The sequence below is a fragment of the Prolixibacter sp. DSM 2831 genome, from assembly GCF_056493735.1.
Window position 1 is genome coordinate 3,575,629 of record NZ_CM151379.1, and the last position, 57,671, is coordinate 3,633,299.

The 57,671-nt window shown below is 40.9% G+C and carries 47 protein-coding genes (2 of these 47 only partly in view); 11 read left to right on the plus strand and 36 right to left on the minus strand.

Annotated features, from left to right (window positions below; translation table 11 throughout):
• The 6 genes from AC060N_RS14595 to AC060N_RS14620 all read right to left on the minus strand — a co-directional run.
• Positions 1–280 carry the 5' portion of a DUF4134 domain-containing protein gene (locus AC060N_RS14595; protein ID WP_479524459.1) on the minus strand. Its footprint begins 17 nt before the window's first position, so 280 of the gene's 297 nt are visible here — the first part of the coding sequence; it begins with the start codon at positions 278–280; its stop codon lies off the left edge, out of view.
• A 196-nt stretch (positions 281–476) separates the two neighbouring features.
• Positions 477–1,523: a nucleotidyl transferase AbiEii/AbiGii toxin family protein gene (locus AC060N_RS14600; RefSeq protein ID WP_479524460.1), complete on the minus strand. Its 1,047-nt coding sequence runs from the start codon at positions 1,521–1,523 to the stop codon at positions 477–479.
• A 22-nt stretch (positions 1,524–1,545) separates the two neighbouring features.
• A complete protein-coding gene (locus AC060N_RS14605; protein WP_479524461.1) occupies positions 1,546–2,277 on the minus strand; it encodes a DUF6577 family protein in 732 nt (243 codons plus the stop codon).
• A gap of 96 nt (positions 2,278–2,373) precedes the next feature.
• Positions 2,374–3,009 carry a hypothetical protein gene (locus AC060N_RS14610; RefSeq protein ID WP_479524462.1) on the minus strand — a complete coding sequence of 212 codons (636 nt, stop codon included), beginning with the start codon at positions 3,007–3,009 and terminating at the stop codon, positions 2,374–2,376.
• Positions 3,010–3,334: 325 nt separating this feature from the next.
• Positions 3,335–4,105 carry a patatin-like phospholipase family protein gene (locus tag AC060N_RS14615; RefSeq protein WP_479524463.1) on the minus strand — a complete coding sequence of 257 codons (771 nt, stop codon included), beginning with the start codon at positions 4,103–4,105 and terminating at the stop codon, positions 3,335–3,337.
• Positions 4,102–5,169, minus strand: coding sequence for a hypothetical protein (locus tag AC060N_RS14620; protein WP_479524464.1), 1,068 nt, complete (start codon positions 5,167–5,169; stop codon positions 4,102–4,104). Before AC060N_RS14620 ends, AC060N_RS14615 begins: the two co-directional genes overlap by 4 nt.
• A gap of 314 nt (positions 5,170–5,483) precedes the next feature.
• On the opposite strand from AC060N_RS14620, the gene AC060N_RS14625 reads away from it, so the two are divergent.
• Both AC060N_RS14625 and AC060N_RS14630 read left to right on the plus strand, forming a co-directional pair.
• A complete protein-coding gene (locus AC060N_RS14625) occupies positions 5,484–5,951 on the plus strand; it encodes an Hsp20/alpha crystallin family protein (RefSeq protein ID WP_479524465.1) in 468 nt (155 codons plus the stop codon).
• A 144-nt stretch (positions 5,952–6,095) separates the two neighbouring features.
• On the plus strand, positions 6,096–7,562 hold the full coding sequence (locus tag AC060N_RS14630) for a glycoside hydrolase family 130 protein (protein ID WP_479524466.1): 1,467 nt from the start codon (positions 6,096–6,098) through the stop codon (positions 7,560–7,562).
• 77 nt (positions 7,563–7,639) lie between these two features.
• Here AC060N_RS14630 and AC060N_RS14635 read toward each other — a convergent pair whose 3' ends face one another.
• The 8 genes from AC060N_RS14635 to AC060N_RS14670 all read right to left on the minus strand — a co-directional run bounded on the left by AC060N_RS14635 (position 7,640) and on the right by AC060N_RS14670 (position 16,584).
• On the minus strand, positions 7,640–8,650 hold the full coding sequence (locus tag AC060N_RS14635; protein ID WP_479524467.1) for a glycosyltransferase family 4 protein: 1,011 nt from the start codon (positions 8,648–8,650) through the stop codon (positions 7,640–7,642).
• 2 nt (positions 8,651–8,652) lie between these two features.
• Positions 8,653–9,582 carry a glycoside hydrolase family 130 protein gene (locus AC060N_RS14640; RefSeq protein WP_479524468.1) on the minus strand — a complete coding sequence of 310 codons (930 nt, stop codon included), beginning with the start codon at positions 9,580–9,582 and terminating at the stop codon, positions 8,653–8,655.
• 118 nt (positions 9,583–9,700) lie between these two features.
• Entirely contained in the window at positions 9,701–10,798 is a 1,098-nt protein-coding gene (locus AC060N_RS14645) for a mannose-1-phosphate guanylyltransferase (protein WP_479524469.1), read from the minus strand.
• Between the two features lie 133 nt (positions 10,799–10,931).
• Positions 10,932–13,208 carry a glycosyltransferase gene (locus tag AC060N_RS14650; RefSeq protein ID WP_479524470.1) on the minus strand — a complete coding sequence of 759 codons (2,277 nt, stop codon included), beginning with the start codon at positions 13,206–13,208 and terminating at the stop codon, positions 10,932–10,934.
• A 143-nt stretch (positions 13,209–13,351) separates the two neighbouring features.
• Entirely contained in the window at positions 13,352–14,326 is a 975-nt protein-coding gene (locus tag AC060N_RS14655; protein ID WP_479524471.1) for a DnaJ C-terminal domain-containing protein, read from the minus strand.
• A gap of 483 nt (positions 14,327–14,809) precedes the next feature.
• Positions 14,810–15,445, minus strand: a complete 636-nt coding sequence (locus AC060N_RS14660) for a hypothetical protein (protein WP_479524472.1) — start codon at positions 15,443–15,445, stop codon at positions 14,810–14,812.
• Positions 15,446–15,453: 8 nt separating this feature from the next.
• A complete protein-coding gene (locus tag AC060N_RS14665; RefSeq protein ID WP_479524473.1) occupies positions 15,454–15,819 on the minus strand; it encodes a DUF3408 domain-containing protein in 366 nt (121 codons plus the stop codon).
• A gap of 3 nt (positions 15,820–15,822) precedes the next feature.
• On the minus strand, positions 15,823–16,584 hold the full coding sequence (locus tag AC060N_RS14670; protein WP_479524474.1) for a ParA family protein: 762 nt from the start codon (positions 16,582–16,584) through the stop codon (positions 15,823–15,825).
• Between the two features lie 685 nt (positions 16,585–17,269).
• Between AC060N_RS14670 and mobA the strand changes: the two genes are divergently transcribed.
• From mobA to AC060N_RS14695, 5 genes are all read left to right on the plus strand, one after another.
• A complete protein-coding gene (gene mobA, locus AC060N_RS14675) occupies positions 17,270–17,695 on the plus strand; it encodes a conjugal transfer protein MobA (protein WP_479524475.1) in 426 nt (141 codons plus the stop codon).
• Entirely contained in the window at positions 17,680–18,885 is a 1,206-nt protein-coding gene (gene mobB, locus AC060N_RS14680) for a conjugal transfer protein MobB (protein ID WP_479524476.1), read from the plus strand. Before mobA ends, mobB begins: the two co-directional genes overlap by 16 nt.
• A gap of 1 nt (position 18,886) precedes the next feature.
• A complete protein-coding gene (locus AC060N_RS14685) occupies positions 18,887–19,759 on the plus strand; it encodes a DNA adenine methylase (RefSeq protein ID WP_479524477.1) in 873 nt (290 codons plus the stop codon).
• Positions 19,760–19,761: 2 nt separating this feature from the next.
• Entirely contained in the window at positions 19,762–21,768 is a 2,007-nt protein-coding gene (mobC, locus tag AC060N_RS14690; protein WP_479524478.1) for a conjugal transfer protein MobC, read from the plus strand.
• 217 nt (positions 21,769–21,985) lie between these two features.
• The gene (locus AC060N_RS14695) at positions 21,986–22,324 is read left to right on the plus strand and encodes a hypothetical protein (RefSeq protein ID WP_479524479.1); all 339 of its coding nucleotides are present in this window, start codon (positions 21,986–21,988) and stop codon (positions 22,322–22,324) included.
• On the opposite strand, the gene AC060N_RS14700 is transcribed toward AC060N_RS14695, so the two are convergent.
• The 22 genes from AC060N_RS14700 to AC060N_RS14805 all read right to left on the minus strand — a co-directional run bounded on the left by AC060N_RS14700 (position 22,321) and on the right by AC060N_RS14805 (position 51,003).
• Positions 22,321–22,497, minus strand: a complete 177-nt coding sequence (locus AC060N_RS14700) for a hypothetical protein (RefSeq protein WP_479527001.1) — start codon at positions 22,495–22,497, stop codon at positions 22,321–22,323. The genes AC060N_RS14695 and AC060N_RS14700 overlap by 4 nt on opposite strands.
• Before the next feature lie 580 nt (positions 22,498–23,077).
• Positions 23,078–25,393 carry a chondroitinase-B domain-containing protein gene (locus AC060N_RS14705; protein ID WP_479524480.1) on the minus strand — a complete coding sequence of 772 codons (2,316 nt, stop codon included), beginning with the start codon at positions 25,391–25,393 and terminating at the stop codon, positions 23,078–23,080.
• A 267-nt stretch (positions 25,394–25,660) separates the two neighbouring features.
• Entirely contained in the window at positions 25,661–26,734 is a 1,074-nt protein-coding gene (locus AC060N_RS14710) for a T9SS type A sorting domain-containing protein (protein WP_479524481.1), read from the minus strand.
• A 119-nt stretch (positions 26,735–26,853) separates the two neighbouring features.
• Positions 26,854–27,729, minus strand: coding sequence for a cupin domain-containing protein (locus AC060N_RS14715; protein WP_479524482.1), 876 nt, complete (start codon positions 27,727–27,729; stop codon positions 26,854–26,856).
• Positions 27,730–27,792: 63 nt separating this feature from the next.
• The gene (locus AC060N_RS14720; RefSeq protein ID WP_479524483.1) at positions 27,793–28,830 is read right to left on the minus strand and encodes an aldo/keto reductase; all 1,038 of its coding nucleotides are present in this window, start codon (positions 28,828–28,830) and stop codon (positions 27,793–27,795) included.
• Between the two features lie 219 nt (positions 28,831–29,049).
• Positions 29,050–29,721 carry a bifunctional 4-hydroxy-2-oxoglutarate aldolase/2-dehydro-3-deoxy-phosphogluconate aldolase gene (locus AC060N_RS14725; RefSeq protein WP_479524484.1) on the minus strand — a complete coding sequence of 224 codons (672 nt, stop codon included), beginning with the start codon at positions 29,719–29,721 and terminating at the stop codon, positions 29,050–29,052.
• Positions 29,722–29,753: 32 nt separating this feature from the next.
• Positions 29,754–30,791 (minus strand): PfkB family carbohydrate kinase, encoded by a 1,038-nt coding sequence (locus AC060N_RS14730; protein WP_479524485.1) that lies wholly within the window; start codon positions 30,789–30,791, stop codon positions 29,754–29,756.
• 12 nt (positions 30,792–30,803) lie between these two features.
• Positions 30,804–31,559, minus strand: coding sequence for a sulfite exporter TauE/SafE family protein (locus AC060N_RS14735; RefSeq protein ID WP_479524486.1), 756 nt, complete (start codon positions 31,557–31,559; stop codon positions 30,804–30,806).
• A gap of 100 nt (positions 31,560–31,659) precedes the next feature.
• Positions 31,660–32,412, minus strand: coding sequence for an SDR family NAD(P)-dependent oxidoreductase (locus tag AC060N_RS14740; protein WP_479524487.1), 753 nt, complete (start codon positions 32,410–32,412; stop codon positions 31,660–31,662).
• 46 nt (positions 32,413–32,458) lie between these two features.
• Positions 32,459–33,220 (minus strand): SDR family NAD(P)-dependent oxidoreductase, encoded by a 762-nt coding sequence (locus tag AC060N_RS14745; RefSeq protein WP_479524488.1) that lies wholly within the window; start codon positions 33,218–33,220, stop codon positions 32,459–32,461.
• A gap of 26 nt (positions 33,221–33,246) precedes the next feature.
• Positions 33,247–34,542: an MFS transporter gene (locus tag AC060N_RS14750; protein ID WP_479524489.1), complete on the minus strand. Its 1,296-nt coding sequence runs from the start codon at positions 34,540–34,542 to the stop codon at positions 33,247–33,249.
• Between the two features lie 4 nt (positions 34,543–34,546).
• Positions 34,547–34,915: a cupin domain-containing protein gene (locus AC060N_RS14755; RefSeq protein WP_479524490.1), complete on the minus strand. Its 369-nt coding sequence runs from the start codon at positions 34,913–34,915 to the stop codon at positions 34,547–34,549.
• 10 nt (positions 34,916–34,925) lie between these two features.
• The gene (locus AC060N_RS14760; protein WP_479524491.1) at positions 34,926–37,124 is read right to left on the minus strand and encodes a heparinase II/III domain-containing protein; all 2,199 of its coding nucleotides are present in this window, start codon (positions 37,122–37,124) and stop codon (positions 34,926–34,928) included.
• Between the two features lie 150 nt (positions 37,125–37,274).
• Complete coding sequence (locus AC060N_RS14765) at positions 37,275–38,960, minus strand: polysaccharide lyase 6 family protein (protein ID WP_479524492.1); 1,686 nt, start codon at positions 38,958–38,960, stop codon at positions 37,275–37,277.
• Positions 38,961–38,969: 9 nt separating this feature from the next.
• Positions 38,970–40,250, minus strand: coding sequence for an Nramp family divalent metal transporter (locus AC060N_RS14770; RefSeq protein WP_479524493.1), 1,281 nt, complete (start codon positions 40,248–40,250; stop codon positions 38,970–38,972).
• Positions 40,251–42,521 carry a heparinase II/III family protein gene (locus tag AC060N_RS14775; protein ID WP_479524494.1) on the minus strand — a complete coding sequence of 757 codons (2,271 nt, stop codon included), beginning with the start codon at positions 42,519–42,521 and terminating at the stop codon, positions 40,251–40,253.
• A gap of 10 nt (positions 42,522–42,531) precedes the next feature.
• Complete coding sequence (locus AC060N_RS14780; RefSeq protein ID WP_479524495.1) at positions 42,532–43,485, minus strand: sugar phosphate isomerase/epimerase family protein; 954 nt, start codon at positions 43,483–43,485, stop codon at positions 42,532–42,534.
• A gap of 116 nt (positions 43,486–43,601) precedes the next feature.
• Positions 43,602–45,053, minus strand: coding sequence for an IPT/TIG domain-containing protein (locus AC060N_RS14785; protein WP_479524496.1), 1,452 nt, complete (start codon positions 45,051–45,053; stop codon positions 43,602–43,604).
• Positions 45,054–45,071: 18 nt separating this feature from the next.
• Positions 45,072–46,619, minus strand: coding sequence for a RagB/SusD family nutrient uptake outer membrane protein (locus tag AC060N_RS14790; RefSeq protein ID WP_479524497.1), 1,548 nt, complete (start codon positions 46,617–46,619; stop codon positions 45,072–45,074).
• A 22-nt stretch (positions 46,620–46,641) separates the two neighbouring features.
• Positions 46,642–49,758 (minus strand): SusC/RagA family TonB-linked outer membrane protein, encoded by a 3,117-nt coding sequence (locus tag AC060N_RS14795; RefSeq protein WP_479524498.1) that lies wholly within the window; start codon positions 49,756–49,758, stop codon positions 46,642–46,644.
• 223 nt (positions 49,759–49,981) lie between these two features.
• Positions 49,982–50,692 (minus strand): FadR/GntR family transcriptional regulator, encoded by a 711-nt coding sequence (locus tag AC060N_RS14800; RefSeq protein ID WP_479524499.1) that lies wholly within the window; start codon positions 50,690–50,692, stop codon positions 49,982–49,984.
• A 32-nt stretch (positions 50,693–50,724) separates the two neighbouring features.
• Positions 50,725–51,003, minus strand: coding sequence for a hypothetical protein (locus AC060N_RS14805; RefSeq protein ID WP_479524500.1), 279 nt, complete (start codon positions 51,001–51,003; stop codon positions 50,725–50,727).
• A 421-nt stretch (positions 51,004–51,424) separates the two neighbouring features.
• On the opposite strand from AC060N_RS14805, the gene hsdR reads away from it, so the two are divergent.
• The 4 genes in view from hsdR to AC060N_RS14825 are tightly spaced (at most 1 nt apart) and all read left to right on the plus strand, a layout consistent with a single transcriptional unit that may run on beyond the window.
• Positions 51,425–54,670, plus strand: a complete 3,246-nt coding sequence (hsdR, locus tag AC060N_RS14810; protein WP_479524501.1) for a type I restriction-modification system endonuclease — start codon at positions 51,425–51,427, stop codon at positions 54,668–54,670.
• Entirely contained in the window at positions 54,667–55,593 is a 927-nt protein-coding gene (locus AC060N_RS14815) for a PGN_0703 family putative restriction endonuclease (RefSeq protein ID WP_479524502.1), read from the plus strand. The genes hsdR and AC060N_RS14815 overlap by 4 nt, the downstream gene beginning before the upstream one ends.
• Positions 55,590–57,050, plus strand: a complete 1,461-nt coding sequence (locus AC060N_RS14820; RefSeq protein ID WP_479524503.1) for a class I SAM-dependent DNA methyltransferase — start codon at positions 55,590–55,592, stop codon at positions 57,048–57,050. The genes AC060N_RS14815 and AC060N_RS14820 overlap by 4 nt, the downstream gene beginning before the upstream one ends.
• Before the next feature lies 1 nt (position 57,051).
• On the plus strand, positions 57,052–57,671 hold the 5' portion of the coding sequence (locus AC060N_RS14825; protein WP_479524504.1) for a restriction endonuclease subunit S. Its footprint extends 805 nt past the window's final position; 620 of the gene's 1,425 nt are visible here — the first part of the coding sequence; its start codon is at positions 57,052–57,054; its stop codon lies beyond the right edge, outside the window.

A 57,671-nucleotide genomic window follows, 5' to 3' on the forward strand; every position in this document is an offset into this window, starting at 1 on the left:
TTAAAATGGTGGCTGCCACAATCAGAAAAATACAGGCACCGAACCACGAGGCTGCTGTTTTTGAGGTGTCCGGGTCACCACTTGAAAATTTTTGGTACACTTTGATGCCGCCAATGAGGCCGACTACGGCCCCAATGGCGTAAATCAGCTTGGTCGCCGGGTCGAAATACGAGGTAACCATCTGGGTGGCTTCCGTAATACCGGCACTGCCGTCTCCCTGGGCCAGAAGACTAACCCAGGAAAGAACAAATACGAAAAATGAAATTACTTTTTTTACCATACGCTTACAGTTTTATGCCGGGTAAAATCCCCCGGCGGTTAATACTTGCGCAAACGTATAGTCAATTTGGAGGAAGTTGTGTGGGTGTGGTTAAGGTGTCCCTAATTGTCGTTTTTTGTCCGGGGCGGCGGAAACAGATAAGTAGATGATAAAAGAAAAAATGACTTGGTAAGAAGTTCTTTCTAATCCATTTATATCAGCCTTTGTTCAAGCTCTTATGCCAATAAAAAAAAGCTTCGGCATTGGTCTTTTTCAATTTGTTGAGTTTGTTAAATTCCTGGCCTTCAATGAGCCATTCCCTGATTTCCAACGGATTTTTAAACCTTTCTATTTCCTGGTTTTTGCCATTATTTAAAAGGAAAGTCAGGTAGGCCACTTTCGCGGCGGCTGTTATAGCTTCATCAATTGCAAAACGCTCAACCGTAAAATTCGTGAAGTTTTTAATTCCTAATTGCAGGTGATTGAATTCTTCTGATTTTAAGTTCCTTTCGGCAAGCGTGTAACAGGCTTCCCTGGTATCTTTTAATACTTCATCCCAATTTATTTCCAGGTTCCGGTAGCCAATTTCTTCCTGTACCACTTTTAAATAACTGTTCCTGACTACATTAAAGTCAGTTATCCTATCAAACAGGAATGCGATGTCGTATAACTGTTTAATGATTTCCACCGGCCGGTTTTTGGAGTACAGGATACCGGTTGTTTTAGGGGCAAATGCGGTTAATTTATCTCCCAGGATAGCTTCAAACGTAGGCAAAACAACCAATGTGTCTTCGCCTGAAGTTGCCAGCCAATTGTGTTTTACCGGGTATTCCCTGGTTTGGGGATATGGGTTCGGGGCATACAATAAATCCAGCAAAACCGGTTCTTCATGCCCATCCACAACACTTTTATAAAACATTTTGAAATGCCCGACCGGTGCGCCGGGAGAATGTTTCCTGTCGTTGTCGTCTTCCCAACGGATAAACGTATCCAACCGGCTTATTTTATCGAGAATGTCCCTGATTTTGTCTTCGTGCTCCAGAGTAATAACATCAATATCTATCGAAAACCGTTTTGGGGTTTCAGTTGCCAACAGCAATGCGGTCCCTCCTTTAAAAACAAATTCCAAATTATTCAACCGCAATTGTTCCAGAAAGGTCAAAGCATAAATTACTTTTTCAATCAGCTTTGGGTCAATGCGTTTCCCTAACCTACCTCTCAATCCGGTAATCCATTCTATTGTAAGTGATTTTTTATCTATCATAGGGTGTATAATATCGGCACAATCATTGTTTTTTTGCCAAACTTATATTAATCAGTTTTTCTACTTCATTTTCCCTGTTCCTGCGGAGGGCATAACGTTTCATTTTCAATTCATTTATTGCATACTTCTCCATTGCTGTCTTCATTATGAATTCTGTTTCGTTTTGCTGGGCCGAAAAAAGGTTGGTGTCGGCCAACATGTCAACCAAAAGTTTTTCCAAAGCCGGAACAACTATCTTTTGTACTTCCGCTAAAGGTGCTTCTGAAACCAGGTTTTTTACAATCATAACTTCATCCGGATTCTGGATATACCGGTCAAATATTTCTTCATCCGGGTTCAGAAACACATTTTTGAATGTTCCATTGAGAAACCCAAAAACAGGTTCAGAAGCTTCTTTTTCCACTTCAACCACCATATAACGTTTAAATGGCTGGTGCCGCATCAAATCGTTAAGCCAGGCGCTGTCCCATACACAAAAAGTTATAAAGGGAAACGCCTGTTTTATTTTGTTGTATATTTTTTTTAAAGCGTTTGAAATTTCAGGTTTGAACAGGGTTATGCTGCCTAATTCATAAAACCCTTTGGCAGGGGTGCTGATTTTTCCTTCTTTTTTCAATTTTGACAAATACATGTTAATCGTATTATCAGACCAATGAGGAAAATCTTCCTTTATTGAAAAGACAAGTTTTTGTTTGGAAAGCCTTTCACTTTCCCGGAAGTAACGTTCGATATGTTGTTCCAGTGTTTCAGTCAAAATTATTTTTGCTGTAAATGTAACACCAATTTTTATAAGACAGGCAGAAAATATAAAATTTTGCCAAACTTATATTATTCTGTTTCGTAGAAAATATCACAAATACCTCTCCAAATCAAACCCTTCCACGTCATCTGTTTCGGATTCCTGTCTGGCTGATTTTTTCAACTCTTCCTCGCACCTGTCCAGGATACTGGCAACCTTTTGTTCCCCGCCTTCCACCTGGCCTATTAGCTGTTTAAGCAGGTCGGTTTCATTTACCGTTCTGATTATTTTAGCAGCTTTTACAATGTGTGCCTCTGACAATTCATGCAGGTGCGATTGTATGGCTTCTGACATTTCTGCAAGGTCGTCAAAACTTGCCCCTGTTGCCAATATAGGAACAAGTTCAGTGTCTTCAAACTGGAGTTCACCTTCTTCATCTTCCTGTTCATTTAACGTTTGCAGTGGCTCTATATCCACATCAATATTTAGCCGGGCTTCTTCATGTGTGTAGAAAACCTGCTCCATCTCTTCCGGGGGAACGACACGGCGGTTCCCGGCATATTTCTGCACAGGCGTATTGGTATATTGCCCTAAGCGGGTTTTGCTTATACCAACAATGCTTTCGTTATTTTCTGGTGTTTCAGCTTCGGTTTCCTGCACCTTTACGCCTTTCGCGCCATTCAACAAGAAATATCCTGCCGAAAGGATGCAACATGCCACAATTACAATCCCTGCAATATCAACCATACTTATCATCATTGAAAAGGTTGTTTGATATTCTCGTTAAATAATAGGCACAGACTTCTTAATGGACAAGAAATATTTGTTATTAATACCCTCAGCAGTCATCCAGGATGAACTTAATTATTATATAATGAACCCTCTGCATCCCTTGAGTGTAGAAGCCAAAACCATTGAAACGAAGCCATTCATTTTCGATGAGCGTTTAAAGACTAAAATAAAATTGAGAGATGAGTATTTTTCTGTTAATTGGATGAACTTTTTTTCAATTCCAAGCACTAAAATATTGTATATGTGGCTCTGTTAATTTACAATTTCTAAATTTAAGCTATTAGGTTCCATATTCTTCATCAAAAACTTTTTTTGCTTCATTGTAACCAATTTGAAATATTTCCTTACCGTGATTCACATCAAATAATCCATATTTTCTTAATAATTTGGGCTCAATAAAAATGGTTATATTTTTCTTTTTATCATGTATTTTTGACGAGATACTTAACTGAAACGACCGTAATGCTGTTGGAACAATACCCAAAGGTTTATTTACCACATTTATTGGGTTAACAGCAGCTCCTATTAATTTTGAACAGCTATCGGCTATCGGCTCGGTTGGGAAATTATTGGTTATTCCTCCATCAATATAGTAATTGCCATTGATTTTATAAGGTTTAAATAGCACCGGAATACTGCTCGATGCAATTACCGCATCAACAATGCTCCCGTTGTTTATGTATTCCGTCTTTCCTGTACAGTAGTTCGTCACGGTTATCCAAAATGGCTTTTTCAAGTCTTCAAGTCTTTTTGTTCTTAAATTCTTTTTCATCACCTCTTCGAGTTTGGACATTTCAAGAAAACCTGATTTTGGCAACCCTAATCTTACAAAATCAAACAACCTTCTGCGATTAAAAATCTCAAAAATTTCTTTTGGGGTATATCCGTCGCAATAAAAAGCCCCCACAATAGACCCTGCGCTAACACCCGAAACAACATCGGGAAAAATGTTCCGTTCGTGCATGGCTTTTAATACACCAATATGCGCAAGGCCTCTTGCCGCACCACCGCTTAAAACCAGTCCTATATTATATTTCTTCGTATTTTTCATAGCTGCTCTAAATTACGAATAAATCTTTTTTTCAATGTCAGGGTAACTTCACGTATTATGGCTTCCACTTCAATTTTTGAAAGGTTTTTGATTGAAGCGATTTCCTCAACTGACATTTGGTCAATCAAATACAAATCCATAATAGTTCTTTTCATTATAGGGAGCCCCAAAAGTTCCTTCAGAATTATGCTGTTAATCTGATCGCTGTTGAAACGAAGCATAATATCGCTAAGAATACTTTCCTCATCCTCAGAATCTAATAAATCGTTTGCAGAATATTTTTCGGTCAGCCATTTGTAGTCGTAAAGTTCACCGGTCGGTATAATTTCATATTCGGCATCTATCGAAAAGGTTTCTTCCATGGCTTCATACTCCGGTTCCATCAGTTTCTCAAGGTATTCCTTATGTTTCTTTTCAAAGTCAGCTTCTTTCAGTTCTTTATCCAAAAATTCTTCGGCTTTTCTATACAGCCAAATTCGGCTTTCGTTTTCTCCATCTGGAATTTTTTCAATATTATCATAAATAATTAGGTAAAGCTCATCGATTAACTCCTGAAGTGTAAATCTGCCTTTTTTGATATAATGAGCTGCATGTGCCAATTTTAATCTCCGCCGAATATAATTTGGCAACTGAGTTAGCAGTATTCTTAAAAGCCTGTCAAAAAGTTCCTTTGAACCTTCAATCTTCAGTCGTTTTAAATGAGGTATATTTTTGCTGAAAATTTGACTCTGACGGGTTTGGCGGCCTTTTAATTCATACTTCTTCTCTTCATGGATTTCTTTACTGAGTTTAATTTCAATCTTATTGAATAAAGGTAAGATACAATCTGCAGGCTCCATATTTTTTTCCTGCAGTAGAAATATATCGTTTCTTGTTTTTACAATTGCCGATACTTGATAGTTTCTGCTTTTTGTCCTGTCAGTATAAAATTCAAAAATTATGCCTTCAAAATTACTGTTATTTAGCGAACTTATTTTTCCTATTCTATCACCAATTAGTTCTTTTAACCTGTTTCTTTCCCTTTTATTTTTGATGATTTGTTCATTTATAATTTTGTAGTTCATGGCTTAAATAGTTTTGGTTATTTATCGTTTTTACAGTCTCTTATCCAGATTTTCAAGTAATATACCAAATTCAAAAGAAAAAAAAGATGGGAGAATCATTTCAAAAGAATGCCAATATGTCTTTGCTTTTTTTATTGGCAGCGACAATATGTCTTTTATGGTTCCATAAGAAGAAAGCAAATTACATTTGAGACAAATTTTCTATTACCGGATAATCAATAACTTACAATATTTATGCTTTTTGTATTCTCCTAATTGGCATATCATTTGGAATTTACCTTTCGGACAAATTAAAATTCATGTTTAACTAAAAAATGGAGGGTAAAATTATGACACTAGCTAAATTATCAAACAGTTGGTTCCCATCATTTCCTTCATTATTTGACAATTTCTTCGAAGGAAATTTAATGGATTGGAATAGTTCAAATTTTGCAGGAGAAAATTCAACTTTACCTGCTGTAAATGTAAAAGAAACCGAAAACGATTTTCAGCTTGAGGTTGCTGCCCCGGGCTTGAAAAAAGATGATTTTAGGATTAATTACGACAATGGCAGGTTAACTATTTCTTCTGAAAAAGAAGCAAAACATGAAGAAAAAGAAGGGGAAAAAGTGACACGCAGAGAATTTTGTTATCAATCATTCCAGCGTTCATTTAATGTTTCGGAAGAAATTGTGGATGCTGATAAAATTGAAGCAAAATACAAAGACGGAATCCTTCATGTAATACTTCCAAAACGCGAAGAAGTAAAACCAAAACCTGCAAAAGAAATTAAAATTTCGTAGGTTAAAAATAGAGGTAGGACAAAATCAGTCTTGCCTCTTTTCTTGTTAAATATCAGTGAGTTAAATCTCAATGGGATTAATTCCCCGCTCATGTTAAAAATAAAAATGGGGGGCAACGAAGCCCTCATTAAAAATTTATAAAATATGAGATTGCCAGTTGAACGAAAAAACACAATCATTATTCCTGACAACAAGCGAGTAATTGCCCGGTTTTTTTACAATGGAGATGACAGGGCAAGAAGACTGATAAAAAGAATATTACTTCTTCGTGAGGATGAGGTTGAAGCGATGATGCATCAGATTCTTAGGGAGTTTTCAAAGAGACATCGCAGCATTACCGGGATTTTTAAACGAAATTTTCAGAAAGTAGTTCCCCTTGTAATGGAATTCTCAAATGGACAACATCTTTCTGAAAGGAGAAAATTATTAATAGGCTCTTATTTTTCAATGGAATATGCACTTGAGTCTGCTGCCCTTTTTAACCCTTCGGTTGTTGAAGATTACGACCAAAGTGAACTTAAGGAAGGTCAGAAAAGAATTATTATTAGTTTAAGGGCCACCGGAGAGGGCCATATCTCATCCCTTATTTTCCGCAGGGCTGTAATTGACGAAAATAATGAGATAAAAATGCTTGAAACAGGCGACCAAATCGGAGAAGCAGAACGTATAAAAAATCACATTTACCATAAAGAAGAATTTATCCGGGCACTGCGGGAGTTGGAAATTGACGGGGATTTTTCAGAAAAAATATTGAGAGAGCTACCCAATGACTTTACCTATGACCAATTAAAAGAACTTGTTAATATCCTGCAACAACAAAACAATGATTATACATTTGAGCAAAAAAGAATTATTGATGAGATTCTCTGGTTGGCCGATTCACATACGGAGATTCGCTTTTCATTAGATACTGATTTATCGGAACGGGTGATTTTCCCCATTTCTAAATTTGAAAAAAACGGTATTGAAGATGCACGATTTACCCGGTTTATCAAAGATAACGGAGAAATAACTTACTATGCAACTTATACTGCATACGATGGATACTCAATTCTCCCCAAATTAATAGAAACAAAAGATTTCCTGACTTTTAAAATGTTTCCATTAACAGGGAGATATGCAATAGATAAAAATCTCGCGCTTTTCCCTCGAAAAATTAATGGCAGGTATGCTATGATAAGCAGAATTGACGGGGTTAACAATTACATCATGTTTTCTGATACGCTTTACCGTTGGAGTGATACCCAGATTTTATCTGAGCCGGTACATCCATGGGAATTTGTCCAAATGGGGAATGGTGGTTCCCCTATCGAGACAGAGAAAGGATGGTTGTTAATTACACATGGGGTAGGACCGGTAAGAAAGTATTGCCTGGGAGCCTGCCTTCTTGATTTAAATAACCCTGCAAAGGTAATAGGTAGGTTAAAAGAACCCCTTTTGTTACCTGATGAAGATGAACGTTCCGGGTACGTTCCCAATGTAGTTTATACTTGTGGGGCAATTGTCCACAACAATGAACTTATTATTCCTTATGCTATGAGTGATTATGCTTCATCTTTTGCCAGTATTAAACTTAATGATTTGTTAGAAGAATTATTAGATAATGGGTAAAAACCCCGTTCTCTATTATTTAGACACAAAGGATTAAGCCCCTTCTGAATTCGGTTAATTCTTACTGAAGTTAGTTTCTATTTTTTAACAATGTCCTCATAAACTCCGATGTAGTCATTCACCATTTTTTCTTTACTAAAATTTTGCTCAGCCCATTCACGGCAATATTTCCGGTTAATTTGTGGGATGTTATTTAATGAATCAACAGCTTCTTCGATGGTGTTGACCAAAAATCCTGTTTTACCATGTAAAATAAGTTCACTCATTGAACCTTTTTTGAAAGCCACCACAGGCGTACCGCAAAACATAGATTCGGCCACACTTAAACCAAATGGCTCGTTAAAATTTATCGGGTGTAACAAGGCCTTTGCATTTTTTAGGAGTTCATCCCTTTTTCCCGGACCGGAACTTCCCACGTAAACAATGTCATCGTCATTAAGAAAAGGAGCAACTTTCTCATTGAAGTAGTTTTGGTCTTGAACAATACCCGAAATTATAAGCTTCATTTTTGCCTTTTTGGCAATCTGTATGGCTTCATAAGTCCCTTTGTCGTGATGAATTCTTCCAAAATACAACAGGTAATTTTCTGGTTTTTCATTTAGTGTGAAAAGTTTTTTGTCGATGCCATTATACACCGTAGCTATATAACTTAATTCCTTGCTTCGGTCTGAATTGCTAATGGAAACATAATAGTTAATATCGTTGTATTTCTTATAAACAGGAATAATTTTAGGCGATGAAAAACCGTGAATGGTTGTAACCATTGGTGTTTTAATCAACCTCGAATAGCTAATTGGGAGAAAGTCGAAATTATTATGAATTATATCAAATTTTGACGCTTTCTCCATAAGGTTTGCAATATGCAAACATTCTACAACCTTTGGTTCAACGGACTTATCTTCTTCATAGCCTTGCGCAATTATTCCATCAAGCTTGCCATTGGTTTCTGAATCTTTGGTCGCAAAAAGGGTAACGTCAATTCCCTTTTCTACCAATCCTTCTGCAATATTTGAAGCTACCTGTTCCCATGGCCCGTAATGCCTGGGCGGGGTGCGCCAGGCAACGGGCGATAATACTGCTACTTTCATTTTCATATAGGTTTTCGTGAATTATTTAAACACAAATCAACCAAATCGTTAATGTATGCAGTGCCAGCACACATCACAGTATCAGCTCCCCCCCAATAAAGCTTTAGAGTTCCATCTTCCTCGGGTATTGCGCCACAGGTAAATACCACATTATGTACGTATCCTGTAATTTCATAAGGTTCTTCGGGTTGAAGAATCCAATTATCGCCAACACCGATTATTTTAGATGGGTCATTCAAGTCATGAAGGGCTACTCCGAGACGATATACACTTCCGTCCATGGTTGGAAACACGCCATGATAGATGTTTAACCACCCTTTATCGGTTTTAACAGGTGGCGTACCGGGGCCAATTTTCATTTCATCCCAATGGTATGGTTCAGGTTTCATAATCAGTTTTGATTCGCCCCAATAACGCAAATCGGGAGAGTAACTAATCCACATCGACCATGGGCTAATTTCGGAATGAGGCCTGTCTAATCGGGCATACAGGCCATTAAATTTTTCAGGGAAAATGACCACATTTCGGAAATCAGCTTCGGTAATTAACGAAACCCGTTCGATAGATTTCCAGTCTTTTGTTTTAGCTAATCCTATTCGCACCCCATGTTTTGAATAAGCCGAATAGGTAATCAGGTATTCGCCATCCATAAAGGTTATTCGTGGGTCTTCCACACCAAATGCTTCATATTCGGCAAATTCCCCTTTAGTGGCAGGTTCAATAAATGGTTTTTCTTCTACTGTAAAGTTATATCCATCCTTACTTCTTGCTAATCCTAATATGCTTCGTCCATTGTGTTTGTGTGAGCGAAACAACATGATGTATTCTCCCTTATGCTTAACCACTCCGGCATTATGAACGGTTGCCACTTCGTAAGGTACATCTTTTTTGGTAAGTATGGGGTTTTTACTATATCTCGTTACGAAAGCCATCTTTAAAAATGTATTTTAAACCACATAATTTTTTTAACAACGAAAGGCACTAAAATCACGAAAAGAATCATATAAGATTGGGGTTTCGTGTAATTCGTGCTTTTCGTTGTTTATATAATTACACATATTGTTTGCCAAAGTGTATCTCCACATCTTCTACAAACTCCTTAATACGTTGCTCATCCTGTTTTTTACAAATTAGGAGAGCTTTTTCATCTTCAACCACAATGGTATCTTCAAGACCATCAATTACAGCTACCTTTCCATTGTGCATCCGAACCAGACAGTTTTTTGAGTTATAGAACAGGGCTTTATGACTAGTTGAAACATTACCAAAAGCATCGGCATCTTTCAGTTCCTGTAAGGCACTCCATGACCCCAGGTCAGACCAGCCAATATCGGTACTCATTACATATACATTGTTAGCTTTTTCTATTACTCCATAATCAATGGAGATATTTTCACAAACATCGTATATGGCATCAATGGCTGCGGGTTCTTTCGATGTATTTATGGAATTTATATGGTCGTGAAACTGACCGTATAACATAGGTAAATGCTTTTCAATAGCATCTAATATGGAATAGGCTGACCAAATGAAAATACCGGCATTCCAGAAATGTTTTCCATCGTTCACATATTTTTTAGCTAGGTTTAAATCTGGCTTTTCCTTAAAAGCACTCACCTTTGATAGTTTCCAGCGTCCTTTATTTTCATCTATTTTTATTCCTTCGGAATGAATGTAACCATATCCGGTTTCAGGTTTGTGCGGCTTAATGCCAATGGTTAATAAAGCATCTTTTTTACTTACAAACTCGAAACCTTTATTCACTATTTCAACGAATAAATCTTCCCTTAGAATGATATGGTCTGATGGGGCTACAAGGATGTTAGCCTTTGGGTTTTTCTTTTTAATTTTAAATGCACCATAAGCTATGCAGGGTGCTGTATTTCTCCTTTGTGGTTCGCACAGCACATTTTCTTCCGGTAAATCGGGTAATTGCTCTTTAATTTTGTTTTCATACAGCATATTTGTTATAACCAGAATATTCTCCTTTGGGCAAATTCTGCTAATTCTGGCATACGTTTGCTGAATTAGGGTTTTACCTGTACCTAAAACATCAATAAACTGTTTTGGCCTTTCTGTTTTGCTTAAAGGCCAAAATCGGCTTCCTACGCCACCGGCCATAATAATTGCATAATTGTTATTATTCATGACTCAAACAATTTAATTAAACAACTATTTATTTAACAACGAAAGGTGCGAAATACACGAAAAATAAATACCAAAGTAATTTTCGTGCTTTTAGCATTTTTCGTTGTTACTTCTTTTTAAACGTTTTGTGTCCTTAAATCAATACTGGTTCTGATTTTACATCATTTCCTTTTTCCATATAGAGATGTTCTTTTTCTTGTGCTGAAAGTATGGCAAGGTGAGAAATCCAGTAGGCTAATGTACTTTCTGCACCCTGGTTTCGATTTACCCCGCTTGATTCAAGCCCATCGCAGCAACCACTTGTTTCGTGGTCAAACAACGGTAATCGAAGTGAGTTTTCACCTAAAAACCATAAATAACATTTGAACATTTTATCAATATAATCGCGTTGTTTCGTCATTTGGAATATTTGGTAATATAAAAGAATCATTGCCATAACATCAATTGACTGTTGGTCATACTCAGGCATTTCACCATCTTTTTGTAACCAACCTTTGTTGCCAACCGGAATAAAATATTCAGGTTTAAGGGTTTTTAATTCTAAGAAGTTTGTAGCCTCGATAGCAATATTGTAGGCTTTTTCATCACCAGTAATTTCATAAGCCGACATTAATGCCAATGGAATGATTGCATTATCGTATGTCATTTCATTTTCAAACCATTTCCAGGTGTCGGTGCTGTTTTCTTCATATTTTGAAGTGATAATATTGACCAGGCGGTTCATTTTTTGAACCATACCTTCGTCATTTTGTGCATCTTTTAGATAGTAACAAATACCGATAATTGTATTGGCTGCACCCCGAATAGATCCTAATTTATCGAAATGCTGAACCGATTTAAAGAAAATATCGCGTCCTATTTGACGGAAGGAATCGTTAGGAGGGAATCGCAACAGATAACCTAATGCCCATATTGTCCGACCAAATGAATCTTCGGAACCATATTCATCAAGAAACTGACGGCTAAAACTAAGAAAGTTTCTAAAATCGCCATTTTCCCTTTGCATATAATGTATATAACTCAGGTAAATAGGCATAAGTCGCAACGCTTCTTTATCTTTATTCTGTCGATAAGCCATCAATGACATTAGTAGTGCACGTGAATTATCATCAACGCAATAGCCTTCCTTTAGATTTGGGATTCCATATTTGGCATGCTGAACTATACCGGTATCATCAGTTAAACGAACAACATGTTCCAGGTTGTAAGCAGGAAGCATGCGAATATCAATTGGCTGTTTTTCTGTCGCGGTTTCTTTATCCCAGTTATCATTTACATATTCGGCAAGATACAAATATTGTTTTCCTATTTTTTGCCATCTTAATTTTTTTCCATACTCGAATGCATTGGAGCTAATTTGAGCCAGTTTTTCTTCATTATTCAATAAATCAATTAGTATTTCTGAAAGTTCTTCAGAATTTTTGAAATCGAATAAACGGCCGCGGTTATTATCTAACAATTCCTGTGCGTGCCAATATGGTGTTGAAACAACTGTACATCCCGCACCAATGGCATACGACAGTGTACCACTGGTAATTTGAGCCTCATTTAGATAAGGTGTAATATAAATATCGCTGGCATTTAAATATTCAAAAAGTTTTTCTTCTGTGGCAAATTCATTATTAAATTCGATATGATTTTCAAGACCAAGTTTCTTAACCAGGCGCAACAGGTAATCCCGGTATTCATCTCCCGCATGTTTCAATACATTGGGGTGGGTTGCTCCTAAGATGATATATTTTAAATCGGGATGTTTCCCCACCACTTTAGGCAGTGCATTTATGACCGTCTCAATACCCTTATTTCTGCTTAACAAACCAAATGTAAAAAGAACTTTTTTACCGGTAAGCCCATGTTTTTGTTTGGCTTCTTCAAGAGGCATCTGTTTAAATTCAGGTACGCCGTGTTCAATAAGTGCAATTTTTTCTTTGGGCACACCATATATTTCGGTAAGGAATTCGACTGCCCGCTTGCTCATTACCACTATACGAGCGGCTTGTTTGCCTATTTCTTCAACTATAGAGCGTTGCGTATATGAAGGGTCTTTTAATACCGTATGGAAAGTTACGATTAACGGAACTTCGAGTCTGTGTAACAAGGGTAAGATAAATACGCCATCGTCTCCACCAAAAATCCCAAATTCATGTTGTAAAATGCAAACTTCGGCATCGCTGTAATTGATGAATTTCGCAGCATTTACATAATCGCGCTGATGATTTTGCCTGATAACGTATTTTACTTCTTCAGGATAATCGTATTTTTGACTGTCCTCGTTTATGGCGAGTACCATTGCAAGTTTTGATATTTCTTTACTCTTTGTATTGGCTGCGATAGCCTTTACAAGATTATTGGTAAACGTACCAATACCACATTGCCGTGGAGGATACGTTCCTATAAAAGCTATTTTCATGATACATTTAATTTAAGTTATACTTATTTTCAACAATGGAAACAACAAAAAGCACGAACTATGTTTTTTTCGTTTTTTTGTGAAAGAAAAATAAGCTTAACATAGCAGCATTTCTTTTGTATATTTCGCAATTTTTATTGTTTTTAATTTTTGTAGTATTCATATTTATGGCGCAAATCCTTTAATTTTTCAACCAGCTTAAGTTCTTCTTCAGAAAGGTTTTTGGGGATACTAATAACAAGCTGAACATATAAATCGCCCGAACTGCCCGGTTTATTATATACCGGCATACCTTTACCCTTTAAACGGAGTTTGCTGCCCGGTTGTGAACCTTTAGGTACATTTAAACTTAATTTACCGGCAAGTGTGTTCACTTCTATCTTGCCTCCAAGAATAGCTGTATATAAATCAAGGTTTACCTTGTAAATCAAGTCGTTTCCCTGTAATTCGTAATTACTGTCGGGAAGCAATTTTAATTTTATATAAATGTCGCCAGGTGTTCCACCATTATATCCTTGTCCGCCTTTCCCTTTAATTCTTAACTCTTGTCCATCGTAAGCGCCTGGTTTAATGGTTGCTCTAAGTTTCTGACCATTAACAGTTAAAATTCGGGTTGTGCCCGAATATGCCTCGGCAAGTGTAATCTCCATTTCTGCTTTATAATCGCTTCCTTTTTGAGAAGCCGACCTTGGGTTAAATCCATTAGTCCTTCGATTGCTACCCATGCCGCCCATACCGCCAAAAAAAGCATTAAAGAAATCGGAAAAACCATTACCACCACCAAACATATCTCCAATATCACCTTCGTAGTAAAATGAGCCACCACCGGGTGCTCCGCCAAATTGAGAGAAATCGAAACCTCCTGCACCATTACCTGCTCCTGCATGTTGGTATTGTTTCCAGTTAACTCCCAGTTGGTCGTATTTGCGTCTTTTATTGGGGTCTTTCAACACCTCGTATGCTTCGCCAATTTCTTTAAAACGTTCCTCGGCCTGTTTATCCCCTTTGTTTTTATCAGGGTGATATTTCACGGCCAGTTTTCGATATGCCTTTTTTATCTCGTCCTGACTGGCACTTTTCGAAACTCCTAATGTTTTATAGTAGTCTTTATATTTCATATCCAATCAGTTTGTTTATATTTCCGTTAAATAGAAGCTTAAGATTTGATTTAATAAATAGACTGTGGATTGTTGACGCTAACGAGTGCATAAAACAAAAGAAAATGGTTGATGCAAAAATTAGCTTTCAACATAAACCACAAACTTTAACTTGTAACAAACACATTTAAGAATGTACCATCTCTGCGCAACCAAAAAATGTACCAATAGTTTACCGAGTCAAAATGTCCTAACTATGAGAATTTATTTTGACATACTGACATTTAGTTAGATGAAAAGGATATATAGCAGTGCTTGCATCGAATACAAAAGTTGCTTTATGCCTCGCAATGCTTGCAGTATGTTCAAGTTTAATAACAAATCACCAGTATTTCCCCAAAATAAGCATGATAATGGCAATATTCTGATGCCCATGTAAAACTGAAGATAAGCAAAAGATATAAATTCTTGCCAAACTTATATTTTCCCATTTCGTGAAAAGTATCACAAATACCTCTCCAAATCAAACTCTTCCACGTCATCTGTTTCGGATTCCTGTCTGGCTGATTTTTTCAACTCTTCCTCGCACCTGTCCAGGATACTGGCAACCTTTTGTTCCCCGCCTTCCACCTGGCCTATTAGCTGTTTAAGCAGGTCGGTTTCATTTACCGTTCTGATTATTTTAGCAGCTTTTACAATGTGTGCCTCTGACAATTCATGCAGGTGCGATTGTATGGCTTCTGACATTTCGGACAGGTCGTCAAAACTTGCCCCTGTTGCCAACACGGGGACAAGTTCCGTATCGTCAAATGGAAGCTCATCCCCTTCATTTTCTTCCTCGTCTAGTTGATATAAGGGTTCTATGTCCACATCAATATTTAGCCGGGCTTCTTCACGTGTGTAGAAAACCTGCTCCATTTCTTCCGGTGGAATGACATGACGTTTATTCGTATTCCACTGGGTGGGATTACCGGTATATTGCCCCAATCGGGTTTTGCTTATACCAACAATGCTTTCGTTATTTTCTGGTGTTTCAGCTTCGGTTTCCTGCACCTTTACGCCTTTCGCGCCATTCAACAAAAAATATCCTGCCGAAAGGATGCAACATGCCACAATTACAATCCCTGCAATATCAACCATACTTATCATCATTGAAAAGGTTGTTTGATATTCTCGTTAAAAAGGCGGATAATTTCGTCTTTGTACTGCTCAAAATGTGATGCAATAATGGCTTCCACGTAACCTCCCAAAGTAGCTTTGTCCCCTCCAATAGTTGCCATTATGTTTTTGAGTTGGCTAATCAGTTCTTTACTGAGATATACCGTGCTTTTTTCACTCTCGCTGCCCCTTTGAATAAATGAACTGATATAATCGGATGTGTTGTTTCCCGGTACAGGGGGGACATCCTTTCTTTTTCGCGAATTATTTGCCGGTGTGCGGTTTTCACCTTTCTGTGGTTTGTTGCCACCCGAAGCTACCATTTTCATAAATTCGTTGTCATCGACTTCTTTCATAATTTATAATTTCAGGTTTCCGGTAATTTCATTTAGCAATTCAATAATGTTGCTCCCCCGTGCTATTTGTTTGTCCGGTGGAAACAGTGTGGAGCGAAAAGGGCGTTGCCCGGCGCCGAGTATTTCTTTTCGGTAACGTTTGGTATCTGGGACCCGGGTTTTTAACAGAGGCAATTTCAGACTTGCAACGCCTTTGGAGTAAATATCATACAAAGCCGTTTTCTCCCGCTTATCGATAAGGTTCCAAAACAGGTACAACTGTTTTTGAGGATTGGCTTTAATCATTTCACCAATGGCCTTTGCGAAATTAAGGCTGCTTTCGAGCACCACCCGGTCGGCGCTTATGGGAACAAGGAATACATCCATTTCAGACAGTAATTTATACATCCCCGAGGTATTGACCGTACCGGGGACATCAAACAACACCAGGTCAATTCTTACTTTTGTTTGTTCAAGGAACTCTTCAACGATACTTATGGCTGATTCAGCAGAAGCTTTTAAAATAGTATAAGCTTTTTTATTCAACCGTGTGAACTGTTCATAAGCAAAAGCTTTTAGCTTACTGTCATTTGAAACGGTTTCTATTTCCCGCTCCCGCATTTGAAGGATACTGTATTGAGGATAATCGCAATCCACAACCAATACATTCAAATTTTTTTCGTAGTGCAGGTAACTTGCTGTTAATACGGTAAAAGTTGTTTTACCTACGCCGCCCTTCTGGGTGGCATAAGCCATAAACAATGGTTTGTTCATTTGTCTTTCCATCTCTTTTAATGTTTACGTTTTTAATTAAATATTTCGATATATGACTGCGCATTTATAGTTGCAACTGTGCGGTCCAATGAGCACTAATTCCTTCAAGCAGATATTTATTCATACATTCCTTTGTTCGTGTAAAAGATTATTCAACCGCTCCTTTAATTCACTGTTTTTGTGTGCCGTTATCAGGATATTTCTTTGCCTGTCTTTTCTTTCGATTATCTGCCCGGATAACTATGCGTTTCCATAATTAAGCAATTGTACATTTATGTACTTCTGCAAATGCGCAAATATGTATTTGTGCAATTATCCACCTGTTCATTTGTCCGGCAAAAAGCACATTTAACCAATCATTTTCCAACCTGTTTATCCAGTTACAAACACAAATACACCCACAAACAAAACCCAAAAAAGACCCTCCTGCCAAGCTGCGGTCAAACTGTCCGGCTTTGTCTGTATTTGTCTATTTCATAGAATTTTATCCCTGTTTACTTTTGCTGCCATGAATGGAAGTTGGAAACATTGGACTTTTGTCGGGAATTACCAACCGAACGATAGTGAAGGAATATTTGCGTCGGCAAATAGCAAGGTGTGTTTTGAGCCTCCCGAAATATTTTCGGTGGCTCAAAACTATCCCGCAAGGCGGGATGTTTTTTGGCTCCGAAGTCGCAAAATTTAAAAAAATGACAGAATGAGTGAAGCTGAAAAAAAATACAAAGGGGGGCGCAAGCCCAAACCAAATCCGGTCGTGGCAAATTACACGGTCAGGTTCAATGCTGTGGACAATGCCCGTTTTCTGGCACTGTTTGAAAAGTCGGGGATGAAAACCAAAGCCCATTTTATAGCCGCCCGTGTTTTTGACGAAACATTCAAAGTAATCCAAATCAACAAAGCGGAACAGGATTATTACAGCAAACTAAGCACGTTTTACAGCCAGTTCCGTGCTGTCGGGGTCAATTATAACCAGGTGGTAAAAGCATTGAACACCCATTTTACCGAAAAAAAAGCACTGGCTGCACTTTACAAATTGGAAAAACTGACCATTGAATTTATCCGCATGAACGGGCAAATCATCGAACTCACCCAGAAATACGAACAACAATGGTTGCAAAAATAAACATCGGGAGTTCACTTTTCGGGGCTTTGTCTTATAACCAGGAGAAGGTGGATGTGGGGGAAGCCAAAGTCCTTTGTTCCAGCAAAGTTCTTTTACCAATGGATAAATCGTTAACCCTGGCGTTTTGCATGCGAAGTTTTGAAAACCACCTGCCCAAAGACATTAAAACGGAAAAGCCTGTCGTGCATATTTCGCTGAACCCGCACCCGAATGATAACCTTAGTGATGAACAACTTTCTGCTATTGCACAGGAATATTTGGATAAAATGGGTTACGGCAACCAGCCTTTTGTAGTGTATAAACATGAAGATATTGACCGCCACCATATCCACATTGTATCGCTACGGGTGGACGAAAACGGCAAAAAAGTCAACGATAAATTTGAGTTCAGACGGAGTAAGGAAATCACACGGGGATTGGAACAAAAATACGGGTTGCATCCTGCTGACAAACAAAGCCGCTTTGAAACGCCGCAACTTCCAAAAGTGGATTATAAAAACGGAAATATCAAAAAGCAGATTGCCAATCTGACCAAAGAACTGGCAGGGTCGTATCGTTTTCAAAGCATAGGGGAATACAAAACACTTTTGTCTCTGTACAACATCGGTCTGGAAGAAGTCAAAGGCGAATTTGAGGGTAAACCACATCACGGTATTGTTTATTTCGCTTTGGATAAGAAAGGGAGAAAAAAAGGCCTGCCCGTTAAAGCATCGCTTATTGGCAAACAAGTGGGGGCAGAAAATCTGAAAAAACGCTGTGGCTACAATACCCAAAACATCAAAAAGAACAAATTAACGGAAGCGTCCCGACCGATTATCGAATCTGCCTTGGCAACATCAAAAACAAGGGAACAATTTATACAGCAACTTCAAAAACAGGGTATTGATGTCATGTTCAGGGAAAACAAAAACGGGCGCATTTACGGTGTAACTTTCATTGACCATAACCAACATACTGCATTAAACGGCTCCCGTTATGGCAAAGCATTTTCAGCCAATGCCCTCAACGAAAGATTTGGACAGGATACTTCCAAAGATATTCCTGGTGAAAATCCTAAAATTAGGGACAAGGAAGAAGGAACTGCCAACGGCATCTTCTCATTTATTGATTTTACAGGACAGGGAGAAAATTACGAGGAAGAAACTTTTATCCGTCGGATGAAACGGAAAAGAAAACGAAAAAAACGTTAGCATGAACAGTGACCTAAAAATAAAACCATTTTTGAAATGGGCAGGGGGAAAAACACAGTTGCTCCCCTGCATCCGGGACTTTTTCCCGTCGGATATAAAAAATACCGATACTTATATTGAACCGTTTGTTGGAGGGGGGGCGGTGTTGTTTCATATTCTTGACAACTACCCCGGTATAAAAAATGTAGTTATCAACGACATTAACCCCCGGTTGATTAATACCTATGTAATACTGAGAGAGAAATCGCTGGATTTACTTTCAGTGCTGGAAAGATTACAAAAGCAGTATTGGAAATTAAGCCCGATAGAACAAAGGCAGTTTTATTTGGGGAAACGGGAATATTTTAATTCAGGCGTTGCAGGACAAACTGAATCGGCGGCACTGTTCATCTTTCTGAACAAAACCTGTTTCAACGGACTGTACCGGGTAAATAAAAGCGGTATGTTCAATGTTTCGTACGGACAATACCGGAAGCCTTTGATTTGTAACCGGAAACTTATTACCAGGTTAAGTAAGCTGCTACAAAAAGTAACGATTTTAAACGGTGATTATGCCCATACCATCGCAAACTTCAGGGGCAATACCTTTGTTTATTTCGACCCGCCTTACCGTCCGGTTTCTCAAAGCTCCAACTTTACAGCATACAGTCCTGAAGGTTTTGACGAAAATCAACAGAAACGCCTTGCCTGTTTCTGTCGCTTACTTGATTTTGACAGTAAATGGATGCTCAGTAATTCCTGTCCGCCGGACGATAATTTCTTCAACGAGCACTACAACGGTTATAAAATCCGGCAAATCAAGGCAAGTCGCTTAATTGGCGCCAACAGCACAAGCAGGGGAAAAATCAGCGAATTATTAATTACAAATTATTGATTATGGCACAGGAAGACGATTTAAGGGCATTGGGTAAAATTATCGACTTTATTCGGGCGGTCAGTATCCTGCTTGTGGTCATTCATATCTACTGGTTTTGCTACGAAATGGTAACCGAACAAAACCTGGACATTGAAGTTGTGGACAAAATACTGATGAATTTTCACCGGACAACAGGGCTGTTTTCGTCGCCGCTTTACACCAAGTTGTTTGCCAACCTTTTGCTGGCCTTGTCCTGTCTCGGGACCAGGGGCGTGAAAGCCGAAAAAATCATCTGGACAAAAATAAACGTTAGCCTTGGCTTTGGGGTGGCCCTGTTTTACCTGAACTGGTGGATACTGGAACTGCCTTTGCCGGTTACAAGCAAATCAGCCTTGTATATTTTGTCCATTTCTGCAGGTTTTATCCTGATGCTGGTTGCCGGGACATGGATGAGCCGCTTGCTGAAAAATAACCTGATGAACGATGTTTTTAACAGCGAAAACGAATCCTTTATGCAGGAACAGCGGCTGATGGAGAATGAGTATTCGGTGAACCTGCCAACCCTCTTTGTTTACAAGGGGAAAAAGCACCGGGGATGGATTAACGTGGTTAACCCGTTCCGGGCTTCCATTGTGCTGGGCACGCCCGGTAGCGGGAAGTCTTATGCCGTGGTCAACAACTTTATTAAGCAGCAGATAGAAAAAGGCTTTGCCATGTATATTTACGATTACAAATTCCCTGACCTCAGTGAAATTGCCTATAACCATTTATTGAATCACCTGGATGGCTATGAAGTTAAGCCCAAATATTATGTGATAAATTTTGACGACCCCCGAAGAAGCCACCGTTGTAACCCCATTAATCCTGCATTTATGACGGACATATCGGATGCCTGGGAAAGCGCTTATACCATTATGCTGAACCTGAACCGCACCTGGATTCAAAAACAAGGCGACTTTTTCGTGGAATCGCCGATTATCCTTTTGGCAGCCATCATCTGGTTTTTGAAAATATACAAAAATGGTCAATATTGCACTTTCCCGCACGCCATTGAGTTTCTGAATAAAAAGTATGCAGAAACCTTTACAATCTTGACATCCTACCCGGAACTGGAAAATTATTTATCGCCTTTTATGGATGCCTGGGAAGGTGGGGCTCAGGACCAGTTGCAGGGGCAGATTGCCAGCGCTAAAATCCCCCTTTCGAGGATGATTTCGCCACAACTATACTGGGTGATGACGGGCGATGATTTTACGCTTGATATTAATAACCCCAAAGAACCCAAAATACTTTGTGTGGGCAATAACCCCGACCGGCAGAACATATACAGCGCTGCGCTGGGACTGTACAATTCCCGGATAGTGAAACTGATAAACAAGAAGCACCGGTTAAAAAGTTCCGTGATTATTGATGAATTGCCAACGATTTATTTCCGAGGGCTGGACAACCTGATTGCCACGGCTCGGAGCAACAAAGTTGCCGTTTGCCTGGGCTTCCAGGATTACAGCCAGTTAACCCGCGATTATGGTGATAAAGAAAGTAAAGTCATCCAAAACACAGTCGGGAATATTTTCTCAGGACAGGTAGTAGGTGAAACCGCGCGGGTACTTTCCGAGCGTTTCGGGAAAATCCTGCAAAAACGCCAATCCATGACCATCAGCCGTCAGGACAAAACCACTTCCATTAATACGCAATTAGACAGCATCATCCCGGCAGCCAAAATCAGTAATCTTACGCAAGGAGTATTCGTTGGAGCAGTGTCCGATAATTTTGATGAGCGAATAGAGCAAAAGATTTTTCATGCTGAGATAGTCGTGGATAATGAAAAAGTAAAACGAGAAATCGCTTGTTATAAACCAATACCTGCCATTGTTGATTTTACCGACAGGCACGGACAGGATATTTTGGAACGGGAGATTCATGACAACTACAAACAGGTAAAAAATGACGTTATCTCAATTGTTGAAAGCGAAATGCAACGAATTCAGAGTGACCCCGGGTTGGCGCATTTGATAAAAAGGAGGTGACGATAGAATGAAGCCATATTGCTTCCACGGCGTATGAGCAGATGTTGTTCGATATTCATTTCTGACTGTTTTTAAAGATTATTCTTAAATCGTTAATTTTATACTTTTTTTTGGAGCATGAAACGATCATGACTCCGATTTTTCGGGGACACGCACAAATCATTAAAATCATGCGAGTTCCATCTTATACCATTAAATACAAACAATTTTTGATAAAATGAAAAAGTTGTTGGAAATAATGGATAAGTATGTTGAGCTTTCAAAAGATTATATTGATTATGAAAAGCTTAACAATTACCTTATTACGCACCATTCAACAGCTATTGAAGGCTCTACACTTACGCACAGTGAGGTTGTACTGCTGTTTGAGAATGGTATTACTCCTGTGGGAAAGCCCTTTCCGCACCTGCTAATGGGAAAAGACCGCCTGGATGCACCCAAATATGTTCTTGAAATAGCTGGGGTAAAACAAAAACTGAGTATTGAAACCATTCAACATCTTTCTTCATTGGTTATGAAAAACACAGGCGCGTCTTACAATATCATGCTTATTTAAAGAATGTTGGAGATTTCTTCATTTTTCGCTTTTCCCGTTTGATATTCACCCTCGTCACAGTTGAGTAAAACTAATGCATTTAATACTTTCTGTGACCTGTGCGAGCCTTTGCTGGTTATAACAGACAATTCTTCGCGCTCCCCCTTTGTCAATGTTACTTTATATTTTTTCATGGCAGTTTTTGCCAAGTCACAAAATACACACGACATTGCAAAGTTGACATGACATTAGCATGCTACAACTCCCTGCCATCGCTACCCCGACTAGGTGGTGGCAGGGAAACTGGACCTATTAAAAAGGAAACGTACAAATTGATTTTTGGGCTACAGTATAGGCCATTGTATTTTTCTTAGAACGACCGAAAGTTCGTTTCGAATGAGAAATGAAGACTTCATTAGGTACCTTTTAGTAAACGAGTATGTAAAAAACAGAAAGGTAGGGACAAAAAATGTCTGCATTTTAATAATAGCGAAACATTCTTTGAGAACCTACCTTTCCTGGATTGGTATTAACTAAAAGGTGCTTTTGAAGAAAGTACGCTAGCTTACGAAAAGTAAACTCTTACTTTCTTATTTGGTTGATTATATTCAAGAGCTTCTTAACACAATCTTGGGTTGGCGAAAAACCACCTATTCTTTATCAAACCAGCCAATAGACTTTTACCCCCTATGTGTAGTTTACCTTTTTATGCCGTCGATATTCTTAAGACACATCTCTTTATATTCAATATTCTAAATAACGCTTTTGAGATTGCTAATACATTAAAGTCATCTTGATATTTTCCTGCACAACTATTCTACCCGAATTAATAATTTTGTTGTTCGAATGGGTATTGTTTTTGGCTCCCCACAGAAGTGCAACCAATTTTACCGGATTGTTTCTGAAAGTATTTCCAGAAATCTCAACATTGATAATTCCTCTATTATTAAGTAATATTTTATTCTTTTCTTTTGCTCCGCAATTGGTAAATACCGAGTTCAAAACTTTCAGGGTCCCTCCGATAGTTGATTCGTCGTACCCACCCCGGTAATAATCAATGACATTACTTTTTACATTGTTAAATCTGCAACTGTCAATGGTAAGGAATTCTGCGTTATAATCACCGGTATCGTCAGTTTCTGCCGCAAGTTCAATGCCGTTTGCACAATCTGAAATTTTGCATCCAACAAACGATATACTGTCAGCAAAACTTTCCTTATACGCTTTTAGTACATAATTGAAATCGCGTATGTCGCAATTTTTAACTGCCAATTTGTACAACGAAGACATTTTTTTCCGCAAAGTGGCAAACAAATAATTTTTGCCATTTCCTTCCATTGTGATATTCTTAAGCACTAGGCTCCCGAAGGGATTGGCCTGAAAAAGAGGCGTTCCATCCGGCCCGGTGTACACCAGCTTCACGTTATTGCCATCTGCTGCACGGATGGTCAGCTTTTTGCCGAAATTAATACTCACTGGGATGGTATATGTTCCCTCAGCCAGTTCAAAAATATCGCCGTCGTTTGCATGATTGATTTTAGCGGCAAGGTCATGCTCGTCCGCGGTTACTTTTATTATATGGGAAACAGGGAGCTGTTTTTCAACCACAAACCAATCACTGCCATATTTTTTGTTATTTAAAATATCAGGGTCTTGTATTTTCCCCTTTGCCATAGCCCCGACCCGGTTCATTCCAACACGACTGTTGCCAAACAAATCCGTATCAATTTTATCAAATTCAAATCCGTTATATGGCTTCAATGAATCCACCTCTGCTGATGGCAAGTAAATATCGTCGGTAAGCTTGCTAATGCTGAAATTACAATATTCAAATGTATTCGGAATTTGATTTGCAAGGCTTTTGTTATTGATGGCATTGCTTTTAAAAGTAATCCCGTCAAGCTTATCGTAAGCAATAATGGCAGGGCTCTTCGGAGCGTCCGTGTACACAAGATTATCGGCAATGACCGTCCGCTTAGGTCGAGCCGAGCGTATTTCCGATGCAGGAAGAACGTCTTTTTGATCAAGATTGGCACCGACACTGAACTGCCAGGGTGATTTACAATCTACCCACGTATTATAAGCTACTACCACATCGGTTACCTGGTTATAACGGTTCATTGGCGATTTTGGAATTCCATTCATAATTGCGAGCGGACTTCTGAAATTATCCCCTTTTAGGTTATAAAAATAATTGTTGGTCACCCAGTGGCCGGTATTAATAATCCTTATTCCACCTATATATGCATCTGCTGAATCGCCTATAAAATAGTTGCCATCAATGATGCAATAATTACCATGACGCATCACTAACGAACCTTCGCATTTATAAAATACATTGTTACGGTATTCATTAAAATTCGACTTGTTGGAAATAACTTCAACCTCACCGTCGCAATGGTCGAACAGGTTATTGGAAACCGTTGTATAACATGGAGTCATCGAGGTTTCACTATCTCCTATTTGAATGGTTTCGCCATGGGGCCCGCCTTTCCTGGGCCTCGGTCCGAAATGATTATTGACAATGCGATGATAACTATTTATGCTCTCGTTTCCTTTCAGTTGAACTCGAATAGTGGGGCCAGTGTTTGATTTCCCGATGATATTGCAATTACTAAGTTCGTTATGTCTTCCCCAGAATTCAACCCAAAAGTCTTGTGTGCTTCTTTGTGGCTGATTAAAATTCTCTATGACACAATTGGTAAACGTACAATGATTGGCCACTTTTTCCTTCGTTCTGAATTCAACTACAGCATCCGATGGCGTATACCCATTTCTAAAATACAAATCTTTTACGGTCAGATAGTCACCGCCAAATTTCAAAAAGGACTGTCCTTCTATATAAACTTCCCCAGGGGTTTCTGCTCTAAGTGTGATAGGGTGTTCCTTTGTTCCCTCACCCGAGAAATTGATTTGAACATCCTTCCATATTCCATTCGCCAAGACGATTTCATCGCCCGGTACAGCATTTGCTATAGCTTTCTCAAGCTCTGCTTTGTTTTTTACCAGAACCTGGGTTCCATTCTGTTGCGAAGAACATGAAAGTAGGCCTAGGATAAACAGTATTGGGAAAAATCTTTTTAAGAACATAATGATGTGATTTTTGGATTATACAGAATTTCGTTGTTATTGTCTTATTTCAATCAAGAAATAATATTTAGTGCTTCAGTACATTTATTAGTTCTGTAGCTTTAACTCTTTACTTAGACGACTTTCATGTAGTTCTATGGATAAATTTCAAACGATTAGTTGAGCTAATTTTGAAAATCATCTATTAAAACTAACTTTTGAAAATTACCACCAATTACATAAGAACAAGCCGGTATCTATCAAAATCTTTTTTAAGTATTTTGAATATTAATCTTTTACAAGTTTTATTGTTGCGGTTGCGAGTTCGTTCTTTTTAATGACTAATAAATATAGCCCCTGCTCCAGATTCGCAATATCCAAAGTGCTATTTAACAAGATTCTTTTAGATAGAATTTTTCTTCCAATCAGATCATAAACAGCTATTTCGTCCATATTATCTAAGGATATTCCTTGAATTGTTATTTTATCTGACGCCGGATTTGGGGAGATTCTAATTCCGGCGGCATTAAAAGGATCCTTAGCTACTGATGTTGTATTATCAATTTCTTTGATTCTGAAATCCGAAAAAAGCAGCGTTTCATCCCTCAGGTTATCAACATCCGATAAACTCCTGTATATTCCCCACTTGGGGCGTATAAATTCGGCATCCGTTTTCCATGTTCTTATCGAATTATTTGTGTATTCCAGCAGCATAGTTCCATCTCCTACTTTTTTAATCGAAATTGAATAAGCCCCATTTTCTCCATACAGGACGGTTTCAGTAACCTCTACCCAGGCTCCTTTAAATGGCGTTAAATCAACTTTTTTTAGCGTAATCTGATTGGTTGATTCTGCATACCTTAGTTCAAGCTTATCGGGATCTCCTTTTCGTGCAGTTAGCGTAAAAAGCGGCATGCCCTCATCCGGCCCGCCGACTGCCTTAAGCTGATGCAGATGGGTAAACGCAGAAGAGGCCTGAAAGCCAGAGTCCAATTTGAATTTCCACTTATACTCAACCGTTTCATTCTGTGTGCCCAAAAGATAATCCGGTGACTTTTTATAGGTTTTAATCTCAGTTCTCTGCCTGTCGAAATTAATGCAGCGGTCATTATCGGGAGTTTTGTGAATAAAAAACCGGAACACATAAGAATTTAATTCAGTATCAAATACCTCGTCAATGTGCCGGCCAAATTCCGGGTGGCTACAGTCCGGAACCTCCACAGCATCATATCCAGGCGCCAGCACAGAAGATATTAACTCGTAGGTGTCACCCGGACCATCTGCATTCAATACAACCTGCGAAAAAAGATCATGATGAACAAAGATGCAAAAAAGGATCACTAGCAATACTGTTTTCATCATATACAGCTTTATCCTATCTTAAATTTCGATAGACATCCCAATCTTTGCAATTTTTCTGGAATATCGTTCGTGAATGATTACAGAAAATAGCTAAGAACAGGACAACTACACTTATCATTTTATTTCGAATCCCCATCTTGCTTATAACCATTCTTATCGGCACTCACAGGCTTGTGTGTCTTTAGCCATTCCTGACCTTCTTTGGTTAGGAAAAAGTCCATCCACAAGTAGTACATTTTCTTGCCTTTGTCCACCGTGGCCCCGTGGCTTGAGCCAATCGGAATGTGCAACAATGAATAGGCTTTAAGCTCTGCAGATCGATCATCCGCATGTACGGTGATATCGTTACCGGTCAAGCCAAGGAACAACTGATCGAGCATAGGGTGTTTGTGGGCGCCAACCGCATCGGGTCCTTTGGTTTCAACGGTTCCAAGTGAAACACGGGGAATGATGTCGGCCGGAAGCACCGTGCGGCTGATGGTATTCGGGCTTTTAATTTTTTCGGTGTAAGGTTTGCAATCCTCAAATTTAGTAAAGTAGATGTCGTATTTATTTTGAGCCGGAAAGTTTTTTAAATCTTCCAGGTCCTGAGACGACAATTTCTTTGTAAACTGCACGAGGTGAACGGTATCGCCTTCAGGAACTTTTAAAGTAATCGCACCGCATGAGAAAGGAATGGCAATCGTTTCCGGAACAATGTCGTAGGTCATTGTATCTGCCTGAAGGGTTCCATTTCCCTTGATAAACAAAAACATACCCACGCTATCTTCTGGTTGTAAAAAGTTTTGGGAAAAAGGACCGGCGAATGAAATATGCTCTATTCGGGTACCCGCGATTTCTCCATGCAGCAGTTCTTCCCGAAAAGTTTGACTTCCATCTTGAAGTTCCATATTCATGGCTTGCACTTTAATTTCAGGGACTGACTGTGCCCGCGTTTGAAAACTAATCAACACAGTCGTCAAAACCGTAAAGAAAATTGAAATTTTATTCTTCATAATTTATGGTTCTATTTGGGTTAGCTTAAATTGATCTACTTGAATTTTTTAAATTCAACATAACTAAGACCAGTTTCCATCCTGATATATCGGACTCATCCATTCCAGGTTTTCATGGCTGAAGAATGGCGAGAGCGATTGTGCCATAGCGCTTTTTTCATCGGCATCCATGGGTTTGAAATTTCGCAATAGCTCGAGGTTCGATTTTACCACCTCAATCGATTCCATCCCTAAAACCAGGCCACTCGGCCCGTTTAGAGACAAGGCAAAACGGATCAGTTCAAGCGGATTGGCATTCGCAATGGTTTCTTTCGGACGCACGGATTTCATCAGCATCACCCCCATTCCCTGCTCCAGTGCAGCCGGTATGGCCAGTTCCTGGCGTTTTTGGGCTTCATTACCCCGCCAGTGGTTCATGGCAATCAACATGCTGTCGAAATTTCCACGTTCGGCCATGGCTTTCATCGCTTCGGCATTGCCATGGCCAGAGAACCCGATAAACCGGGTGACCTTTTGCTCCTTCAGCTTGTGAAGTATTTCAACCAGTTGCCCTTTCTGGCTGAGTTGGTCAACTTCCTCCAGCGATGCTATGGAATGTATTTTAAGCATATCGAGATGATCTGTTTGAAGCCTTTTCAAACTATCTTCAATTTGCCGCATGGCTTCATCCGGATCGCGAGGAGTTACTTTGGTCGAAAGAAAAATCTCTTTACGTCTTTCCTTAGCAACTTTCCCTACCCGGACTTCGCTGATCGCGCCATTTTTCTTGTTTTCGTAGATGTGGGCAGTGTCCCAATAGTAAAGTCCATTGTCGAGCGCGAAGTTCAACAAAGCAGTGGATTCATTTTCGTCGTCTATTTCGCAGAACCGGCTTCCCAAACCGATGGATATACGGGGTATCCGAACCCCCGTTTTCCCCAGGATCGCGGTCGGAAGACCTTTCGCGTTATACGGATCATCGCATGAAAAAAGAAATGGACTTGCCGTCAAGGCTATTCCAGCCCCAATGGTCCTTTTAATAAATCTTCTTCGATTCAATTCTTTTTCTTTCACTTCGTTTTGCTTGAGATTATCGTATAGTATGGACTTCCGTAAATTCAACTTTGCCTAGTTTCGACAGGTAATAAATCGCTCCTTCAAACCCCAGGTATTTTCCTTAAAAATCAGGTGCAAGCTGAAAATCACTCATCTAAAATGTCATTTTTGTAACGCCCCAAATCGGAGGACGGTTAAGTTCCGATGGCTAAGCCCACATTCAAGAACAAGCAAAAAAAGACATTCAGGAATTTTTTCATTTTTGCCCGTCTTAAAATGTTCAGTCTATTTCAAAAGGGTTTGAACAATAGCCAATGCCTGACCACACTTCTCCGTTATAACACCGTAGTTGCCCGCTTCCATCACCTCTTTCGGGAATAATTGCGAGCCCATTCCCACGCAGGTAACACCGGCGTCGAACCACTGTTTCAGGTTGTCTTCGGTTGGCGAAACACCCCCCGTTGGCATGATACTCGCCCATGGCATTGGGCCTTTCACTGCTTTTACGAAATTTGGTCCGCCTACCTGCGACCCGGGGAAGATTTTTACTACCTCGGCACCTAATTCGTGTGCTTTCCCAATTTCAGTCACCGACCCGCAACCCGGACTCCAGGCTATTTTACGTTTGTTGCAAACTTTTGCTGTACCCTCATCGATTAATGGGGCCACAACGAAATTAGTACCCAGTGCGATATACATGGCTGCAGTTGCCTCGTCAACAATCGAACCTACTCCTAAGATCATCTCCGGACAATTCTCTATGCTCCATCTATTCAACTCGGCAAATACAAGGGTGGCAAAATCGCCTCGGTTCGTAAATTCGAATAAACGAACACCTCCTTCATAACAAGCTTTTACTACTGCTTTGCATACTTCTACATCCTGATGATAAAACACCGGTACCATGCCGGTTTCTTTCATCTTTAGTGCTACTTCTATTCTCGAAAATCTTGCCATTTCTGTTTCGTGTCTAAAGTTCAGAATCCTAGTTATCGTGCTACACGCCCCGAAGCATCGCCCCCCATCAGTTTTTCGACTTCTTCAACAGTTACCTGATTAAAATCACCAAATACAGTGTGCTTCAAACATGATGCCGCTACAGCAAAATCAAGTGCTTTCTGATCGTCGTCTTCGTAAGTTAATAACCCGTAGATTAAACCGCCCATAAAGGAATCGCCGCCGCCAACCCGGTCAACAATATGGGTAATCTGGTACTGACGAGATTCAAAGAGTGTTTCTCCATCAAAAAGGACACCTGCCCAATTGTTATGGTTGGCATTTATGGAGCTTCGCAAAGTTGTAATCACCTTCTTTACCCGGGGAAACTTGCGGATAATTTGCTTCGAAACAGACTCATAGGCAGCTCCTTCAACATGACCACCGGTTACATCAACACCTTCAGGGTGAATATCCAGAGCCATGGCAGCATCTTCTTCGTTGCCCAAAACAATGTCAGTTCCGGCAACCAGAGCAGGCATCACCTCACCACATGCTTTACCATATTTCCAGAGGTTTTTGCGGTAATTCAAGTCACATGAAACAGTAACTCCCATTTCATTTGCTACCTGAATCGCTTCCAGACATGCATCGGCAGCGCCTTGCGAAATTGCAGGAGTAATACCTGTCCAGTGAAACCATTTAGCATCTTTGAAAACTTCCTTCCAGTTTACCATACCAGGCTTGATTTCAGCAATTGCTGAATGAGCACGGTCATAAACCACCTTACTTCCCCGGCTTACTGCACCTGTCTCCAAAAAATAAATACCAAGGCGGTCGCCTCCATAAATTATCTTATCGGTACCAACGCCGTACTTTTTCAGCTCCATCACACAAGCTCGTCCAATATCATTTTTGGGTATGCGACAAACGAAGTCAACAGGAATGCCGTAATTGGCCAATGATACAGCAACATTAGCTTCACCGCCACCGTAGGTGGCAACAAATTCTTTCGCCTGGGCTATTCTGAGATAGCCTGGCGTTGACAAACGCAACATGATTTCACCAAAGGTTACTACTTTCTTATTCATGATATTTTAATTTTAAATAAGCCACAACTTGATTGCCATCACTCCAATGGCCACAATTAGGATAAGTTTTATCCATTTTTCGCTTTTCTTCATCGTGAAATGGCTTCCCAAATAGCCACCGAAGGAGGTTCCAACGGCCAAAGCGAAACCAACTTTCCAGTCTATGGCGTCGTTTAAAATAAAAACCACTATCGACGAAACACTAAACAACAGTGCTACAAACACTTTAATACTGTTTGCATACCTAAGTGTTAACTGATTTATACGTGATAATACAAGAATCATTAAAAAGCCAATTCCTACGTGTATAAAACCGCCATAGATGCCAATAAAGAAGAAAAAGAACAAGCTGGTCGCCTGGTTTTTGGCAATCGGTATTGAACTGATTATTGCAGATTTTTTGTTGTTTAGCAAGATAGCAGCCCCTGTGGCGACCATAACGATGGATAAGATCCGGTTAAACAACTGGTCATCCATTTCGATTGCCAGCATCGAGCCAATTACCGAACCAACAATGGCTATACCACCAGCATACCAACTAAACGGATAGACAAAGATGCCCTTCCGTGAAAAATTTGAAACGGCAGCAATATTTTGTGCAATAATACCAATGCGGTTTGTACCGTTTGCCACAACCGGAGGCAGACCTAAGAAAATCATTAAAGGAAGCGTTAATAACGATCCCCCCCCTGCAACAACATTGATAAAGCCGGCAAAAATGCCTGCAACACTCAAAAGGGCTAACTGTATAAGACTTAATTCACTCATATTATATAAAACAGCCGGATACGAATACCCGATGTCAGTAGACCTTTTATGTATCCGGCTGTTGAAGCTAACTTATCAAACTAAACTATGCGATAGTGGTTTACGAAAAGTATAAACCACCATTAATATCAATATTAGTGCCGGTAACAAAAGTCGATTCATCAGACAACAAGTAAGCTGTTAAATCAGCAACTTCGCTTGCTTCACCTTCTCGACGAAGTGGAGTACCGGCAGCTACTTTTGTTCTAACTTCATCTTTTGTAAACCGATCATGGAATGAAGTGGCTATCATACCCGGGCACAACGCATTAACCCGAATATTCTTAGGCCCTAATTCCTTTGCCATAGAGCGTGTAAATGTCATTACAGCTCCTTTTGAAGCAGCGTAAACAGTTGAACCAGCGCCACCGCCATCACGGCCCGCTTGCGATGCAAAGTTTACAATTGAACCACCTTCTGTCATAAATGGAGCAACGGCTTTCGTCATGAGGAAACAAGTTTTCACGTTTAGATCCATTACGATATCCCAAAACTTAACATCTATTTCTTCAAGGGTTTTCCTGGCAACTAAACCACCTGCAACATTTACTAGTCCATCAATTTTAGCTCCAAAGGCATCGGTTGTTTCTTGTACAAAGCGAACTGCGTCCTCTTCTTTTGTCATATCGCCCTTAACAAGTATAGCTTCAGCTCCTATTTCCTTCACCATCCTCAGGGTTTCTTCCCCATCTTCCTGGCTATTGAAATAGTTGATCGCTAACTTAGCACCAGAACGGGCTAATTTTAATGAAACCTCGCGTCCAATATCCCTAACACCACCCGTAATTACAACCACTTTTCCTTGTAAATCCATAACTTCTCATAAATTTAAGTTCTCTAATCTTAAGGATAAGCAACGCTTATATTCCTAAAGCCTGTCCTCCACCAATCTGAATCGTTTCAGCTGTTATGAAAGATGCATCATCACTCGCCAGGAAAGCCACAACAGATGCAACTTCTTCCGGTTGACCTAATCTTCCTAACAAAATATTGTTTTTCCAGGAAGCAAATACCTCTGGCTTAGTAGATTTAATTTGAGCGTGGAACGGCGTATCAATGGTACCAGGAGATACAGCATTTACTCTGATTCCGTACTCGGCCAAATCTTTTGCCAATGCCCTTGTAATTGCATGAACTCCAGCTTTAGAGGTACCGTAAACACCAGCACCTGGTCCACCTGCATTCCATCCTGCATTGGAAGTGTAATTGATGATAGAGGCATTTTCTCCTTTTTTAAGATAAGGGATGGCCGCTCTTGAAGCAAAAAATACTGAATCGAGGTTTAATGCCATAACGAACCGGTAAAATTCAGTTGTCATCTCTTCAAACCTTTGTCTTCCACCTAAACCACCTGCGTTGTTTACCAGAAGATCAATTTTGCCGTATTTTTCTCCAATGGCTTTGATGTTGGAAGTAACGGCTTCTTCATTTGTAACATCAAAACTATAATACTCTGCATTGATACCTGCAGCAGTAAGCTCTTTTACTCTTTCAGCTCCCGCTTCGTCTTCTATACCATTTAAAACGACAGTATATCCTTCTTTTCCTAATCTTTTTGCAACTTCGAAACCAATTCCTCCGGTTGCTCCGGTAATTACTGCTACTTTTTCTCTTAATTCCATAATATTCAATTTAAGGTTTTGATTTTTTAATTTTCTAATTCTTCAACATTCTTAATTTTTCTGGCAAAGAAGTATATTGCCCCTACACCAAGTGGCACGAAAACGGCAATGCCGATAAATATTGGTGTGTAAGATATCACGGCAATTTTTGGCACTAAAAAGTTCATGATGATAACGGCGAATACCCCAACCATGCCGCCAAGGCCAGCCAACGAACCTACAGATTTCCCACTAAAGAAGTCGCTGGGCAGGGTTTGAACGTTACCGATTGCAAATTGGAACCCAAATAGGACTACAAATACGATTAATACAAACCGCAAAGCTGTTGTGCCAAATAATATAGTTGCTATTAACCCTAATACCATAAGGATCCCACCGATTACAATGGTCGTTTTACGCCCTTTATTGACCGATCCGGTTTTAGATATTATTCGACCGGAAACATAACCGCCGGCAATACTGCCAAGAGCCGCGCCTACATAAGGAAACCAGGCAAACATACCAACTTCCTTGACGTTGAAATGGTAAACATCGAATAAATAGATAGGCATCCAACCTACAAACAACCACCATATTGGCTCAAGGAACAAACGCCCTACCACGATAGACCATGACTCCCGGTGTGACAGAATCTGTCTCAGGCTTAAACCTTTTGTATTTTCATCTGAATTTTGGTCGGCTTTACTTTGTCCTTTAAGAATGTAGTCATGCTCTTCTTTCGTAATCCATGGGTGCTTTTTGGGGCCTGCTTTGTTAATTATTAACCAGGGAATTATCCACATCATACCAAAAGTACCAACAATCATAAAAGTGGTTCTCCAACCATAAGCTACAAATAAAGTAGCAATAAGTGGTGGGGCAATTACAGAACCTATCGATGCCCCGGCATTAAATAATCCCTGGGCAATGGCCCGTTCTTTGACCGGGAACCATTCAGCATTACTTTTTACAGCTCCAGGCCAATTACCAGCTTCTGAAATACCAAGGGTACTTCTGAAAATACCAATTGATATAATTCCTCGTACGGTAGAGTGTAAGAAAGAAGATAATCCCCAAATACCAATACTTAACACATAGCCTATCCTTGTCCCGACTTTATCAAAAACTTTACCGGAAAAGAGCTGGCCAAGAGCATAGAAAACCATAAAGATATTTAGTATTAAACCATAATCTCCTTTCGTAAGATCCAATGATTGAGCAATCGAACCTTCAACATCTTCACCGCCCCACATTATTGAAAGCGTGCTTCTGTCAATATAATTAATTACCGTTGCCAGAAATATCAGTCCGATTATCCACCAACGTAGCCCTTTTAGTTTCATAGCGTTACTTTTTATTTCCAAAATATGAAACAGCACTACCATCAAGGAAATCTTCCCTTACAGGACTAAAAACATCGATAAGTATCCCTGCCTCAAGGCATAGTGCGCTATGTAATAAATTTGGTTCGATATAAACTCCATCTCCAGCTTCTACTATTTGTTTTTCACCGTTAATGGTAAACTCAAACTTTCCACTTACGCAATAGGTTGCCTGGGTATGGAAATGCTGGTGAGGTGAGCCAACAGCTCCTTTTTCAAAATTTACCTTTACCATCATAATCTGGTTGTCGTAACCCAAAATCTTTCGTTGGACTCCGCCTCCCAAATCTTCCCATTTTATTTCATTCTCTTTTAAAAACTTTTTACTTGCCATGTTTTAGTATTTAATTGATTATTAGTTTATAATTTCCTTTCCACTTGTATTCAGAGCCTTGTATCTTAACTTCATGGTCCTGATTGGCTGCAGGATGATTTGCAACCAGTAGTAACAGAGTCGAACCATCTTTTAGATCGAGTTGAACTCCTGTTATGGCTTCATTCTGAAGTACTAATTTCATATTCTTAAGTGAGCTATCCGCATTTAAGACAGCTTCGCTTCCGGGATTGTAATGACCATGCATTTCAAGTACGTTGAAAAAGGTATGGTCTTGAACGCCTTTTTGCCTAATCATCAAACCCGGTTCTGCCCGTAAATTGAAATTAGGATCGTTGGCACCGATTCGGGTGAAAAAGAACTCTGTATTCGGGTCCGTCAGATTCGACCAGGTATAAAATCGTTTGTTATTTCTCCAGGTGGTCGAGGTCATTCCATTTAATTTGTCGGCCGAAGCTTCGACCCAAAGGTGCTGGTATCCGTTTGCTGTACCCAATACTTTCATGTCGGTCAATGCTTTCTCGTAAGGAAAATTGGTCGTCATGATTTGTCCCTGGTAATACAGCGGAAGGTCGCATACGGATTCCCCATCCTTTTTTTCGACCCGGAATATATCTATGACAAAACGGCCGTGTTGATTATTTACCAAGGCCAGTGTCCGCTGTAAAACCGCATTTTTGTAACAATTGGAATCAACCGCTGAAACAATCTGGAAAGCTGAGTCTTTCATGTCGGCAAAGAGTAAATCAGGATGAAATTTGTCCGCTTCTTTTACTTTTCCGTCAAAGTCAGATTTTTGATCCAATACCAAAGTGTTGTGTGCAACTGTTTGTTTGGCCCAGGTGGTGTTTTCTTTGAGATAACGCCCCCCTTCCTTGGCCTCCACGTTCATAAACCGTGCGGATCCGTAGTCGGACACAATTTCATTTCCGGCATCATACAGGCAAAAGGACAGGCGGTCGAAATGCCCGTGACCCATGCCCTGCGACGAGAATTTGTAAACAAGTGATGTTTGGGCAGAAGAGCTTCCGGTTCTCAGTAACGCCAATCCTCCATCTTTACCGTTCGGGCCATCACCGATAAGGGTTGAAGTCCGTTTAAATGGCTCACATTTGCCTTCTGCCAAACTACGGGCAACTTTTAATCCCTGCATGCTCAGCATTACTGAACCATTCTTTTGGGCCACATCCAGCAACTGCCTGTTGCCGGTATTCGCGAAAGTAATGTTTGAGGCAAAAACCATTTCAGGCGTGATCCACGACTTTTCTTTCATGTCGTCATTCAACGGATAGAAGTGACCATTGGTGTTGGTAAGCTGCATGAGCATTAAAACCGCTTTGTTGAGTACACCATTCCGATATTCAAAAATTTTCAGAGCGGGTCGGTTATTTTCTAACGCCTGTGCAAAAACCATGAATGGCAATAAGGCATATCGCTCGTAATATGGTCCTTCTGCATAATATCCATCCGGCGAAAAAAGTTCTTTTATTTGTCGCATGAATCCACCTGTACTATCCAGCTTGGTGCTGTACAAGGCTTCCTGCACCCACTTTGGTTTGTTCATCACCAAACCAGCCATACCAACACCGGCATCAGCCCAGGTGGCATGATTGTGTACCCTGTTGAACATGTAGGCATCATCTTTGGTGAAAAACCGAACGATATTCGTAAACAAATTGGTTTCGATATCATTGCGCTGGCTATCTGTCAAAAATTCATAAATACAGTCGTAGGCTTGAATTGTATAGACAAGCCAAACTGAATCATTCAAACCCTGCCAGAATAATTTGCCAGGCGACTGGTTTTTATGCGCTGGGTGCAAGCCTAGTGTAGGATACATTTTGGCATAAGCCAACAGCATGTCCCTAACAAAGATGGCGTACTTTTTATCTCCGGTCAATTGATAAACCAGCCCTGCATTGTACATTGCTTTGTAATTGTAGGTATGCTGAATGTGCGTGTAACCTCCTGCAGGATCTTTAGGTATGGGTACCTTGATTCCGGATGCGATAGCTTCATCTGCAAATTTCTTTGCCTCTTCAAAGGATTTCTGCAACAATGGATATTTTGTCAATCCATCTTTCAATTCAGGTACCGAAGACTTCTGCAGGATCAAACAGGGGTGATAGATTGTTTTGGCAGAAGCTTTTGTTCCCACATTTAAAAATGCGAAACAGATTAAAATAATATGTACATACCGTATTTTCATGGCTTTATTTTTTTGAATGATGAGTTAATCCCGTCAGTTCATATTCCTTGCTATTGGAGACTACTGTGCCTTTTTGATATTGGCAATTTTGAAAAAAGGATGCCAGTACCAGTACGAACAGATAAACTGATGTGTGTCTCCTATTCATCACTATTTGCTAAGTTTTATTGAATATTGTTGCTGTTTATCATTCACCCGCAGTATGAATAATTTTGGGAAATTCCGGACAGAAGTGATATACTGTCGATCATGAATTCTTGATACCGACAGAAGACTCCCGTCCAGCGAAAACGACGAAATCGTCCGGTCGCCTTCATTCCCAAAATTGATTATTAACTGTCCATTGATGTATGATAATTTGTAAGATGGTAATTCATGAATGGCAGACAATGTAGTGGCCGCATATGATGCTCCCACATCATCTCTCGTTAGCGGGTGGTTGGTGATGACAGCAGATGATTGCTGATCACAGCCAACATCTTTCAGTACTGATGGACGTAACTGACCGTCAATATCTACGCTCAACGTATCAAAAACACCAGCCACAGCAGCTCCAATAACCGGATTCTCAGACGTTGGCCGCTGAAAACCATCCTGATGAAACATCGGCAACGAAACTCCGGTTACAAATCCGCTCGGGTTAGACATTCCTGTTGTTGTGGCATTGGTCATATTGCCCTGCCAGGTAATTCCTGCTGAGGTATCATATTCCTTAACGACCTCATCGGAACTGTTGGAAGTAATGACCAGGTTATTTTCAATGTCTGAATTAACAGGCGGTAGGGATTTTTCATCATCAACCCCAGCACCAATGGCAAATGGTTCTTTGCAGTTAATAATGGTGTTAAACCCCACCTCCGCATCTTCCACCTGCCGATAGCGGTTTGCAGGTGAATTAGGGACTCCGTTTGCCAGGCATATAGCTGCCCGGTAGGATGTTCCCCTTAAATTTTCAAGGTAATTGTTAAACACCCTGTGTCCTGGGCCAATGATGCGAATACCACCACAGTCCTTTCCCTCATCTCCCAAAAAGAAGTTACCATATACCCAGCAGTCAGAACCATGGCGCAAGGTCAATGTTCCCTCACAGTTCCTGAACGTATTGTACCGATAACGATTCCCGACCGATTTGTTGGATATAATTTCTATTTCTCCATCACATTCTTCAAATAAATTGTACTCAACGATGCAATTTGAGGAATAACTTTCCCATTCGCTGGTACCAATCCGTATACTTTCTGCACCATTAGTTCCCAATTCAGGACGGTGCCCAAAATAATTGTGATCAATCCGGTGATAGTCCGGGGTCGCATCGAGCCAAACCACCAAAGTTGTACCGGAATTGGTCTTTCCCGAAAACGAACAGTGGTCAACACGATTGTAGGTACCATAAAGTGAAACATATTTGGTATCTGTCGTTTTACTGGCCGGGTTGTAATCCTGAATAGTTACATTGGTTAATCGGCAATGGTCTGCTTCTGAAGAACCATCCCGAAATTCGATGATGGAACCTTCTCTGGCACTTTCACTTTCCTGAAAAATAAAATCCCTGACAACCAGGAAGCTTCCGGTTATTTGCATTCGCGAGGTTCCTGAAAAAATTGTGCTTCCCGGTTCTTCGGCCATAAAAACAATTGGATTTGACTCGGTGCCATTTCCTTGAAAAACCACCTCTTCATTCATCCAGGTCTTTGATGCCAACAATACGGTATCCCCCGGCAGAAGGCCGGAAGTCACATTTCCCAACTGAAACTTGCTATCAACATGATATACCATAGCACTTGAATAGTTCCAGGACAGTAATAAAATCAATATGATACCGATAATCTTTTTCATATTCTATTGCTATAACGAAAAATAATGCGCTACCGCTATTACTCCGTTGTATGAGATAATCAGTGAAAACAGAAAAGCTAACACTAAGCCGGCATTTACGGGCCAGCGAACGGTGTAAGTTCCCATCCTTTTTTTATTATTAATCAGGAAGATGATCCCAATGACCACAAGAGGCAGAACGAATACATTGAAAACCTGTGTGAGTATTTGAGCCTGAATTGGGTTTTGTCCTAAAACCGGTACAAGTAAGGAAACAAAAGCCGCTACAGCCGTGATAATACGAAACTGCCTGGAATTAGTATCCAGCTTTCCGCTTTGATAATCTGCCAATAATAGAGGAGCAATCATTAAGCAGGGAAAAATAGACGATAGTCCGGCGCTCAGCGTACCAAAGACAAAGATGGTAAGTGCGAACCGGCCTGCAATGGGGTCAAGCGTATGCACCATATCAAGTACCCGGGTAACGACTTTCCCTTCGTGGTAAAGCGCACCACTGGCCACAGCCATGATGGAGCCACTGATGATGAATACGAGGACCGCAGCAGTTATGGAATCGTTTTTTTGTTTTTTCAGGTCTTTTATTGTCCAGCCTTTCCCTTGGACAAAAAGTGGTCGCGAAAGAAAGGTTGCTGCAGCCATGGTTGTTCCCACAAAAGCTACTGCAAGCATCTTGCCTCCTTCAACTTGAGGTATGGATGGAATTAATCCCTTAATGATTTCGACAGGTTGCGGAAAAACAAAAAACAGGGACACAATGAAGGATAACCCCATGAAGGTCACAAAAATGACCAGTATCTTTTCAAAGAAGCTGTATTTTCCCACAAGCAGCAAGGCATAAAAAGTGAGTATAATCAAAATGGCAATGCCTAATACCACTCCATATTCTGAGGAAGAAAGGGATGGAAAATATAACGCCAGTATTTCATACAGCATGTTGGAGGAAATGCCCAATATGCCTGTCAATGAGTTCCATTGTCCAAAACTAATCCCAACAACAATCAGGATGGCGATCAGCTTTCCTCCTTTCAGGTGCTTTTTAAATCCAAACAAGGCTGTTTCACCGGTGACCAACGTGTATTTCCCATAAGTATAAATCAATACGCCGGAAAAAATACAGCTGAGCAACAAAACCCAAAGTAGTTGCATCCCATAGGAGCTCCCGGCAACGATCATGGAAGTTACGCTTCCTGTGCCGATGGTGTAACCAATGGCGAAAATCCCCGGTCCGAAGGATAGGATGAAAGCAATGAGCCTTTTTAAAAGGGTGCTATTTTGTTTTTCGCTATTCATTTAAAACTTCAATTTCCTGTTTTCGCCGGATTTCAAAACCACGACCTGTTCGCCATTCTTAATTTCTACCGGCTTGGGCCCGCAATTGGTTAACTCCAATCCGTGACTTTCTTTTTTTAGCCACAAATTTGTTTTTTGACTATTGACTGATATTTTCTGACCACCAACATTGACCTCCGAGACGGCCATAAAAAGATAGCTATCGGCCTTGGATAATACCACGCGGGCATCGGTTTGTATGTCTTTCGGACAGTTCTGATTTGAAAAGATCTTCCACCCTTTGGCTTTAAAATCGTCGAACTTATCCGGATTCAACCTAGCCCCGAAATCTTTGAATGGGTATAACAGTGAAATCCAATTGGTCTGTTGTTCGAAATGTTTATCAAAGACAGCCCTGCCTTTGCTGCGGATAGAGGATTTAGCAACCGTATCGGCAGAATCACCTAGTTGTATAATGTCAAGTCCCGCTCCATTCTGGAAAACCGAACGGATATGGTTGTTGTTTTTATCAATGTCGTAATGACCTTGCCAAACTTGCTGTGCAGTGTGTTTTCCCTTCTTTGAAATAAGTTGATCATTGACCAGCCAAAATCCGTCTTTGATGAAAATCACACTCCGGTAATACTTCATTCCAGCATTCGGGTATTCATCCATCGTACCGGCAAAAAAATCAAAATCAGGATTGACCGACCAGGCAAGGACCTTCGGTTGAGGAAGTTTTGCCCACTTCCCAAATCCACTGCCACCGGTATTTCCAGTCCAGTCCCTTCCCTGGGGGATCGAATCGACCAACATGACGTTTTTCACCCACGAGTTTTTAAATGCCTCATAGTCATCAAGGTTATACCGAACCTGATAGTTCGGGAGAACCATGTTTCCATAGGCATAGGCTTCTACACCCAACATATCGCCATGCTGATGATCTGGCTTTTCTTTTGTTAGTCCGGCACTGATAATCATGTACAAATCATCGTTGTCCCATCCCTGGCGCATAATATAATAGCCTGTTTCCGGAAGACTGCACGATCCTATATGGGGTTTCACCTTTTTGATGGTTTTGAGCCGGGCCAGTTGAGCCGGTTTCAAAAACCAGTAATAGGATGATGAAACTTTGGAAGAAGCAAAATACTGATACGCTGGATCTGCAAACAACGCTGTCCCTAAAGCCATTGTCGGACCAATCTCGTTATATTCAGACCATGGCGAATCGGTATCATCCTGTAAAACAGGGGCTTTTTTATTGGGCATGGCAATTTTCGTCAAAACATCGAACAGGCCTTTGATTCTGCTGTTCCAAATCGGAGCAAGTTCAATGTTGTTGATTCTGGCCATTTGGTAAGGATAAAAGTAGTTCTCGATATCATTGATATGATAATGTACCGAACGCTCGAATTGGAACCCATCCGGATAAATCTCTTTATTCAGATGTTCTTCGAGTAGGTTGAGTGAGCGCTCTTTCCATTGACTGGTTCCTTCTATCTCAGGAAATAGAAATGATAACATCGCTAAAGCACTCATCCCCCTTGTTTGGTGGTTTCCCTCGCTGTATTTCGAATTATGATGGTACAATTGTGCACCAGTGTGCAAAAATGTCCGGATCATTTCGATTTGTTGTTGCCAGGTATATTTCGGAGAGGCCAGTAAACACTGATGTGCAAACAACCAGTTAAACATTCTGTATCCTGCCCGAAAGGATTCGTAAGCACCATTGCCATCTTTAACGGTTTCAACCTGCCCACGATCAAATGCTTCGTTTAATGACTTCGCCTGTTCGGGTATATAATTTAAATAAGTTTGGTTTTTGGTGTAAAAATAGAGCAGGGCTATATCGCCTGCCTTTTGCTGACGCGTCAGGTGCCTGTATGGGTAAGAAGTAACCTTTTCGTCTTTCAGGTTTCTAAATGGAATTTTCCACTGCGTCGCAGCAGGATATAATTCAAGATGTTGTAATGCATTCTTGCGGTGAAATGCTTCCCGTCCCGAATACATTTTGTTATAGGCTGCAAACCGGGCATCAAAATTTTTCCAATCGAAAAAATACCTTTCCGAAAATTTCTCTTTGAAATAATTGGCCAGCTGTTCAAGTGCAGCATCTTTTTGCCCCTCTCTATACTCCGATTGAATGTCTTTTAGTTCAGGACTGCGGCTCACATCCAATAGCTCAACTAATTCAGATTCGGTTAAAACATGATCAAACGGCACTATAGCTGTTTGGGGCAGCGCCATTATAGGTATGACTAGTATAATTAAGATGAGAAGGTACTTTTTCATATTCCTTATGTTATTGTTTCAACCAATTTCTTAAGGTTGAAAGATCCTGTTTCATGGCGGTTGTTACTACTTGCGGAGACACCGATAATTTATTGGCTCCCTTATCAGCGCCTCCCAGGGAATATTCGAAATGCAGCGTAAAGTCGCCTGGAATATTCAGTTCGTTTATCAATTTAAAATATCGTTCAAAATCTACCATTCCTTTTCCCAGAGGGACGGTTACGGGCTGCCAGGCACCATCGACCTTTTCCCAAACAAAATCTTTCAGGTCGAGACTGTTGATTTTATCAGCGACATATTTTAAACCTACCGGCCAGGATGGTCCGCCTGAAGCCGTTGCGTGGCGGATATCGTATCGTATCCCCAGGTATTCCGGGTCGATTCCATCGAGCATAATTTCCAGATCCCAAACCGCACCACCAACGTTTTCACCGGCATGATTCTGATAAGCCCCTTTCAATCCGAGCTTCTTATTTAGGGCTGCCAGTTTTACCAATCCTTGATTAATCCGGACCAGATTTTCTTTAATTGTTACAGACGGATCATAGTCAAGCCAACCCGTCCGGTAATTTTTTATCCCCAAACCTGCTGCTGTTTCAAGAATCGGAATGGTAAATGGATCATCAGGGTCCGTAATTGCCGTGGTTATCCTGTCTATGATCAAGCCTTCCCCACGAATAGCTTTTACTGCTCTTGGAAGGTCTTCTGCCACCCGCTCTGGTAACACGTGCCCTTTGGGGCGGACCGTTAGGTCAATGCCATCAAAACCTATCTTCCTTGCCGTTGCTGCCATTTCAGTATACCCCAGCCATTGCAAATGTTTTGAAAAAAGATGAACGTTTCTTTCTGCATTTCCCTTGGGTGAATTCGTTGAATTTCCAGCAACGAGTTTTTGTGTCTGGGCTAAAGTCAAACCGACAGTTGCCACAGAAACAGATTTGATAAATGACCTTCTGCTTTTCATTTTTTCAGGGCAAATTAGAGTGAGGGGGCAGTAATTTACTGCCCCTCACTTTTCTGGTTTATCAAACAATGTCAAACTAAATCAAAAAATCGAATAACCAGGATTTTGAACCAGTTCTACTTTTGGAAGTAGTAATTAAACTTGAAATATGAGCCATCACCACTGGCTTGGCCAATATTAGCGGGAACATCGGCAACAGCGTCAGTGATTTCCAGGAACCCATATTTTATTGTGCCATTCCAGTCTTGCTGTACAATTATAACGTCGCCGGCCCCAAATTCATCTTCATTTCCGGTACCGGTAGTGTAAATCTTAAGGTCACTTGTACTGGCGCCAAAGTTCGAAACAACATCAGGATCAATATCGGTCAACGTTTTATTTTTAACGGCATCAATATATGCCTTTTGCTCTGGGTTGCTTGGATCCAGCACTCCCATTTGGGTAATTTTTACTGCGTTCTCCTTAGGAAGCTTGTCTCCTGTACTACTACATGCATAGTTCTTAATAACACTACCCGCATTACCCGCTTGTCTTAACTGAATATATCCACTTTTTGAAGCATAGGCGATCAAAGAAATATTTGGCTGCAAAACAGTAAGCCAATCAGCACAGGCATCATACACTAATCCGGTATTAAAATCGAGGAAATACTGTCCGTCGGCTCCTCTTGGGTTTAACCGAATGCCTTCATAATAGTTTACTGTAGGTACTATTACTTTGAAACTATCGCTAAGTGTCTTCACTTGCGTTCCACCAAAGTAAGTTGCTTTAACAGTTACGCCGCTGGTAGTAACATTAAACTGATCCTCACTTAGAGTAACCACGAGTGCATCGCTTGTTTGACTTACAATAGAAGCTGATTTATCGTTAAACAATATTTCATCAATTAATGACAGGTTTGTACCTTCAAATTTTATTTCCGTATTTGTAGTACCCTGCTCAGGAACTACAGTAAACTCTGGGAAAATTCGAAATAATGTGATTTTACCCGTAGACACTGCCTGCTTAAGTGTACCATTGTCGTTATAAGTAAAGGAGATATTTGCAGGCTCTTCTGTTTTGTCAAAAAATGGTACTTCAACCGAAATGAAATCATCTGTTCTTTCAACAATCTGGGCTTTCGAAGATCCAAAATAAACATCATAAACAACATCCAAATTTGTCCCCCCTATTTTCATTAGACTATTTGGAAGCAATTGAGCATCTGCAAAATCAGAAATGGTAGGCACTGGATACATAACGGTGAATGCATCAGCTGACGTACTTGAGCCGATATTATTTTCAACTCTAATGTTGCCGGAAACACAACCTTTATTAAGTTTTGCTACCAATACACTGTCGCTAATACGATACTTAAGGGTAGCCAGGCTATCTCCGAAATAAACAGCATTCACCTTACCTAAATTTTCTCCTTTAATGGTAATTTCATCTCCTGACCGACCTGTCGTTGGCTCAAAGCTCGCTATGACAGGCGCATTTTCTTCAGTTGTATTATAAACTAACTTTTCACTACATCCATAGTTAAATGCAATAGTTAGCAATAATATGATTAAACTAATATTTTTCATTGTCCTTTTTTTTGTTGATTAATAACCCGGATTTTGCGTTGCATTGGTAGCTACGGTCATTACACTATTGGGTATCGGCAATAAAAATTGCCATTCCTGTAATTTTCTACCGGACGGACTCAGATAGCTCATATCACTTTGAACTCCTGCATAGTACGGTTCTGTAACTTTTGTACCATCCGCCGAAATCGAGGTTGCAATAACTTCAGTGTTGTAATAGGCTTCCATAACTGTGGCCAACCTGTTAGTTCGCAAAAGATCAAAAAGACGTTGATCCTCAAAAGCAAACTCAAGTCGTCTTTCCTTTTCAATAACAAGCTTCATGTCCCATTGAGTAGGTGCATCTTTTTCAAGCACAGGATCTAGGCCAACCCTAGCCCTCACTTGATTAACATAGGGCAAAGCACTGGCAACACTTGATGTTTCATTTTCAACTTCAGCCAACATGAGTAATACGTCTGCATAGCGAAGAACAATCCAATCATTTTCCGCATCCATCTCATTATCAAATGACGATGTAAATTTAGTAACAAACGGAACAGCACTAAGATTACCACTATCATCAATCCAGGTTTCTTTCATCGCAACATTTTTCCGAATCGAATCACCCTCTGAGTCATAAGCTTCAATGAGATCATTCGTAGGGGTGTTATAGTTATATGCCCTCCCAGGCACGAAAGAACCATCTCGTGGCGAAAAATAATTAGCAAAAGGAGAACCCTGACCATAACCTCCTGACTTATATCGGATTGCGAATATAATCTCGTTGTTCATTTCGTTATTAGAATTAAACACATCAGCATAATTAGCAAGCAAACCGTAGCCACTATTGTCTTTCACATCAATTAATAATGGTTCCGCCTCCGAATAACGTTTTAAGGTTAAATAAACCTTTGCTAACAAAGTTTTTGCAGCCCATGATGTAGCTCGTCCGAGATCCGCATCATCATAAGTATCCGGGAGTAATGCTGTGTTTCCTGATACTCCAGCGGCCAAACTCAAATCATTAATGATTACATCATAAACATCTTGTACAGAACTGCGCGGAAGACTATTTGCTTCCTCAATACTAAGTCTTTTGGTTACAAGAAATACAGGGCCATATAAACGAACAAGATTGAAATAAGTGTATGCCCTAATAAAGCGAGCTTCACCTTCTAGCTGATTCTTTAAATCTTGATCAGTTACAACATCAAGGTTCTCCAGTACCACATTACAGTTATCAATTGTTTTATAAGCCGCCTCCCAATAATTCCGATTTTCATCATGGGTAGTTTCAACTGTAAAGTTATCCAGCTGTCTTAAACGAACGTTTATTGCATCGCCTGTATTTTTTGTGTACAAACGGGCATCATCTGAACGTATTTCAGTAAAACGCCACTCTTCATTAGCCATACTTCTCAAACCACTATAGCATGCCATAGTAGCCATATTAAGTTCCTGATCGTTCTTATAAAAGGAACCTTCTCCCAACTGATCGATCGGTTGCTCGTTTAAAAACTTTTCGCACGATGAGAGTGCAAATACGATCAATACCGTTAACGATATAATGATATATTTTTTCATAAACTATTAAATTTGGCGGTAATTAAAATCTGACATCAATACCTGAACTGTATGTTCTCTGAATAGGGAATGCTCCTCTTTGGTATCCATCAACCAATGGGCTGTCATAGCTACCTGATGTACGCCTGGCTTCAGGGTTAATACCTCTATAGCTAGATGGCCACCAGTAAAACAGGTTTTGTCCGCTTAAATAGAATCTCACATTAGCTAGATTTGCTTTTTTTGCAATGCTCTTAGGTAATGAATATCCAATAGTAAGATCGCGTAAAGCCATGTAGCTGGCGTTCTCAACCGCATAATCAGTTTGTACCTGGGTTATACCGTTTCTTTCATAAGGGGTTTTTCCGTCACCAGGATGATTTGCATCAATCCACCTATTGGTGTTAAAGTTTTTATCGTACCTCACTGTTTCTGCATAGTATATATCACCATTAACAACCTGGGCTCCAACTACACCTTGTAACAAAAACGAAAGGTCAAAATCTTTATAAGTAAGATTATTCGTGATACCCCAGGTAAAGTCTGGCAAAGGATTTCCAATAACTGTGTAATCATTGGCATCAATAACCCCATCACCGTTAATATCTACAGCCCTTAAACCACCCGGAGCATCATTGACATTCGATGGGTTATTGGCAATCTCGTCTGCTGAATTCCAAACGCCTTGCGTTTTGTAGCCATAAAATTGCACAAGCGGATCACCTACCCTTGTCAGGTACATCTCGCCTCTTTCTCCAGTATTTATCTGTTGGTTTTCCCCTCCAAGGTCAAGCACCCTGTTGCGGTTCATCGAATAATTGAAGGTTGTACTCCATTTAAAATCATGACTTCTAAAGTTATGGGTAGTTAATACAACTTCAAGACCTTTGTTTCGCACTTTACCTTTGTTGCTCCAAGCTTGTGTAAAACCTAAGACAGAGCTGACCGAGCGCTCATACAACAAGCTTTTGGTAATTGAATAATAATAATCCACCGACAAATTAATACGACTATCCAAAGCGGTAAAATCAATACCATAGTTAAATTCGTTGGTTTGCTCCCATTGTAACGAGGAATTACCAACAACATTTGATGTATTGGAAATTCCTGGTATTACAGCCCCATTAGAACTGCCCAGCACATAGCTGTTTGGAGACAATACATTGGTATTGGCGTAGTTTGGAATATCATTGGTACCTGTAACACCGTAACTGGCACGTAGCTTCAGTTGGTCAACCCATGATACATTATTTTTAAAAAAATCTTCTTCAGAAATACGCCATCCGAGTGAAACTGAAGGGAAATAACCCCAACGGTTGTTTATACCAAACTTGGAGCTACCATCCCCCCTAAAACTAGCGGACAATAAATATTTATTGTCATACGAATACGCAAGACGCGAGTAAGCGGACACTAAGCCTTCTTCTTCGTCCCAGGTTCCGGTAACATGGTCTGTGCCATCATACTGCAAAATAGTACCGGCAGCGTTGAGCGTATGAATGAAATCGGTGGGGAAGTTATTGCCATATATTCCAGCTGATTTTGTACGTCTCTGCTCAATTGAAAAACCAAGCAAAGCATCGAAACTATGTTTCCCCGTTTTCAACTTGTAGCTCAGGGTGTTTTCAGATAACAAATCAGTAAACAAGTTATTTTCATACAAGGCGCTATTTGGTGACGATGCTGTTTTTGAGTTTACATTTTTATAGGTGTTTTGTGCTGTATATACAACATTAAACCCATTTGATGTTTTAAACTCTAGTCCCTTAGCCAGCTTTACATTCAGATAAAGCGAACCTTGCAGGCGGTAATCATCGCGAGAATAAAATTCGTTATTCATAACCGACAAAGGGTTATTGTTGGAAGTGCTGTAAGGAGAAGCTACCACCGTCCTTTCCAGACCGGTTTGTGGGTCGATACCGGTATATGTTTTATTGCTATAATCATAACCCATGGAATAACTTCCGACTGGCTTACCAGTGAGAGCGGATGTAAAATCATTATGGTACACCGGCAAAAACCTTGGCGTACGCACAAAATCGGTAAAGTTATTGGTAGGCTTTGCCCTCTTGGTAAAGCTCGGTGACATGGTAACACCAATCTTAACTTTGGGTGATAGCTCTGCTTCAATTTTTGACCGAATATTCAACCGATCATATTTATTCTGAAGCATAATACCTTCATCTCCAAGGTAAGATGAGGAAACATAATACTTTAAACCTTTCTTGCCTCCCGATACATTAAATTGTGCATTAAGCACTCCGGCCAGCCTTAAAGCTTCCTTTTGCCAGTTTGTATCGCCAGTTTTTAATGTATACATAGCAAAATACATATCCCCCAAGGTTGTTCCGGAAAGATTGGCTTCGTTAAGCTTCATATTAATAAACTCATCCTTAGTCATCATTGGATGCAACTTATAATAATCTTTAACTCCATACGATACACGTACATTATATTGGGGTTTATTTTCGCTACCACTCTTTGTTGTAACAATGATTACCCCATTAGCAGCTCTGGAACCGTAAATGGCCGCAGAAGCTGCATCTTTCAATACTTCCACCGATTTAATGTCAGCTGCGTCAACCAAACTAAGACCGTCTGAAACCGGAAAACCATCAACAATAACAAGCGGTTGTCCGTTTGCACTGATTGAACCGTTACCCCTCACTGTAATCTTAGGAGCCTCGCCTACCTCCGAAGTGGTATTTTGAATTTGCACCCCAGCCACACGTCCCTGCAACATTTGATCTGTCCTACCCCCAGGTATGTCCTCAAGTCCTTCGGTATTTAATTTCGCAATAGATCCGGTTAGGTGAGATTTCTTTTGCGTACCGTAGCCAACAACCACAACCTCATCCAAATCGGAAATTGACTTGGCTAGTTGCACATCGATTACTGACTTTCCCGCGACAGGCACTTCCTGAGGCTTATATCCAATGAAGGAAAAAACTAAAACAGCCTTTCCATCATCAACTTTTAAAGTATAGTGGCCATTAACATCAGTTATGGTACCATTGGTAGTTCCTTTAATAACGACGGTCGCTCCTATAAGGGGTTCGCCATCATCTTTATCCAATACTCTGCCTTCTATGGTTTGCTGTCCAAAGGCAACAGTAGTCATCCCAATAAAAAGCAGAAGAAACAAGAGACTCTTTTTCATAGATTTTTAATTTGAATTTAATTAGTACCTTTGTGAAAAGGGCATAACAATTCCTGCTTAACTGAATAATTTCTTGTTCTCGATTGCCCAGCAAAGAACATTCTTTCAGCTAATATTCTGGGAAATATGCCATTGAGAAGATTCAAACGGATTAGCACCGTTCGACGGTGCTAATCTTTTCTAACCATCATTATAAAACTGTTCCATAATTCCTATTGTATATTTATCCTTTATATGAAAGACTAAACTCGGAAACATCCTTTAAATGAACGTTCATCGCATCTCTTGCTCCTTTGGCATCTTGCCTGATAATGTGTTCCAGGATGGTTTGGTGCTCATCAAAAGATTTGCGAAATCGCCCTTCTCCACATACATTCAATTTTCTGTATATTTCCAGGATGTCAGGAATAATAATCATCATCAGTGATTTTATGACCATGTTTTGACTGGCTTCTGCGATTTTCAAATGAAAATTAAAATCTTCCTTTACCCCCGGGAGATTCAGGTCAACTTTTGATTTATATTCATCTAATGCTTCTCCAAGTTCATCAATATTTTTGGTTGTCCGACGGATGGCCGCCTGAGAACAGGCATAAGTTTCCATAACAACTCTGGTTTCTACCAAATGAAAAAAATCATTATCATTTAACTGAATCACATTGGAGATGATTCCTTCCATCGCAGTAATGTCAACCGCTGAGACAATAGTCCCACTTTGTGGATTTGTTTTAAGGATTCCATAGAACTCCAACTTTTTTATGGCATCGCGCACATATGTCCTTCCAATCCCAAATAAATCAGACAACTTACGCTCCGATGGGAGTTTATCACCTGGCTTTAATTTTCCGGACACAATCGAGTTGCGAATCTGCTTGATGATTTTATCCACAGGGCTCTCGACCTCTATTTCTTCAAAGCTCTCTTGAAAATCCATAATCCTCTGTACTTTTAATTATCCTGAATATCCTACTGAATACTGAACATGTCCAACCTTGTTTCCGAATCGCCATAAATCAGTGACAATGTGATACTGGTAGAATTGCCGGAGTTGAAGTCGATGGAAGCTTCCTGGTATGCATCCGAAGTGACAGTGGGACTAATAGATGCAAAGCTACTTGAGGGTAAATTATTATCGACAAACACGTAACCGGGAGTGTCATCGCAACCAAACAATACAACAGACAGAATACCTACTATCCCATATAGGTAACGTTTGTGCAGGTTAAGACTCTTAAAACAATTCATAATTACAAGGTTTAAATTCATAGTTTTAAATAATTGGTCGACCAGCTGCCACTAATTGGTTGACCAATATTAAATACAAATCTATTTACCTCAATGGAAAAATCTGGTTTTGTTCCAACCAGTTGTTATCGTATTGACTACGTGAATCTTAATACACTATGTTATAGAACATGTTGGGTAATAAGAGAGAGGTTACGCTCAAATTTCTCTACCACATGACAATGTCCGCCAACCTGGTTAAGTGATTTTTGAGCATCTTGGTCAAACCTGTAACCTGTAACTCTTAAATCAACAATAGTAACTACAGTAACCATCGTAACCGCGAAGCGAAACCCGAAACCCTTCGCGTCGATATTTTGCATAATCTTTTTTTTCACTAACAGAATAATTATCTTCGATAGTCCAAACCTCAGTCCGCTCAATGCAAATGAATACGAACTTCGATTTTCTTTTACAGGAATTCCCAATTCTGGCCAATCTTGGAATGTTAGCCGAACGCTATGTCTACGATGATCCCAATTCTTCTCTGTTCAAAATGCGCCTGCTGGGTGAAAAGATGGTTGAAATCATTTTTGAGGTTCACCAATTGGATTTCCCCTGGGACGATTCGGCGTTTAGACGATTGCAGCTGTTGAAAGATGAGGGAATTATCGATGATAAAATCATCAGCCTTTTCCATACCATCCGCAAGTCCGGTAATCAGGCTGTTCACTCCGGGGAAGCAGCGGATAAATCCAGCATGAGCCTCCTCCTTAGCTGTTTTAAAATGACCAAATGGTTTTACGAAACGTATTCTGAGCAAGGTACTCCGGTTGGAAAAATCAAATTTCATCCTCCGGAGAAAGTGGATTGGGAGAAGGATCTGCAACAGCTGGAAAACGAATATCACCAACTGGAGACTCGGTTCAATGAGCTCCTGAAGGAACGGGAGATTGGTCCCATTAGCTCGGAAAAATCCAACGAAATCAAACAGCGGTCGGCACAGGCTGCGCGGAAAATGGAGATGTCGGAGGCAGAAACCCGCCAGTTGATCGATGCACAACTGCGCGCCGCAGGATGGGAAGCGGATACCCCGACCCTTAACTTTAAGCTACATGGAACCCTTCCGGAAAGAGCGAAAAACCGGGCGATAGCCGAATGGAAGGTCGGTAGCAAATGGGCAGACTATGCGCTCTTCATCGGAACGGAATTAGTTGGTTTGGTAGAAGCGAAAAAGTATGCCCATGATATTTCGACAGACCTGCACCAATCCAAAATATATGCGGAACTGGCTGAAGAAAGTGAATCGGTTCAGTTGTTGGGAAAATGGGGAAATTACCGCGTCCCGTTTCTCTTTTCCACGAACGGACGAACGTTTCTGGAACAAATCAAAACCAAGAGCGGTATTTGGTTTGTCGATATCCGGAATGCCCGGAACCAGGCACGCTCGTTAAAAGGATGGTTTTCGCCGGAAGGCGTAACAAAACTTTGGAAACAGAATATTCAGGAAGCTGAACAGAAACTAAAAGAGAATGACCCCGATTACCTGCTGGATAAAGCGGGACTCTCACTGCGCGATTATCAGCTGAAAGCCATAACGAAGGTGGAAGAGACCATCATCGGTGACCCGGATAGAGGAAGAATATTACTGGCCATGGCGACTGGTACCGGCAAAACACGCACCATCATCGGGTTGGTTTACCGCCTGATTCAGTCCAACCGCTTCCGACGCATTCTTTTCCTGGTCGATCGGCGGTTGCTGGCAAAGCAGGCTATTGACGATTTCAAGGACAACAAGATTGAAGACCTCAATACGTTCTCGGAGATATACCAGGTACAGGAGTTAAAGGATTTGGTCCCGGAGCTGGAAACCCGGCTGCATTTCGCCACTGTGCAAAGCATGGTAAAACGCCTCTTTTATGCCGAAAATGATGCGGATGGATTGCCGGTCGATTCATACGACTGTATTGTCGTTGATGAGGCTCACCGGGGATACCTGATGGACCGGGAGATGGATGAGGAAGAACTGGAATTCAAAAACCAGCAGGATTACATCAGCAAATACCGGAGTGTACTCGACTATTTCGACGCCACCGCCATCGGACTAACCGCTACTCCGGCTTTGCATACCACCGAAATCTTTGGTTCGCCGGTATTCACATACTCTTACCGGGAAGCAGTCATCGACGGGTATTTAATTGACCACGAACCGCCTTATATCATCAAGACCAAACTCAGCGATGAGGGCATTGTCTGGGAAAAAGGGGAGCAACCCAAAGTGTTGGATAAAGAAACGAATGCCATCGTGGAGTTGGAGAAGCTGGAAGATGAGTTGGCGATCAACATTGAGGGGTTCAACAAGCTGGTGATTACCGAGAATTTTAACCGGACGGTCATTGAACAGCTGGTTCAGGAAATCGACCCGGAAGGGGAAGAAAAGACATTGATTTTTGCCGCTAACGACGAACATGCCGACCTGGTGGTATCGCTTTTGAAAGAAGAGTTTGAAAAGATTGGGGTGGATGTCTACGATGACGCCATTCAGAAAATTACGGGAAAATCGTACGATCCGATAGAACAGGTCCGGCGCTATAAAAACGAGAAGTACCCGACCATTGCCGTGACGGTCGATTTGCTGACGACCGGTGTGGATGTACCGCCCATCTGCAACCTGGTGTTTTTACGCCGGGTCAAATCGAGAATCCTGTACGAACAAATGCTGGGGCGTGCCACCCGCCGATGTGATGACATCGGCAAGGAAATCTTCCGGATTTACGATGCGGTCCGCATTTATGAAGCGCTGGAAGACTATACGCAAATGAAACCGATTGCGGTTAATCCCAAAGCCACATTTACCCAGTTGGTGGAGGAAATGCAGCACATCAACAGCAACGACCGGGCGCGGAAACAACTGGAACAAATCATTGCCAAATTTCAACGGAAAAGACGTTTGCTGCAAAACAACAAACTGGAGCAATTCACCTACCGGAGTGGAGGAAAGGAACCGGATGAATTTGTGGACAACCTCAAGAAGTCGATGCAGGATAATAATTATGACGACCTCATCCAGTACAAGTCTGTTTGGGGTTTCCTGGATGAGCTGAAACCGGGCCCATCGGTGCAATACGTCTCCGAGCACGAAGACGAAACCCGGGGCATTGAACGCGGTTATGGAAAAGGACAAAAGCCCGAAGATTACTTAGTGAGTTTCCGGCAGTTCATCGCCGAGAATCTCAATAAAATAGCGGCCCTGAAGTTGATCTGCACCCGTCCGCAGGAACTGGATCGCCAATCGCTGAAAGAACTCAGACTGGAGTTGGACAAGCATGGTTTTTCAACATCAGCTTTAAACTCGGCATGGAGAGAAAGCCGCAATGAAGATATCGCTGCCGACATCATTTCCTTCATCCGTACCCTGGCACTGGGCGATGCATTGGTGAGTCATGAGGAACGAATCCGACGGGCCATGAACAAAGTCCGGGGCATGAACAGCTGGAACAAAATTCAGCTGCGGTGGATTGACCGTTTTGAGAAACAACTCCTCCAGGAGAATATCTTGCAAAAAACCGATCTGGATCTCGATCCCTTCCGGACGAACGGAGGCTACCAGCGTCTCGACAAAATTTTCAACAACGAGTTGGAACAGGTTATCCGGGTGATGAATGAGAACCTATACATAACAGCATGAGCATAAAAGAATCACTTCAGAATTTTCTTGGCGACCAAAGTAGCTCCGATACGCATCTGCAAAAATCCATGCGCCATCATCAAAGCTGGTGGAGAACCTTTGTGTTGGGTGAAGAACAGGGCATACATCCCATTTTAAGCGATAAATTGATAGGAAGTAGCATCAGGGATGGGGAAAGTACCGGAGGGAATTTTCTGGACGAATTTGCCCTGGAAGCGGCTAAAGAGGAGCTGGAGAACCGGAGAGGTCAATCAAAGGGATTGATAAAGGAAGACCGGCTCTTTAATAACCTACTCTCGAGTCAACCCCTTTGCTTCAATTTCTTCGGCAGGTTAAAATATAATCTCCCCTTGGCAACAACCGCATTTCAACCATTCTACCCCAACCTGAAAGAGGTAACGAACATTCATTTCGAGTTTGCCCCCAATGTCGCGCAGAATGGTGACAACTCGGCTCATGATGTCGCACTTGAATTCATCTCGGATGATAACAAACGGGGCCTTATCGGGCTCGAGTGCAAATACACGGAACCATTTTCTCCCAAAGAATACACCAGCGATACCTACAAGGAATTGTATCATCGCTCGGAAGCATTTACCGCTCCCTACGACCAGCTGGTCAACACACGTTACAATCAGCTTTTCCGGAATCAGTTGATCATCGAATCGGCGCTACTGAATGGAATGTATGATTTGGCTTACAGCGGATTATTCTGTTACCAACACGATGAGAATGCGCTGACCAAAGGAAATGCCTTTCAGAAAATGTTGAAAAACGGGGAAGAAAGATTTAAAATAATCACCTTTGCTAACCTGATTGAGGCCATCCAGAAAATGGATATCGATTGGGAGACCCGGGAATGGAGCATGTTGCTCTGGGCCCGGTATTGTGGAACAGAATTGAGCAAACGATTGACACCATGAGTGCAGAAGAAATAGCCCAAAAACTGTGGGGTTTATGTAACGTGCTCCGCGACGACGGGGTCACCTACCACCAGTATCTGAATGAATTGACATACATCCTCTTCATCAAACTGAGTGAGGTGAAGGGATTTGAAGACGAGTTGCCGGAAGAATACCGGTGGAACACGCTGAAAAGTATCAGCGACAACAAAGAGCTGTTCAATACCTACCGGGAATTGCTCGCCACCATCAGCAATAAGAGCAAGAATACCAACATCCGGGAAATTTTTACCAATGCATCCACCACCCTCCGGAAGCCGGTGAATTTGCACACGCTGGTGACCAGCATCGACCAGATTGACTGGTACGACGAGCACGACCGCGATGTGATGGGTGATATCTATGAAGATTTGCTGGAACGCAACGCCACCGAGAAAAAAAGCGGTGCCGGGCAGTATTTCACACCTCGCCCGTTGATTAACGTCATGGTGGAGCTGATGGCGCCCAAGCTTGGTGAACGCTGGAATGACCCGGCCTGTGGAACATTTGGGTTTCCCATTTCCATCAACCAGTATTTGATTGACCGGTACGACTATGGTTACAGCCTGGGCGAAAAGGACCGGGTCTTTCAGCAAACCGAAGCGTTGAGCGGAGTGGAACTGGTGCAGGATGCGCACCGCCTGGCATTGATGAATGCCAAGCTTCACGGACTCGACAGCACCATTTACCTGAACGATTCGCTGAGTGAGTTTGGAAAGAAACTGAGAAATTTCGACGGGGTATTGGCGAATCCGCCGTTTGGAACGAAGAAAGGTGGGGAACGTCCTTCACGCGACGATTTTACCTACCCGACCAGCAACAAGCAGCTGAACTTCCTGCAGCACATCTACCGTTCGCTACACAAAAAGGGAGGGGCCCGCGCAGCGGTGGTATTACCAGACAACGTACTGTTCGAAGATAATGACGGTGCCAAAATCCGGCGCGACTTGATGGACAAATGCCGGTTGCATACCATCCTGCGGTTGCCGACGGGTATCTTTTATGCCCAGGGGGTGAAGACCAACGTGCTCTTCTTTGAGCGGGGAACCACCGAAACCGGCAATACCGACCGGGTCTGGTACTACGACATGCGCACCAATGTTCCCAGCTATGGGAAGCGGACACCGTTTACCCAAGCTGCGTTTGAGGGATTTATCAAAGCGTACACCGGCGGTTTCAAACCGGATGAAGTGACAAAGAAGTACGACGGAACCATTGACCACGCCAAACGCGAAGCCATTGAAGACGAACGCTGGCAATGCATTTCCCGCGAACAGATTGCCAAAAAGAACGATTCACTAGATTTAGGTTTGATAGCCGACACAAGCAACGGTAACGGACGGGAACTGGGGGAACCGGTTGATTTGGCACGTGAAGCGGCTAATGAATTGAAAAGCGTGATGAAGGAACTGGAGGCAATCATTAAAGAATTGGAGTAGGATGATCGAGAAACATTTTCCAGATAGTTGGTGTGAGGCGACAATAAAGGAGGTTAACTTTAAAAAGTCTCAAAACATTGACCCTTCCAAATTCCCAGATAATTGGTTTGAGTTGTATAGTGTTCCCATATTTGAGGATGGAAAACCAGAAATAATCCAGGGGAGTGAGATTGGTTCAACGAAGCAGGTTGTATGTGAAAATGAAGTGTTGATTTGTAAAATAAATCCGAGAATAAACAGGGTCTGGAAAGTTGGAAATTTCACAGAAAATCAGAAAATCGCTTCTTCTGAATGGATCGTTGTTAATACTGGCAACTATATCGATACTGGCTTTGCTAGGTATTTATTTACCGCACCGTTTTTTAGGCAAATGCTGCAGAGCGAAGTTTCCGGAGTGGGAGGTTCGTTAACTCGGGCACGCCCCAAATTGGTAGAGAATTATGCTTTTCCTCTTCCTCCCCTTGCTGAGCAGCAACGCATCGTTGTCAAACTCGACAGCCTGTTTGCCCGCATCGAAAAGATGAAAGGCAGCCTGGAGCGCATCCCGCAACTGCTGAAAGATTTCCGCCAGGCCGTCCTAACCCAGGCTGTCACCGGAAAATTGACGGAAGAGTGGCGGGG

Excerpts from the sequence above, each read along its gene's own strand:
- AC060N_RS14600 (WP_479524460.1), bottom strand. The coding sequence starts at position 1,523 with ATGATAGATAAAAAATCACTTACAATAGAATGGATTACCGGATTGAGA.
- AC060N_RS14610 (WP_479524462.1), bottom strand. The coding sequence starts at position 3,009 with ATGGTTGATATTGCAGGGATTGTAATTGTGGCATGTTGCATCCTTTCG.
- AC060N_RS14615 (WP_479524463.1), bottom strand. The coding sequence starts at position 4,105 with ATGAAAAATACGAAGAAATATAATATAGGACTGGTTTTAAGCGGTGGT.
- AC060N_RS14620 (WP_479524464.1), bottom strand. The coding sequence starts at position 5,169 with ATGAACTACAAAATTATAAATGAACAAATCATCAAAAATAAAAGGGAA.
- AC060N_RS14625 (WP_479524465.1), top strand. The coding sequence starts at position 5,484 with ATGGAGGGTAAAATTATGACACTAGCTAAATTATCAAACAGTTGGTTC.
- AC060N_RS14630 (WP_479524466.1), top strand. The coding sequence starts at position 6,096 with ATGAGATTGCCAGTTGAACGAAAAAACACAATCATTATTCCTGACAAC.
- AC060N_RS14635 (WP_479524467.1), bottom strand. The coding sequence starts at position 8,650 with ATGAAAGTAGCAGTATTATCGCCCGTTGCCTGGCGCACCCCGCCCAGG.
- AC060N_RS14640 (WP_479524468.1), bottom strand. The coding sequence starts at position 9,582 with ATGGCTTTCGTAACGAGATATAGTAAAAACCCCATACTTACCAAAAAA.
- AC060N_RS14645 (WP_479524469.1), bottom strand. The coding sequence starts at position 10,798 with ATGAATAATAACAATTATGCAATTATTATGGCCGGTGGCGTAGGAAGC.
- AC060N_RS14650 (WP_479524470.1), bottom strand. The coding sequence starts at position 13,208 with ATGAAAATAGCTTTTATAGGAACGTATCCTCCACGGCAATGTGGTATT.
- AC060N_RS14655 (WP_479524471.1), bottom strand. The coding sequence starts at position 14,326 with ATGAAATATAAAGACTACTATAAAACATTAGGAGTTTCGAAAAGTGCC.
- AC060N_RS14660 (WP_479524472.1), bottom strand. The coding sequence starts at position 15,445 with ATGGTTGATATTGCAGGGATTGTAATTGTGGCATGTTGCATCCTTTCG.
- AC060N_RS14665 (WP_479524473.1), bottom strand. The coding sequence starts at position 15,819 with ATGAAAGAAGTCGATGACAACGAATTTATGAAAATGGTAGCTTCGGGT.
- AC060N_RS14670 (WP_479524474.1), bottom strand. The coding sequence starts at position 16,584 with ATGGAAAGACAAATGAACAAACCATTGTTTATGGCTTATGCCACCCAG.
- mobA (WP_479524475.1), top strand. The coding sequence starts at position 17,270 with ATGAGTGAAGCTGAAAAAAAATACAAAGGGGGGCGCAAGCCCAAACCA.
- mobB (WP_479524476.1), top strand. The coding sequence starts at position 17,680 with ATGGTTGCAAAAATAAACATCGGGAGTTCACTTTTCGGGGCTTTGTCT.
- AC060N_RS14685 (WP_479524477.1), top strand. The coding sequence starts at position 18,887 with ATGAACAGTGACCTAAAAATAAAACCATTTTTGAAATGGGCAGGGGGA.
- mobC (WP_479524478.1), top strand. The coding sequence starts at position 19,762 with ATGGCACAGGAAGACGATTTAAGGGCATTGGGTAAAATTATCGACTTT.
- AC060N_RS14695 (WP_479524479.1), top strand. The coding sequence starts at position 21,986 with ATGAAAAAGTTGTTGGAAATAATGGATAAGTATGTTGAGCTTTCAAAA.
- AC060N_RS14700 (WP_479527001.1), bottom strand. The coding sequence starts at position 22,497 with ATGAAAAAATATAAAGTAACATTGACAAAGGGGGAGCGCGAAGAATTG.
- AC060N_RS14705 (WP_479524480.1), bottom strand. The coding sequence starts at position 25,393 with ATGTTCTTAAAAAGATTTTTCCCAATACTGTTTATCCTAGGCCTACTT.
- AC060N_RS14710 (WP_479524481.1), bottom strand. The coding sequence starts at position 26,734 with ATGATGAAAACAGTATTGCTAGTGATCCTTTTTTGCATCTTTGTTCAT.
- AC060N_RS14715 (WP_479524482.1), bottom strand. The coding sequence starts at position 27,729 with ATGAAGAATAAAATTTCAATTTTCTTTACGGTTTTGACGACTGTGTTG.
- AC060N_RS14725 (WP_479524484.1), bottom strand. The coding sequence starts at position 29,721 with ATGGCAAGATTTTCGAGAATAGAAGTAGCACTAAAGATGAAAGAAACC.
- AC060N_RS14730 (WP_479524485.1), bottom strand. The coding sequence starts at position 30,791 with ATGAATAAGAAAGTAGTAACCTTTGGTGAAATCATGTTGCGTTTGTCA.
- AC060N_RS14735 (WP_479524486.1), bottom strand. The coding sequence starts at position 31,559 with ATGAGTGAATTAAGTCTTATACAGTTAGCCCTTTTGAGTGTTGCAGGC.
- AC060N_RS14740 (WP_479524487.1), bottom strand. The coding sequence starts at position 32,412 with ATGGATTTACAAGGAAAAGTGGTTGTAATTACGGGTGGTGTTAGGGAT.
- AC060N_RS14745 (WP_479524488.1), bottom strand. The coding sequence starts at position 33,220 with ATGGAATTAAGAGAAAAAGTAGCAGTAATTACCGGAGCAACCGGAGGA.
- AC060N_RS14750 (WP_479524489.1), bottom strand. The coding sequence starts at position 34,542 with ATGAAACTAAAAGGGCTACGTTGGTGGATAATCGGACTGATATTTCTG.
- AC060N_RS14755 (WP_479524490.1), bottom strand. The coding sequence starts at position 34,915 with ATGGCAAGTAAAAAGTTTTTAAAAGAGAATGAAATAAAATGGGAAGAT.
- AC060N_RS14760 (WP_479524491.1), bottom strand. The coding sequence starts at position 37,124 with ATGAAAATACGGTATGTACATATTATTTTAATCTGTTTCGCATTTTTA.
- AC060N_RS14765 (WP_479524492.1), bottom strand. The coding sequence starts at position 38,960 with ATGAAAAAGATTATCGGTATCATATTGATTTTATTACTGTCCTGGAAC.
- AC060N_RS14770 (WP_479524493.1), bottom strand. The coding sequence starts at position 40,250 with ATGAATAGCGAAAAACAAAATAGCACCCTTTTAAAAAGGCTCATTGCT.
- AC060N_RS14775 (WP_479524494.1), bottom strand. The coding sequence starts at position 42,521 with ATGAAAAAGTACCTTCTCATCTTAATTATACTAGTCATACCTATAATG.
- AC060N_RS14780 (WP_479524495.1), bottom strand. The coding sequence starts at position 43,485 with ATGAAAAGCAGAAGGTCATTTATCAAATCTGTTTCTGTGGCAACTGTC.
- AC060N_RS14785 (WP_479524496.1), bottom strand. The coding sequence starts at position 45,053 with ATGAAAAATATTAGTTTAATCATATTATTGCTAACTATTGCATTTAAC.
- AC060N_RS14790 (WP_479524497.1), bottom strand. The coding sequence starts at position 46,619 with ATGAAAAAATATATCATTATATCGTTAACGGTATTGATCGTATTTGCA.
- AC060N_RS14795 (WP_479524498.1), bottom strand. The coding sequence starts at position 49,758 with ATGAAAAAGAGTCTCTTGTTTCTTCTGCTTTTTATTGGGATGACTACT.
- AC060N_RS14800 (WP_479524499.1), bottom strand. The coding sequence starts at position 50,692 with ATGGATTTTCAAGAGAGCTTTGAAGAAATAGAGGTCGAGAGCCCTGTG.
- AC060N_RS14805 (WP_479524500.1), bottom strand. The coding sequence starts at position 51,003 with ATGAATTGTTTTAAGAGTCTTAACCTGCACAAACGTTACCTATATGGG.
- hsdR (WP_479524501.1), top strand. The coding sequence starts at position 51,425 with ATGCAAATGAATACGAACTTCGATTTTCTTTTACAGGAATTCCCAATT.
- AC060N_RS14815 (WP_479524502.1), top strand. The coding sequence starts at position 54,667 with ATGAGCATAAAAGAATCACTTCAGAATTTTCTTGGCGACCAAAGTAGC.
- AC060N_RS14820 (WP_479524503.1), top strand. The coding sequence starts at position 55,590 with ATGAGTGCAGAAGAAATAGCCCAAAAACTGTGGGGTTTATGTAACGTG.